Genomic DNA, 57,186 nt, shown 5'->3' on the forward strand with positions numbered 1-57,186 from the left:
GGAGTCGCCGCGATCATCGTGCTGTGCAGCGGTGCGGGGATGATCCTGTGCGGCATGCTCAGCGATCGACTGTGTCGCCATTCGCCGGAGCGCAAAGTCGCCTTGGCCATCGCCTATTGCCTGGGCAGTTGCCTGCTGTTGTCGGCGGCGTTCGCCCTGCCGGCAGGGCCTGTGCAACTGGGACTGATCTGCCTGGGCATGTTGATTGCCGCCGGCACGACCGGCCCTTGTGGAGCCATGGTTGCCAACCTGACCCATTACTCGGTGCATGGCACGGCCTTCGCCACGCTGACCTTGGCCAACAACATGCTGGGGCTGGCGCCTGGGCCGTTCATCACCGGCAGGGTGTCCGACCTTATCGGCTTGCAGGCTGCTTTTCAGCTGGTGCCACTGGTCAGCATCGCGGCTGCGGCCGTGTTCTTTTATGCCAAGTGTCATTACCACAAGGACATTGCCCGGCTTAAGGGCGAGCAAGTCCTCGATTCGATTGGCAAAGCGGCGTTAGAGGTGAAGTTGTGAGTGGTCGTTTACGTATTGATGTGTTTTTTGATTTCATCTGCCCGTGGTGCCTGATTGGCAAGCGTCAGCTGGAGCATGCGCAGGTACAGTTTCGCAGTCGCCACCCGGATGTGCAGATCACCACGGTGTGGCATGGCGTGCAGTTGCTGCCTCAGTTGCCGGTACAAGGTGAGCCCTTCGCCGACTTCTATCGCAAGCGTCTGGGCAATACCGACGCCGTGGCCATGCGCCAGGCCCAGGTACAGCAGGCTGCGGCGGCGGTCGGATTGGCCATTGACTTGAGCCGCATCGCGACAATGCCTAACACCGCAGACGCTCATCGTTTCTTCGAGCGTGCCTGCGAGCCAGGCAATGTTGCCCAGCGTGACATCTTGCTCGAGCGCCTGTTCGCCGCTTATTTCCAGAAGGGCGAAGACCTGGGTTGCCGTGAGACCTTGCTCGCGATTGCCCGCTCCTGCGGCATTGATGTCGAGGCGTTGACCGACTGCCTGATGGGTGACGCCACTCCATTTGCAGGGTCACTCGGGGCGAGCAGTGGCGTGCCGAGCTTTCAGTTCGACCGCCGCATGACGGTGGTGGGCGCGCAACCTGCAGTGGCATTGCTCGGGGCCATGAGCCAGGCACTGAAAGAAAGTGCTCGCAAGCGGCAACCGGTATGAGTCTTCGTATCCCAGTGCCTGCCGGAAAACTCCCGCAGGCGGGTGGTCGTGCGCTGTTCGAATTCGATGGCAAAAGCCTGGCGTTGTTCAACGTCGAAGGTGACCTGTTCGCCATCGACGACAGTTGCCCGCACCAGGGCGCCTCGCTGTGTGGCGGGCGCCTTGAGGGGCGGGTGATTCAGTGCTGCGCCCATGGCCTGCGCTTCGATTTGCGCAGCGGTTACTTGCTCAATTCAACTCAGCTCAAAGTTACCAACTACCCGGTCGAGATCATCGACGACCAGGCATTTATCGTCATCGTTTCCGAGGAGTCCGCGCCATGAGCGCCATCGCTCTCACCCGTATCCATAGCCGAACGCGCGAACTGGCGCCGGGTTTTGTCGTCAGTCTGATCGTGGCGGCGGCCGCGTCCTTTTTGTCCGAGCATTACGGTGCGCCGGTGATGCTGTTCGCGTTGTTGCTGGGCATGGCGCTGAACTTCCTGGCTGGTGACGGTGCCTGCAAGGCTGGCATCGAGTTCACGGCACGCACTGTGTTGCGCATTGGCGTGGCGTTGCTCGGCATGCGCATCACGCTCGAACAGATTGCCGCGCTGGGCTGGAAGCCTGTGGCGCTGGTGGTGATTGTGGTGGTGGTGACGATCGGTGTCTCGGTGATCGCGGCGAAGGCCCTGGGGTTCCAGCGTTTGTTCGGCATGCTCACCGGCGGGGCCACTGCAATTTGTGGTGCGTCGGCGGCGTTGGCGCTGGCGGCGGCATTGCCGAACCATCCGCAGAAAGAACGCGCGACGTTGTTCACGGTGATCGGGGTGTCGGCGCTGTCGACCCTGGCGATGATCGTGTACCCGATGATTGCCAACCGGCTGTCGTTGTCGCCGCAAGTGGCGGGCGTGTTCCTGGGGGCGACCATCCACGATGTCGCCCAAGTCGTCGGTGCCGGTTACAGCATGTCGACCGAGACCGGCGATACGGCCACGGTGATCAAGCTGATGCGGGTTGCCATGCTGCTGCCGGTGATCGTCTGTGCCGCGATGATTACCCGTATGCAAGGCGCCGACCCGGCCGGCAAACGGCCGCCGCTGCTGCCGTGGTTCGCCGTCGGGTTTCTGATTCTGGCTTGTATCAACAGCACCGGCTGGATAGCCCCGGTGGTGCAGGGATCGGTCAATGAATTGTCGCGCTGGTGCCTGGTGGTTTCCATCAGCGCCCTGGGCATGAAAACCCAACTCAAGGAGTTGGCGGCGGTGGGCATCAAGCCGATCCTGTTGATGGTGGGGGAGACGGTGTTCCTCGTGGTGCTGGTGCTGCTGTTGCTGCGCTGGGGAATGTAGGCACACAAAACAGTGGCGAGGGAGCAAGCTCCCTCGCCACAGGACTCCTCGGCCGGTGTCCATAAACACCGGTTCTTTTGCGGCGACTGTACCAGCAGTCGCCGCTTTTTTTTGGTTCATCACGGATTGCCGGGAAAGTCGTTCTTAATCCTCAAGCACACACCGGCCCGCGAGCCTTGTACCGACATAGAACTTGGCATGTTTTCCAGGGGATCTGTGCCGCCATGAAAGTAGTTGCGAGCGTTTTCAGATTGTGCTTTAAAAGATGGCCGCGAGCCGAAGGGTTCGTGGTGTGCTCCTGGACGGTGCGCTGGTCGAGTGAGGCGCAATGTCTCCAGGTCTTTTTGCAAAAACTAAAAGGATTTTAGATATGACGTCTCTTCAAGACATAAAACCTGAGCAGATCGATGCCCTCAACAAGCAATCACAGGCTGCCTTTGATGCACAAATCAAACGCCTGCGAGAGCTTTCCAATGCGAAGCCGGCGCTAGAAGAGGTCCTCCATCAGAACGTGGATCCGCAATCATTGTGTGGATGCGGGGAGCCGCAGAACATTTGCGGCTACTTCAACTTCGAAGGTTGCGGCGACGGTGGTTACTCTCATACCGAAACCATCCAGATTAGTGCGTCACCCGCCAAGATCGGACCAAATGCTCCTCAGCAAGGAGCCGCAGTGCGGTTCATCGGCCAGGCGACAGGTACGGGGACCGATATCAATCTTTCCGGTATCTACCTGCAAGGCAAGGTGCCTGATGCTGAGAACCTCATCGGCATCTCGTTGTTGCTGCAATTGTCGATTAGTCCAGGTTCGCTCACCCTGCACCTTTATGAAGGGCAGCGCCTGCTGGCCGTACTGGTCCATCCATCGCAATATGGCGGGAGCATTGGCGGGGAGTTCTCCGGCAGTGGGACCGGCTATTTCCAGTTGGCGTGATGTAGTCGACCAGGAGTAATCAGCCCGACGCCGGGTAAGAAAGCCCTAGCCTCAAACGCTAGGGCTTTTTTTTGGTTCTTTCCCGATAGTCCGTGAAGAACCTTTTTTTTGCATGCCCTGCGTCTGTTGCGTTCGATTCAGGGTTCGCTGGAGCCGGGCAGGGTGGTCAGGCCCGGGGGGCTTTGGCGGTGTGTTTTTGTGCGCGCCACGCGGCGGGCGGCATGCCGAACTGGGTGATGAACCAGCGCGTGAAAGAACTCGCCATGGAGTAGCCGAGCATGTCGGCGATTCGGCCCAACGAGTAATTCGGGTTTTCCAGGTAGCGCAGCACCAGATCGCGGCGCACGTCATTGATCAAGTCATTGAAGGCGCAACCGTCGTCTTTCAGGCGGCGCTGCAGGGTGCGTACGTTCATGCCCTGGGTCTGGGCGATCTGCTCGATGGTGGCGCGTCCCATCGGCAGCAGCAGGTAGATGGCTTTGCGCACCTCGAACAGCATCGAGGGACCTTCGTGGCTCAGCAGCGAGTCGAGGTAACTCTGGGCGTAGCGTGCCATGGCCGGATCGGCATTGGGGTTGGTCACGTCGAGGCTGGCGTCGGAGCAGACAATGCCATTGAACTCGCTGCCGAATTCCAGTGTGCAGCCGAACAGGCGGCGATGCAGTTGCAGGTTGTCGGGAGGCTGGTGCGTGAAGTTGACGCTGTAAGGGTGCCAGTGGCTGCCGAGCAGCGCGGCACACAGGCGGAACATCACGCCGATGGCCAGTTCGGTGGCTTGCCGGCTGGGCATCGGCGATTCGGTGACCACCTCTTCGCGAATGATCACCATCTTGCCGGCCTCTTCAATGAAGATGGCCAATGAATCGTTCATCAGATGACGGTAATGCACCACGACCTGCAACGCATCTCGCAGCGTTCGCTGGTGGCTGAGCAGCAGGCTGACCACACCGAAGTCCGAGAGCTGGCGCGACTCGGCCATGCTCAGGCCGAAGCTCTGGCAGCCACTGGCGGCGGCCGAATCTTCCAGCAGGCGTACGGCGGCATCAATGGGGATTCGGTGTTCGGGCGCTTGCAGCAGGGCTTTGCTCAGGCCGACGCCGGCCAGTACATCACGCGGGTTGAACCCCAGGTACTGGGTGACCTCCAGGTAGTTGGTCAACACGGCGGCGCGAACAAGCTTGGGCATGCGAAGGTCTTTCCTGGGCCGGTTGCGATTCAAATGAGCGTGGCGACTATATCCAGCACATCAGCAATTGAACAGTTGTGACGTTGTCGAGGGCGCTCGCCCAATTCTGTCCAGAATCACCTCCGTTGACGTGGCGCAATCGACGCTCACCCATTGATTACAGTGACCCACAGCGAAGCTGCGGGGTTTTGCGACCAGTGGTCGGGGCGCGTCCACACCTGGAAATCTGTCATGAAAAGAAAAGTGCCTGACGTCCAATGAAAAGCGCCTCGGGTGGGCGCTCTTTAATGTCAGTCCTACAAAAAGCCCCTGGCGAATAGAGCCAGTCGAGTCATCGAGAAAGCGAAGGTGTTGAAGTGGACAAACTGCAAACTGCCGCAACCGTTCTGATCGTACCGGGCCTGCGTGAGCACGTTGCCGAGCATTGGCAAACGTTGCTTGAGGCAAGGCTCTGCAAAGTGCGCAGTGTGCCGCCGCTGGAAACCGACAAACTCGATTGCGCCAAGCGGGTCGAAGCAATCCAGCACGCGCTGGAGCAGATCGAGGGGCCGGTGATTCTGGTTGCTCACAGCGCCGGTGTGCTGATGGTCGCGCACTGGGCTGCGCAGCACAGTCGGCCGATCAAGGGCGCGCTGCTGGCCACGCCTCCGGATCTCGATGCTCATTGGCCACAAGGCTACCCGTCCGCTGAAACCCTGCGCACCCAGGGTTGGAATCCTCTACCAAAAGGGCCACTGCCGTTCCGCAGTCTGGTGGCTGCCAGTACCAACGACCACCTCGCCAGCCTGGACGCCGTCACTCGCCTGGCTGAAGGCTGGGGCAGCGAACTGCTCAACGTGGGCGAGGTGGGTCATCTCAATCCGGCTGCCGGGTTTGGCCACTGGCCGCAAGCCGAAGCACTCATCCTGGCGCTGGATCACTAGTTCAGGCGCCGGTTGGCCCCAGCCATCCGGCATTTGCCCTCACTCCTGAAAAACGCAAATCCCTGGAACAAGGGTTGCGCGAGGGCGGCTGCGCTTAAAACAAATACAAAAAGGCGGAGACAACGCAATGCACAACAATAAGAGTCACGGGTTCGCACCCTCGCGTTACACCTTGTTGGTCTCGGCCATTCTGGCCGCCGCCGTGCCGGTCGCGCAGGCGGTCGAACTCGACACAGGTAACCCGGACTGGACCGTGCGTTTTGATAACACCGTGAAGTACAACTACGGCGTACGCACCGAAAGCGCCGACAAGCGCCTGTTGGCGACACCGAACAACAACGATGGCGACTACAACTTCCGCAAGGCCGGGACCAACATCACCAACCGTGTTGACCTGTTGACCGAAATGGATGTGGTCTATCAGAACCACATGGGCTTTCGCGTCAGCGCCGCCAGTTGGTACGACAAGGCCTACGAGAACACCGGTTCCAATTCCAACCCGTTCGTCAACGGCAATGACGCGCGGTCGGGTCTGGTCGCCAACGATCCGCGCCTGGCCGGGGTCACCGGCGACAATGTCGGCAATGGCAGCCCGCACCTGAGCAACTATGCCCAGCGTTACTACACCGGTCCATCCGGCGAAATCCTCGATGCCTTCGTGTTCTACAGCACCGAAGTGGGCGAGGAGTCGCTGTTGAGCGTCAAGGCCGGTCAGCACAACGTGTTCTGGGGTGAAACCCTCCTCAACCCTGTGCACTCGGTCAGCTATGGCCAGTCCGGCCTGGACCTGGCCAAACTGGCTGCCTCGCCCGGTACCGAAGCCAAGGAGCTGTTCGTTCCGCGTAACCAGTTGTCGATGTCGTTCACCGTCAATCCCGAGTTGACCGTGGGTGCCCAGTATTTCCTCGATTGGGACGCCGCGCGTCTGCCGGAAGCAGGCACTTATTACGGCGGTTCCGATCTGGTCGGCTTCGGCGCGCAGTCGTTCCTGCTGGGCAACACCAATGGCGTGGTGCCGGGCAGTCCGCTGGGTTGTGGTCTGGCGCCCTGCAACGGGCTGACCAATGTGCGTCGCGGTCACGACCTGACGCCGGACAAGCGCGGAGACTGGGGCGTGATGGCCAAGTGGTCGCCGGCCTGGCTGGATGGCACCCTCGGTGTTTACTACCGCGAAACCTCGGAAATCCTGCCGCAAGCCTGGTTGAACGCCACTGGGTTGACCTCGGCCAATCCCAACGGCACCCCGCCTGCCGGCATGGTGCCGGCCGTGGTCAACACCCTCAATTCGTTGAGCACCAGCACTTACCAACTGGCCTATGCCGACAACATTCAGATCTTCGGCCTGAGCCTGTCCAAGGATGTGGGCGGTATCAGTGTGGGTTCGGACCTGAACATTCGTCACAACATGCCGCTGGCCAGTATTCCCGCTGTTGTCAGCTCGACAGGGCCACGGGGTTTGGGCGCAGGTCTTGGCTTGTTGCCGGCCCGCACGGCGGCCACTGGGGTGATCTATGACACCCCGCAAAAGGGCGACAGCATGAGTGCCACCGGTGACACCTTGCACTGGACGCTCAACGGCCTGATGACCTTCCCGAAAACCCCGGTGTTCGATTCGGCCAGCCTGCTCGCCGAGTTGTACTACAGCAACCTGCTCAAGCTCGATAGCAAAAACGAAGCGCTCTACAAGGGCAATGACACCTATCGCGGCATCGACCAGCCGACCCGGGACAACTGGGGCATCGCGGTCAACTTCACGCCGACCTGGTACCAGGTGTTTCCCGGCGTTGACCTCAACGCACCGATGTCCATCAACGTCGGCCTTGACGGCGTGTCACCGGTGTCCGGTGGCGGTGCCAAAGACACTGGCAACTATGCCGTGGGCGTGGGTGCCGTTGTGTACAACAAATACTTCATCGACCTGAAGTACGTGGACTCCTTCGGCAAGACCGACAAGTGCGACGCCAGCGGTCTGAGCACCGGCGCGGCCAATGCCGGCAGCGGCGACGGCTCCACCCCCAATGCCTTTAGCGGCAATGAAAACTACGCCTGTTACGGCGGTGGCTACTCGGCCTTCTCCGGTGGAGGGGCCACGACTGAGGACCGTGGCGCCGTTTACCTGACGATGAAAACCACTTTTTGATGCACCACTGATTTGCTCAATGCAAGCAGGAGAATAACAAGATGAAATTCGCAAAAACCGTGTTGGCCGCTTCGCTGGCGATGGTCCTTGCCGCCCAGGCACAGGCCGCTGTTTCAACGCAGGACGCTGCCAGGTTGGGCAGCAGCCTGACCCTGGTGGGCGCCGAAAAGGCCGGGAACGCTGATGGTTCCATCCCCGCCTACGACGGTGGCCTGACCACGCCGCCGGCCAGTTTCAAGTCCGGTGACAGCATGCGTCCGGATCCCTTCGTCAACGAAAAACCGTTGCTGGTGATCGATGGCAAAAACGTCGATCAGTACAAGGGCTTGCTCAGTGCAACCACGGCGGAACTGGCCAAGCGTTTCCCGAGTTTCCATGTCAATGTCTACCCGACCCACCGCACCGTCTCGTTGCCCAAGGCGGTGCTGGACAATGGCGTGAAAAACGCCACCGGTGCCAAGTCCCTTGAAGGTGGGTTGGCTGTCGATAACGTACTGCCCGGCGTGCCGTTCCCGATTCCGCAGTCGGGCAACGAGGCCATGTGGAACTTCCTGTTGCGTTTTCAAGGCGTCAGCATCAATTCCAAGTACGACTCCTGGAACGTCGACTCCGCTGGCGTGCCGACGCTGGCGACCACCGGGCAGGCGTTCATTTCCTATCCGATCTACGAGAACCTGGCGCAGCCGATCAGCAGCGCCGACGTGTACTACCAGATGAAGCTGTCTTATACCGGCCCTGCGCGCCGGGCCGGTGAAGCGGTGATGCTCAAGGACGCCGCCAACCCGCTGCAGCAACCGCGCCGCGCCTGGCAATACTTGCCTGGCCAGCGTCGGGTCAAACTGGCACCGAACCTGGCCTACGACACGCCTAACCCTGGCACCGCCGGCGCCGGCACCTACGACGATGTTTTCGTGTTCAACGGTGCACTGGACCGCTACGACTGGAAGCTGGTGGGCAAGCAGGAAATGATCGTGCCCTACAACACCTACAAGCTGACCTACGCCCAGGACCCCAAGTCGCTGACCACCGCCAATCACCTGGCTCCCGATTACGTGCGTTGGGAAAAACACCGGGTGTGGGTGGTGGAGGGCAACCTCAAGTCCGGCGCCCGGCACATCTATCAGAAGCGTCGTTTCTATCTCGATGAAGACAGCTGGACCGCTCTGGCCTCTGACCAATATGACGCCCGTGGTCAGCTGTACCGTGGCTCCTTCGCGTTCCTCAGCCAGAGCTACGACAAGCAGACCCCGGATTCCACGCCCTTCATGATCTACGACCTGGTGGGTGGCTCCTACAACATCAATGGCGTGGTCGGGCCTTACGGCGGCATCAAGTACATCGATCCGCTCTCCAAGGCGCAGTGGTCGCCTGAGTCCCTGGCCGGTAGCGGGATTCGCTAGGCAAATCGTGACAAAGCGTCCGTTCGGTCCAGTGCCTACCAGGCAGGGGACCGCACGACGGTCGGCGCATGCCGATCGTTTCGGGCGCCAAGTTGGAACGTCAGGCACACGGACGTGTGTCCCGGCGCGGTTTTCCGAAGAGGACGCGGTATGTGTTCGTACAAAAACTATCTGCAACTGGCGCTCGGCGCTCTGCTTGCAATGTCGCAGGGCCTGAGCCAGGCGTCCGCTTATGTCGACGTGCTGGATCTGCCGGCCAGTGTCAGCGCCTTGGCCGTCAACAGTCCGTTATCCGGCATGGCCCGCGCCGGCGATCGTCTGGTCGCAGTCGGGCAGCGTGGCCACATTCTGTATTCCGATGATGCCGGTAAACACTGGCAGCAGGCCGCGGTGCCGGTCAGTGCCGACCTCAATGCCGTGAGTTTTCCTTCCGCCACCCAAGGCTGGGCGGTGGGCGGTGACGGCGTGGTGTTGCACAGCAACGACGCAGGTGCGACCTGGCACAAGCAACTGGACGGCCGCGAGATTGGTGCCTTGCTGGTCAAGCATTACAGCGCGTTGGCCCGTGCAGAACCGGGCAACGAACAATGGCCACTGCGGGTCGCCGAAGGTGAGCGCCTGATGGCGCAGGGCGCCGATAAACCGTTGCTCGATGTCTGGTTCGCCAACGATCGCCTCGGCTATGTGGTCGGGGTGTTCAACCTGATCCTGCGCACCGAAGACGGCGGCCAGAGCTGGACGCCGTTTCAGGACCGCACCGACAACTCGCAGGGATTTCACCTCAACGCCATCGCCTCTACCGGCGATGCGCTGTACATCGCCGGCGAGCAGGGCTTGTTGCTGAAATGGGACGACGCCCAACAGCGCTTCGCCGCTGTGCAGACACCCTATCAGGGCAGTTTTTTCGGTGTGCTCGGCAAGCCCGGGGAAGCGCTCGTCTACGGCTTGCGCGGCAATGTGCTGCGCAGCACCGATGGCGGTTTCAGCTGGACCCCGCTGGACAGTGGCCTGCACGTCAGCATCACCGCCGGCATCGTCGATGCCCATGGCAATTATCGCTTATTCACCCAGGGCGGGCAGATGCTGGTCAGCCAGGGCGCAGGCGCGCAATTGCATCTGGTTCAGCAACGGGCACCGACACCGGTGACCGGCGCCACTCAGTCCGCCGACGGTGCGCTGGTGGTGGTTGGCAGCCGTGGTGCACGGACGCTGTCCGTTGAATAAGCCCTCGAACCCTTAGAGCGAGAACCCAGACATGGGCAATATCAAACAAGAAACCATGCCGGTGATCCGCGATCTGCGGGATTTCGACCGCCATTCCGGCAACCGGCTGGAGCGGCTGGTGTTCAACTACCGTCCGTTGTTCATGCTGCTAATGGCGCTGGCCACCGTGGTGTTGGGCTACATGGCCGCGACTCGTCTGGAGCTGCGTCCAAGCTTCGAAAAGATGATTCCGCAGAGCCAGCCGTACATCCAGAATTTCCTGGAAAACCGTCAGTCGCTGCGCGGTCTGGGCAACTCGGTACGGGTGGTGGTGGAGAACACCCAGGGCGATATTTTCGATCCCGCTTATCTCGACGTGCTCAAACAGGTCAACGATCAGTTGTTCGTCACCGAAGGCGTGGACCGTGCCTGGATGAAGTCGTTGTGGAGCCCGGCGGTGCGCTGGACCGAAGTCACCGAGGAAGGGTTCCAGGGTGGCCCGGTGATGCCCGATACCTATGAGGGCAAGCCTGAGCAAATAGAACAGCTGCGCCAGAACATTTCCCGCGCCGGGATCGTCGGCAGTCTGGTGGCCAGCGACTACAAATCGAGCATGCTGATCGTGCCGCTGCTGGACAAGGCTACGGCCAGCGGTCAGCGCATCGACTACCACGCTTTTTCGCAAATGCTCGAGGAGCAGTTGCGCGACAAGATCGAGTTCGCTGGCGATAGCGCTGCACGCAAGGCCGGGGAGGAGGGCAAGGGCCAATACAAAGTCCGGGTGATCGGTTTCGCCAAACTGATGGGCGACCTGATCGACGGCCTGATTCAGGTGATGATGTTCTTCGGCCTGGCCGTCGTCACTTCGCTGATCATCATCTACGCCTACACCCGATGCGTGCGCAGCACCTTGCTGGTGGTCGGCTGCTCGCTGATTGCGGTGGTCTGGCAACTGGGCATCGTCGCCTGGCTCGGCTATGCCATCGACCCGTACTCGGTGCTGGTGCCGTTCCTGATTTTCGCCATCGGTGTGTCTCACGCGGCGCAGAAGATGAACGGCATCATGCAAGACATCGCCCGTGGCACCCACAGACTGATCGCCGCACGCTACACCTTCCGCCGTCTGTTCATTGCCGGCGTCACCGCATTGCTGGCCGACGCTGTCGGGTTCGCGGTGCTGATGCTGATCGATATTCCGGTGATCCGCGACCTGGCGATCACCGCCAGTATCGGCGTGGCGGTGCTGATTTTCACCTCGCTGTTGCTGATGCCGGTGGCGCTGTCTTATGTCGGCGTCGGCGCCAGGGCTGCCGAGCGTGCGCTGAAAATCGACACCCGCGCAGAAGGGCACAAAGGCTTCGGCAAACTGTGGGACTTGCTCGACCGTTTCACCACGCGCAAGTGGGCCACGGGGGCGGTATTGGTCGCGGTGCTGATGGGCATCGGCGGCTTCATGGTCAGCTTGCAGCTGAAGATCGGCGACCTGGAAAGTGGTGCACCGGAGCTGCGTGCCGACTCTCGCTACAACCGTGACAACGCCTACATCACCAGCCACTACGCGCTGTCCAGCGACCTGTTCGCGGTGATGATCAAGACCGCGCCGGAAGGCTGCTTGAACTACAAGACGCTGATCCTCGCCGACCGTCTGGCCTGGGAGCTGCAGCAGTATCCGGGCGTACAGGCCACGGCGTCGTTGGTCAACGCGGTGCGCCAGATCACCGCCGGTACTTATGAAGGCAACCCCAAGCTCAACAGCATCCAGCGCAATCAGGACGTGCTGAACTACGCCGCGCAGCAAGCCTCGGTCAACTCCCCGGAGTTGTTCAACACCGATTGCTCGTTGATGCCGGTGATCACCTTCCTCAAGGATCACAAGGCCGAGACCCTGGATGCCGTGGTGGGCATCGCCGAAAAGTTCGCCCGGGAGAACAACAGTGAAGATCGCCAGTTTCTGCTGGCGGCCGGGTCGGCCGGGATTGAAGCAGCGACCAACATTGTGGTGCGCGAGGCTAACCGCACCATGCTGCTTTACGTCTATGCGGCGGTGACGTTGTTCTGCCTGATCACCTTCCGCAGCTGGCGCGCAACCCTGGTCGCCTTGTTGCCACTGGTGCTGACTTCGATCCTTTGCGAGGCGTTGATGGTGGCCATGGGCATTGGCGTGAAAGTCGCGACCCTGCCGGTGATCGCATTGGGTGTGGGCATCGGCGTGGACTACGCCTTGTACCTGCTCAGCGTGCAGTTGCATTACCAGCGCCAGGGCCTGCCGCTGAGTCAGGCTTATCGCAACGCCGTGTCATTTACCGGCCGGGTGGTGGGCCTGGTGGGCATCACCCTGGCAGCCGGCGTGGTGTGCTGGGTCTGGTCGCCGATCAAGTTCCAGGCCGACATGGGCATCCTGCTGACCTTCATGTTCCTGTGGAACATGCTCGGCGCGCTGATCCTGATTCCCGCCCTGTCGTACTTTTTGCTGCGTCACCCCGTTGCGCAAGCGCGTTTGGCGCAAACCGGTGAAACCGGTACATCCCAACGTCAGGACATGTCGCATGCCCTGACCATTCCCGAGTAAGCCAACAATGTCTGATTACAAAGCTCCTTTGCGCGACATGCGCTTCGTACTCAACGAGGTCTTCCAGGTGTCCCGGCTGTGGGCCCAATTGCCTGGCCTGGCCGAGGTGATCGATGAAGAAACGGCCGCCGCGATCCTTGAAGAGGCCGGCAAAATCAGTGGCGAAGTTATCGCACCGCTGAACCGCACCAGCGACGAGCAGGGCTGCACCTGGAGCAATGGAGCGGTCACGGCGCCGGACGGTTTTGTCGCGGCCTATCAGGCATTCGCCGAAGGCGGTTGGGTGGGTGTTGGCGGTGATCCGCAGTTCGGTGGCATGGGCATGCCCAAGGCGATTTCGGCGCAGGTCGAAGAGATGGTCAACTCGGCGAGCCTGTCGTTCGGCCTGTACCCGATGCTGACCGCCGGTGCGTGCCTGTCGATCAATGCCCACGCCAGTCAGGAACTCAAGGAACGCTATCTGCCGAACATGTACGCCGGCACCTGGACCGGTTCCATGTGCCTGACCGAGGCGCATGCCGGCACGGACCTGGGCCTGATTCGCACTCGCGCCGAACCCCAGGCCGACGGCAGTTTCAAGATCAGCGGCAGCAAGATCTTCATCACCGGCGGCGAGCACGACCTGACCGAAAACATCATTCATTTGGTACTGGCCCGATTGCCGGATGCTCCGGCCGGTCCTAAGGGGATTTCGCTGTTTCTGGTGCCCAAGGTGCTGGTCAATGCCGATGGCTCGCTGGGTGAACGCAACTCGCTGTCCTGCGGTTCCATTGAGCACAAGATGGGCATCAAGGCCTCCGCCACCTGCGTGATGAACTTTGACGAGGCGACCGGCTGGATCGTCGATGCGCCGAACAAAGGCCTGGCGGCCATGTTCACCATGATGAATTACGAACGCCTTGGCGTGGGCATCCAGGGCCTGGCGTTGGGTGAGCGCTCGTACCAGAACGCGGTCGAATACGCCCGTGACCGTCTGCAAAGCCGTTCGCCGACGGGCGCGCAGAATAAGGACAAGGCCGCCGACCCGATCATCGTGCACCCGGATGTACGACGCATGTTGTTGACCATGAAAGCCTTGAACGAGGGCGGGCGTGCGTTCTCCAGCTACGTGGCCCTGCAACTGGACACCGCCAAGTACAGCGATGACGCGCCAACCCGCACCCGTGCCCAGGAACTGGTGTCGCTGCTGACCCCGGTGGCCAAGGCGTTCCTCACCGACATGGGGCTGGAAACCACGGTGCACGGCCAGCAGATCTTCGGCGGCCACGGTTACATTCGCGAATGGGGCCAGGAGCAATTGGTTCGCGATGTGCGCATCACCCAGATCTACGAAGGCACCAACGGTATCCAGTCACTGGATTTGGCCGGGCGCAAAATCGTCGGCAGTGGCGGGGCGCTGTACCGGCTGTTCGCTTCGGAAATCCGCAACTTTACCGCCAATGCCTGCGCTGACCTCGGTGAGTTCACCAAACCGTTGAACGCCGCCGTCGACACCCTCGACGAACTGACCGCATGGCTGCTGGACCGAGCCCAGGGCAACCCGAATGAAATCGGCGCGGCTTCGGTCGAGTACCTGCACGTGTTCGGCTACACCGCGTACGCCTACATGTGGACGCGAATGGCCAAGGCTGCCATGAGCACGCATTCCAAGGACGCGTTCTATGCCAGCAAACTGGCCACCGCGCGCTTCTACTTCGCCCGTCTGCTGCCACGCATCCACTCGTTGAGCGCATCGGCCAAGGCTGGCAGCGAATGCCTCTATCAATTGGATGCAGAGCAGTTCTGAGCCCACGTAAAAAGGACCGGGAACCCCAACCATGATGGCGACAAAAATAATTCCGCCCGCCGATGGCGCCTATGCCTATCCCTTGCTGATCAAGCAATTGTTGCTGTCCGGCGTACGCTACGAACCGGGCAGGGAAATCGTCTACGCCGACAAACTGCGCTACAGCTACCAGACCCTCAACCGGCGGATCCGCCGGCTGGCCAACGCCTTGACCGCTGCCGGCGTGAAGGCTGGAGATACGGTGGCCCTGCTCGACTGGGACAGCCATCGCTACCTGGAATGCTTCTTTGCCGTACCGATGATCGGCGCGGTGCTGCATACCGTGAACATTCGTCTTTCGCCGGATCAGGTGCTCTTCACCATGAACCATGCCGAGGACGACCTGGTGCTGGTGCATGATGATTTCCTGCCGCTGGTTGAACAGATTCAGGGCCGGCTTGAAACCGTCAAAGGCTACCTGCAGCTCACGGACGACATAGCCACTCGCACGTCGCTACCGGTGCTGGGGGAATATGAAAACCTGTTGGCCGGGACCGCAGACCAGTACGACTTTCCCGATTTCGATGAAAACTCGGTGGCGACTCTTTTCTACACCACGGGCACCACCGGCGACCCTAAAGGCGTGTATTTCACCCACCGCCAATTGGTCCTGCACACCTTGAATGCCGTGGGCACTTTGGGCGTCTATCAGGGGGTGCCGCTGCTGCGCTCCGATGATGTCTACATGCCGATCACACCGATGTTCCACGTGCATGCCTGGGGTGTGCCCTATGTCGCCACCCTGATGGGGCTCAAGCAGGTGTACCCCGGCCGCTACGAACCCAACAGCCTGGTCAGGCTGTATCGTGAGGAGAAGGTCACTTTTTCCCATTGTGTACCGACCATTTTGCAAATGATCCTGAGCTGTGAGGAAGCGGCACAGACCCGTTTTGATGGCTGGAAAATGCTTCTGGGCGGCAGCGCACTGACGCTGGGAATTGCCAGTGAAGCGAGTGCCAAAGGTATTCAGGTGCACAGTGGTTATGGCATGTCGGAAACCTGCCCATTGCTGTGCCTGACCTACCTGCGTGATAAGGACCTCGAACAGTCCACGCAAGCCCAACTGGCCACCCGCATCAAGACTGGCACGCCGGTGCCGATGGTCGACCTGAAAATCATCGATGCCAATGGCAACGACGTTGCCCATGACGGCGAGTCTCTGGGCGAGATCGTGGTGCGCGCACCCTGGCTGACCCAAGGCTATTTGAAGGAGCCCGAAAAGGGTGCCGAGCTGTGGCACAACGGTTGGATGCACACCGGCGATCTGGCCTCCATCGACGCCTTGGGCGGGGTGGAAATCAAAGATCGAATCAAGGATGTTATCAAGACGGGCGGGGAGTGGATCAGCTCCCTGGAACTGGAAAGCCTGATCAGCGAACACACGGCGGTGAAGTCGGTCGCGGTCGTGGGCATTGCCGATGAGCAATGGGGCGAACGGCCGATGGCACTGGTGGTGTGCGAGCCGGGGCAATATCTCGACCGCAAGATCCTCGAGGCGCACCTGCAAGGGTTTGTCGAGCGTGGCCGCATCAACAAATGGGCGATCCCCAAACAGTTCAAGTTCGTCGCCGAGATCCCTAAAACCAGCGTCGGGAAGATTGATAAGAAACTGATCCGGCAAAGTGAATTGGGGTGAAAGACGCGGCGCCCCTGTGCCAATTTCGTCATCTGCGGCGCCCAAACCCATCAAGCCACATCTCTGTGGATAGACCACCCTGACCGGTCTGTCCAAGGAGATGAGCATGATCCGACTGACCCTGATCGAAGCCCGCGAGTTGGCCGAATCGATCCTGTTGCACAACGGTTTTAATCTGGCCCACGCGCAAGCGGTGGCGGCGACGGTGATCGCCGGCGAGCGCGATGGCTGCGCCTCCCACGGTTTGTACCGGATTCTGGGTTGTGTGAATTCCCTGCGGGCCGGCAAGGTGTCGGTCGATGCCGAGCCGCAGGTGATCGACCAAGCGCCGTCGATCGTGCGGGTGGATGCTGGTGGTGGTTTTTCACAGTTGGCGTTTCAGGCCGGGCTTGGGTTGCTGGCGGAGAAAACCCGGGCCAACGGGATTGCGGCGTTGGCGATCAATCGCTGTGTGCATTTCTCGGCGCTGTGGGTGGAGATCGAGCAGTTGACCGCTACCGGGTTGGTGGCGCTGGCGTGTAATCCGAGCCATGCCTGGGTGGCACCGGCTGGGGGGCGTGTGCCGGTGTTCGGCACCAATCCCATTGCCTTTGGCTGGCCGCGGGCGGGGCAGGATCCGTTTGTGTTCGACTTCGCCACCAGTGCGATTGCCCGTGGCGATATCGAGTTGCATCGGCGTGCCGGCAAGGCGATTCCCGAGGGATGGGGCGTGGACGCTGAGGGCCGGCCGAGCACTGATGCCAATGTGGTGCTCGATGGCGGTGCGATGCTGACGTTCGGTGGGCACAAGGGCTCGGCGCTGGCGGCAATGGTGGAGTTGATCGCCGGGCCTTTGATCGGTGATTTGACCAGTGCCGAGTCGCTGGCCTACGACGCGGGCAGCAAGTCGTCGCCGTACCATGGCGAGTTGATCATTGCGCTGGATCCGCGGCGTTTTCTGGGAGTGGCCACTGAGGAACATTTGGCCCGGGCCGAAGTGTTGTTTCAGGGGATTGAAGGGCAGGGCGCACGCTTGCCGTCGCAACGGCGTTATGCGGCGCGGGCACGCAGTGTGGAGGAGGGGATTCAGATTCCCGAGGCGCTGTACAACGACCTGAAAGCACTGCTGGCTTGAATGCGATGAAAATCCTGTAGGAGCGAGGCTTGCCCGCGAAGGCGTCTCGACATTCAACATTGATGTCGTCTGATACACCGCCTTCGCGGGCAAGCCTCGCTCCTACGGGAGGTCGTGTTTTTACAGCGGTTCGCGGTGGCTGTTGCCATCAACCAGTCGCGCAATACCCAACGGGTTGGCGTTTTTCAGGGCGTCGGGCAGTAAGGCGTCCGGGCAGTTCTGGTAGCACACCGGGCGCAGGAAGCGCTCGATGGCCAGGCTGCCGACCGAGGTGCCACGGGCATCGGAGGTCGCGGGATAAGGTCCGCCATGCACCATGGCATCGCAAACTTCGACGCCGGTGGGATAGCCGTTGAACAGCACCCGGCCAACCTTTTGCTCCAGCAGTGCCAGCAGATCGGCGTGTTCCTTCAGGTCCTGTGCTTCGCCAATCAACGTGGCGGTGAGTTGACCGTGCAAACTGTTCAGCGCTTGTCGCAACTCGGCCTTATCGGCCACTTCGACGACGAGGGTGGTCGGGCCGAACACTTCTTCCTGCAACAGCGGATCACCCTTGAGCAGCAGACTGGCATCGGCCTTGAACAGTTGCGGCCACGCTTGATTGCCGTGCTGATCCTGGCCCGCCAGGCGGATTATCCTCGGATGGTCGAGCAAGGCCTGCACACCTTTTTCGTAGCTGCCGAGGGTGCCGGCATTGAGCATGGTTTGCGCCGGTTGTTCGGCCATCAAGGCACTGAGTCGCGCGATGAAAGCGTTGAAGTGGGGGGAGCGCATACCGATCACCAACCCCGGATTGGTACAGAACTGACCGCAACCCTGGACCACCGACGCCACCAGTTCACCGGCGATTTTCTCGCCGCGTGCAAGCAAGGCTTCAGGCAATACCAGCACCGGGTTGATGCTGCTCATTTCGGCGAACACCGGGATCGGTTGTGGCCGTGCGGCGGCCATGTCACAGAGGGCGCGACCGCCTTTCAGCGAACCGGTGAAACCGACGGCCTGGATTGCCGGATGCTTGACCAGCGCTTCACCGACGCCTGCACCGTAGATCATGTTGAACACACCTTTGGGCATGTCGGTTTGCTCGGCGGCGCGGATGATTGCATCGGCCACGTGCTCGGCGGTCGCCATGTGTCCGCTGTGGGCCTTGAACACCACCGGGCAACCGGCGGCCAGAGCGGCAGCGGTATCACCGCCGGCAGTGGAAAAGGCCAGCGGGAAATTACTGGCGCCGAACACGGCCACCGGGCCGACGCCGATCCGGTATTGGCGCAGGTCGACCCGTGGCAGTAGCAGACGTTCGGGCAAGGCGCGGTCGATGCGCGCACCATAGAAATCGCCCCGGCGCAGAACCTGAGCGAACAGGCGCATTTGGCCGCTGGTACGGCTGCGTTCGCCCTGAATGCGCCCGGTCGGCAGGGCAGTTTCGCGGGTGACCCGGTTGACGAATTCATCATCCAGCGCATCCAGTTGCGCGGCGATCGCCTCAAGAAATTCTGCACGGCGAGTCGCCGGCAAGTTGCGAAACGCCGGGTAAGCGGCAGCAGCGGCCTGGGCGGCGGCGTCGACTTCTTCCACGGTGGCTTGCATGAACGAGTAGGGCAGCGCTTCGCCGGTGCTGGCGTCGTGGCTTTGCATCGCGATGTTGCCAGCGGCGCTGCGAGCGCCGCCGATGTAGTTGTGGCCGATGATCTGGGACATGGAAAAACTCCTGTCAAAAAAGGGAACCGGAACCTGTAGGAGCGAGGCTTGCCCGCGAAGGCGGTGTGTCAGACGACATCAATGTTGAATGTCCGACCCCCTTCGCGGGCAAGCCTCGCTCCTACAGGTTTTGCTTCAGGCCAGTGAATCACCCCGGCGTGTGGCCGGCGCGGCGATATCCAGGGCAGCAATGCGCGCGGCGGATTCGGCATCCACCTGATGCAACGACTTGCCACGGGTTTCCCGGGTCAGGCCGACGGCCACGATGGAGATCAGCGCGGCGCCCACCAGGTACCAGGCGATGGGTGTCGAGCTGTGATATTTGTTGAGCAAGGTGATGGCGATCAGCGGTGCCAGGGAACCGGCGAAAATCGGCGCCACCTGGTAGCACAGTGAAAGTGCGGTATAGCGAACGTGGGTCGGGAACATTTCGGCCATCAGGGCCGAGTAGGGCGCATAGGTCATCGACTCGATGCCCAGGCCCAGAATGATCGCCGCCATGATCAGCCAGTTATTGCCGGTGTCCATCATCGGGAAACCGACAAAGCCCCAGAACGCGGTGAGTACCGCGCCGGTCAGATAGATCGGTTTGCGCCCGACGATATCCGACAGATACCCCATCAACGGAATCAGGAAGAAGTGCACCAAGTGCGCGCCGAACATCAGCAGCAGAATTTCCGAGGTGTCCTTGTGCACCACCAGTTTCAGGTAGGTGATCGAAAAGGTCACCACGGTGTAATAGAGGATGTTCTCGGCAAAGCGTGCGCCAATGCCCACCAGCACGGCGCGCCAGTGATGACGCAGCACTTCGACTACGCCCAGCTGTTGCTGCTTGGTCTGCGCCTGACGGGCCTGGGCTTCCTTGAAGATCGGCGCGTCATCGACGCTGGTGCGAATCCAGTAACCGATCAGCACCACCACCGCCGAGAACCAGAACGCCACGCGCCAGCCCCAGGCGAGGAATTGTTCCTCCGACAGGTTCGACGACAACAGCAGCAGCGCGACAGTGGCCACCAGGTTGCCGGCCGGCACCCCGGCTTGCGGCCAACTGGCCCAGAAGCCTCGGCGATTGTCGGGGCAGTGTTCGGACACCAGCAAAATCGCGCCGCCCCATTCACCGCCAAAGGCGAAACCCTGGATCAGCCGCAGCAGCACCAATAACACTGGCGCGGCATAGCCGATCTGGTCGAAGCCGGGCAGGCAACCCATCAGGAAGGTCGTGATGCCGACCACCACCAGGCTCAGTTGCAGCAGGCGCTTGCGGCCAAATTTGTCACCGTAGTGACCGAACACCAAACCGCCCAATGGGCGAGCGAGAAAGCCGACCGCGTACAGGGCGAAGGCGGCGATGATGCCGTCGATGGGGCTGTCGGTCTGGCGGAAGAACAACTGGCCGAAGACCAGTGCGGAGGCTGTGCCGTAGAGAAAAAATTCATACCACTCGGCGACAGTGCCGGCCATGGCGGCGGCCACTACGCGTTTGAGTCCCGAGGGGGTGGTTGCGCGGGAGGTGCTTTGAGGATTGGACATGCTGGCGTTTCCTGTAGGGGCGCAAAGACAGGGCAAACCGTAATGCCGGAAAGTTATGGACCTGAACACCGCAGCCCTGTGGGAGCGAGCCTGCTCGCGATAGTGGCGGATCAGCCAATATTGATGCTGAATGTGCAGCCGTCATCGCGAGCAGGCTCGCTCCCACAAGTTTGCGCACCTTAACTTACCGGTATCAGGGCAAGCCGGGCCGGGTCCGCAAAGACCCGCCCGGCAATCACTCAGAGACCGACGTCTGGCAACTCCGGACGATTGGCCAGGGCCTTGGCCATGATCTGCTCGACGAACACCCGATCGGCTTCCGGCAGTGCCAGGCGTGGCGGACGGGTCAGCGCGCTGCCGCGACCGGCGATGGCTTCGCAGAGCTTGATGCACTGCACCAGGTCGGCACGGGCATCGAGGTGCAGGATCGGCATCAGCCATTCGTAGATCGGCATGGCTTCGGCGAAGCGACCGGCCTTGGCCAGGCGGAAGATGGTTTCGCCTTCTTTCGGGAACACGTTGGACATGCCCGAGACCCAGCCCTCGGCACCCACGGCGATGCTTTCCAGCACCACGTCATCCAGACCTGCGAACAGCACGAAACGATCGCCCACTTCATTGCGCACGTCGATGAAACGACGGGTATCGCCGGACGAATCCTTGAAGCACACCACGTTGTCGCAGTCGGCCAGGGAAATCAGGATGTCCGGGGTGACGTCGTTTTTGTAGATCGGCGGGTTGTTGTAGACCATCAGCGGTACGTCGGCGTTTTTCGCCACGTAGCGGTAGTGCTCGGCGGTCTCGAACGGCTTGGAGCCATAGACCAGCGCCGGCATCAGCATCACGCCGTCGACACCGACCCGGCGCACGGCATTGGCGACCTTGGCCGCTTGCACGCTGGTGAACTCGGCCACACCGCAGATCACTGGCACGCGACCCCGGGAGGCGTCGACCGCGACTTCGGTCACGGCGATTTTTTCTTCGGCGGTCAATGAGGTGTTTTCCCCCACCGAACCGCACACCACCAGGCCTGAGACGCCGTCACGGATCACGTTGGAAATCACCTGATGGGTTTTTTCCAGGTTGATGGTGAAGTCATCGTTGAATTGAGTGGTCACCGCGGGGAAGACGCCACTCCAGTTGATACGTTTGCTCATTGTTGCCTCCGGTTCGTTTTTGTATTTCGTATACGATATTTCAAGTGACAAATTTCGGCTAGTGCTTTTTTCAATCAATCAGGGTTTTTTGCTGGTGGGTGAAATCACTGTGGCTAGGGAGCTTGGGTGGTGAGGCAGCTTGGTTGGTGAGAGAATTACTGTGGCGAGGGGGCTTGCCCCCGTTGGGTTGCGAAGCAGCCCTGAAATCAACCGCCGCTACCTTCTAGAAAGACCGCGTGTGCTGACTTTACGACTGCTTCGCAGCCGAACGGGGGCAAGCCCCCTCGCCACAAAAGCTCCGGTTCGGCGTCAGGCACCCGGCCAGGTGTCTGACAGGCGATAGCCCTGTGGCCACGGATCGCTCGGGTCGAGCAGCAATTGGTGGGTGCCGGTGATCCAGGCCCGGCCGGAAATGCACGGGTAGATCGCCGCTCGCCCGGCCACTTCGGTCAGGGAATCGATGCGGCAATGGAATTCGGAACCAATGATCGAACGGCCAATAAAGCGCTCGCCGACCTGCATCAATCCCTTGGCCTGCAGCACCGCCATGCGCGCCGAGCAACCGGTGCCGGTGGGCGAGCGGTCGATCTTGCCGGGTTGAATCACCACCGCGTTGGCGCCAGTGGCAATGCCATTTTCAACGACGATGGGCGCGGCAATCTGGCAGAAGGAAATATGCGACCACTCGGGGTTCAGCGGATGGACGAAGCCCAGTTGTTCATTGGCCGCGCGAGTGATTTTCAACCCGACCGCTACCAGGTCGGCAGCCTCATCAGGACGAATGGAAAAGCCCAGTCGTTCAGCGTCGGCGATCACAAAACTGTCGCCGCCGTACGCGGTGTCGACCTGCAACGAGCCGAGGCCTTCGACTTCGATCCAGGCGTCTAGGCGGTCAGCGAAGGAGGGCACGTTCTTGATTTCTACCCGCTCGACCTTGCCATCACGGCAATCGGCCACGGCCTCGATCAGGCCGCCGGGCGCTTCGAGCACCAGTCGGGTTTGCGGTTCGGTCATCGGCAGGATGCCGCTGTCGAGCAGCACCGTGGCCACGCACAGCGAATTGGAGCCGGACATCGGTGGCGTGTCCGCCGGTTCCATGATGATCCAGGCCATCTGCGCCCGAGGATCCTTGGCCGGCACCAGCAGGTTGACGTGACGGAACACGCCGCCGCGAGGTTCGTTGAGTACGAAGTTGCGCAAGGTTTGATCCTTGGCGATCCAGCGCGATTGCTCCCACACCGTGGCGCCCGGGGGTGGGGCGATACCGCCGACGATCACATCGCCGACTTCGCCTTCGGCGTGACAGCTGACTACATGAATGACTTTCGATGAGCGCATTGCCTGCTCCTTGTTTTGTTTGTCAGGGCCCCATCGCGGGCAAGCCCGCTCCCACAGGTATCTGTGTTGGCCACCAATTTTGTGTACACCATCAAACCCTGTGGGAGCGAGCTTGCCCGCGATGAGGCCATCAGTTACTTCACCGATTTTGCGTACACCAACAACCCCTGTGGGAGCGGGCTTGCCCGCGATGAGGCCATCAGTTACCTCACCGATTTTGCGTACACCTACAACCCCTGTGGGAGCGAGCCTGCTCGCGATGGGGCCATCAGTTACTTCACCGATTTCAGAAATGCCGCCGTTTCCGCATGCACCGGATTACCAATCACCTGATCAGGCGAACCAATCTCATGCACCAGGCCATTGCGAAAGAACGCCACGCGGTCGGAGACATCGCGGGCAAAGCGGATTTCGTGGGTCACCAGCACCATGGTCATGCCGTCTTCGGCGAGCATGCGCATGGTGTCCAGCACCTCACCGACCAATTGCGGATCGAGGGCCGAGGTGGCTTCGTCGAACAGCATGTAGTCCGGCGACATGGCCAGGGCGCGGGCAATCGCCATGCGTTGTTGCTGACCGCCGGACAACTTGCCCGGGAAGGTCTTGAGCTTGTCGCCAAGGCCCACGTGGGTCAGTTGCTGCACCGCCAGTTCCTCGGCCTCGGCCTTGCTTTTACCCAAGACTTTGCGCGGGGCCAGCATCACGTTTTCCAGCACTGTCAGGTGGGGGAAGGCATTCCATTGCTGGAACACGATGCCGATTTTCTGCCGCAAGCGGTTGAGGTCGGTGGCGCTGTCATGCACCTCGACGCCGTCGACGCGGATGTTGCCTTTCTGGATCGGTTCCAGGCCGTTGATGCACATCAGCAAGGTCGATTTGCCGGAGCCTGAGCCGCCGATGATCGACACCACCTCGCCCTTGTTCACCGTCAGGCTGACACCCTTGACCACGGCGAGGTCGCCGAAGGATTTATGTACGTTGTCGATCTCAATCATTTTCTTGCCACCTTCTTTCCAGACGAGCGCCCAGGCGTGCGACCACCAGGCTCATGACGTAGTAAATAAGGCCCGCGATGCACAGCACCAGCAACGGTTCCTGGATGCGGGTGACGATGGTTTGCGAGGCGCGCAGCAGTTCGACGATGCCGATCCACATCACCAGCGCGGTGTCTTTCATCACCCCGAGCACCAGGTTCAGCCAGCCGGGAAAAGCCACTCGGGTGGCCATCGGCAGGACGATCCAGCGCAGGTCCTGCAGGAAGCTCAGGCCCAGCGAGCGACTGGCCCGGCGCAGGGTGAACGGCACCGACAACACACCAGCGCGCACGATCTCGGTGAAGTACGCGGCGGCGTAAACCCCCAGCACGATGCAGCCGACGCTGAAGGCGCTGATGTTCAAGCCGACGATGCTTTTGAGCGAGTTGAACAGCACGAACTGGATCAGCAGCGGCACGCTGCGAAACACATCCAGCACCCAGGCCAGGGGCAAACTGGCCCGTGGCAACAAGGCCCGCAGCAGGCCGAAGAGCAAGCCGGCCAGGGAGCCGAGCATGATCGACCAGAACGTCAGTTGCAGCGTGACCCAGGCGCCATTGAGCAGGAACAACAGGTCATTGGAGGAAAAACCGGTGGCAAACATGGACAGCTCCTCAGTAACGGAACAACCGCCAGGCCATCAGCCGGGCTGCCGCGACGATCGCCTTGGCAATCAGGTAATACAGCACCGCTGCAATGGCGAAGAACTCGAAGGTGCGGAACGTTTTGACGTTGTAGTCCTGGGTCACGCCGGTCAGGTCATTGTTCAGCCCGACGATCACCCCCAGCGACGTCATCAGCACCGCCCAGACCATCTGATTAGTCAGTGGGTAGAAGACGATCCGCAGCAGCTGCGGGACGATGATCATGCGATAGGCCTGGAAGGCACTCATGCCCAGCGAACGTGCGGCGCGCACTTGTGTGTCCGGGACGGCCTTGAGGCCACCGCGAAAGTTCTCCGCCAGATACCCGGCATTGTTGAAGGTGATCCCGGCCAGCAGGGCGAGCCATGAACTGACGTGCAGGCCCAGCGAGCCGAGGCCGAAGTAGAGGACGTAGATCTGGAACAGCGACGGGGTATTACGCGCGATCGATACCCAGCCGTTGCCGATGCCGCGCAGCAGCGGGTTTTTGCTTTCGCGCATCACGGTCAGGGCCAGGGCGATCAGCACGCCGAAGATCATCGACAGCGCCGCGGTCTCGAAGGTGACCAGGGCACCGGCAAGCATGTCCGGCAGGGCGCGTAGCGCTGAGCGCCATTGGAAGCTGTAGTCAAACATGCGCAGGGCTCTCCAGTAGGGCGGCAGGTTGTAGCCACGCCGGCAGGCGCCCGCTGGCGGTGGCATTGCAGGCGGCATCGACGCATTCTTTGATGCTGGCGAAATGCACCTTGCGGCCCACCAGGCCGGGTGCGTAATGGGCGTATTTGCCGGAGTTGGTCATCAAGGTTTTTGCGCCCGGCGGGATCACCGGTTCGCCGAGCATGCACCAGCAGGTATCGGTGACCAGGGTGGCGCCGAAAGCTTCGATCACGGGGATATGCCCGGCTTCGCGAGCCTGCTCCAGCACGGCACGGCCGCAGGTAATGGCGAGGACCACATCAGGGTGTTTGTGCCGACCGAGGCACAGCCGCGCGAGGTGGGCGAACTCGCTGAGGGAGAAATGCGGATTGCCCAGCGAAACCACATCCACCCGGTTGTCGCGGGCACTGTTGAGCTCGTACCAGCTGACCAATAGATCGTTCAGTCGGATTTTTTCCACGGGTAGAAACCCATCCACTTCCAGCACCTGCGCCGGGTCGATAGCCTCCGGGGTTATCCCGGCGATATGGAACAAGGGCGCGGCGGAGGTGGTGGCAAATGCCGCGCCGAAAGCTTTGAGATTGTCCAGGCTCGGCTGGCGGTTTTCCAACCCGTGCACCAGTGGAATCCGGCTGCCCGCCAGCGCGCCGATGTGGTAACCGAGCAGCGGGTAGAAAGCGTCATCCAGTTCACCCAACGCGGGCAACTCGACTTGCAAGCCGGCCTTGCGTTGCGCGTCCAGGTGGCAGCCGATCAACGGGGCGCGACCGGTCAGCGCGATGCAGATGTCCAGGTAGTCCGGGTACTTCAGGGTGCGTGCGCCGAGCACGCTATTGGCATAAACCACCGCGTTGGATTCGGCCCAGACGATCTGCTCGCCGGCCTTCGGCGCGCTGTCGAGCAGGTAGGGCGCGCAGGTGAAACTCAGCTGTGCACCCATCGCCATATAGGCATCACCCAACGCACTGGCCGGTTCACCGAGTGCCGGATCGATGCCCAACTCGCGCCAGCGGCGCTGGTCCACGGAGATCGAATTGAGCGTGGTGGGCACCCGCACTGTTGCTCCCCATTGCACCAACTGTTGGGCAAAACGCAGGCTCGCCGGTCCCGTGTAAATGCAACCGTCGATGTGCGCCTGAGTGACGTCCAGCAGACTGTGCGCACCTTGCAATTCGGCCATGCGCAGGACGATCTGCATGGCCACCTGCGCGGCCTTGCCATGCTGGCCGTCGAGCAGCGCCCGGTCGTGTTCGGTGAGTTCGATCGCGGTGGCGATATCGGCGCTCGGCCAAGGGCTGTCGAGTGCCTGCCAGGCATCGCCCGGCGGGTGCTCGAACAGGCTCAGCGTTGTGTCCTCGACCCGAGCGAAGACCTTGCCGCGCAGGGCGGCGAAGGCCTCCCGGCCGATGCACAGCACCGGCAGGGAACGCTCGAAAATGGTCTGTGCCACGAGCACGCCCAGGGTCAGGATCTCATCGGGTTCGGCCAGCACCAGTGCGGCCGGTGCGTGACCGTTGCTGATCAGTTCCATCAACACGCTACTGCCGGTGCACGAGCCGCGACCGCTGGGGATGGCCAGGACGCGGCCGGCCAGGTATTCGCCGCTGAGCGGGTGGTGACGGTCAATGATCTCGCCGCTGTGCGGATCGACCCCGCCCCAGAAACTCAACCCGATATCGGCGAACAGCAGGGCGCCCTCGGCGGCGCCCGCGACCAGGCTGCGACCGGTCAGAGAAGTGGGCCTAGGCATGCCGGACATCTCAGTAGTAGACCTGTGGCACGGTCAGGTTGGTCGGCGAGATTTCAGTGCCGACCCATTTGACGAACAGCTCCTTGTAACGACCGGTGCGCACCTGCTGGTTGACGAACAGGTTGAGGTAATTGAGCAGGCCATACTCGTTGCGCTTGGCGCCGAGGGAAACGTAGTCGATCACGTACGGCGCGTTACCGGCGACCTTCAGGTTTTTGTATTTGCCGGATTTGAGGGTGGCGGCTGCGACGGTGTTGGTGACCACGGTGGCGGCGATATGGCCCTGGGCGACGGCCAGCAGGGTGTCGTTCTGCGACTGATAGGCGCGGAAGGTGCCGGTGCCCCAGCTCTTCACGTCTTTCTCCAGGGCTATGGCCTCATAAGTGCCGCTGGTGTTGCCCACGGGTTTGCCCTTGAGGTCATCGAAGCTGTTGATGCCGGTGTCGTCGCGGGTCAGCACCACCATCTGGAAGGCAAAGTAGGGCACGGTGAGGCCGACGGTCTTGGCCCGTTCCAGGGTGTCGGAGGTGGAGGCGACGATCACGTCGGCCCGCCCGGAAACCAGCGCCGGAATGCGGTCCGGGAATGGCGTCTCTACCACTTCGGCGTCGACCCCAAGGATTTTCGCCAGGTCATGGCAGTAGTCCACGTCGAAACCGGCCGGGTTGTTACCTGCATCGCGAAAACCCATGGGCGGGAAGTCCAGGGTCACGGCGCAGCGCAGCTTGCCCGAACCGATAATGTCGTCGAGCTTGTCGGCCTGGGCGCTGGCGATAAAGGAGGTACTGAGAACAGCGCTGAGGGCTACGGCAAATGCGGGGTTTTTCATAGAGGCCTCGTTGATGTGAAGTGCTGTTGGATATCGTATTGGGGATTTCGTATACGATATTAACAATAGCAATCAACGTGCCCATTTCCAGGGTGAGGCGCGAATTTAGTGTCAGGCCTTGAAGTAGAGGTGTTGCGGTGGCGCAACTGGAGGGGAGTGACGCCGTGAAGGCTTGGACCCGCAACGGCGGGTGTTACAGATGGGAGCAATGGTTGTGCGAGGCGCCCCTTTAAGGAACACCGGGCCCTGCTGATCATTCCCACGCTCCGCGTGGGAATGCCTCAACGGACGCTCTGCGTTCGGCTCTGGAAGGGGACGCGGAGCGTCCCGGGCTGCATTCCCACGCAGAGCGTGGGAACGATCATCCTCGCTAACCTCGCGGGTCGAGGTTATCCAGCACCCGATTCACCGCCAGCTCCCCGAGCATGACCACCGATTGAATCCCCAACATCATGTTGCGATGTGGCATGTCCATCAATCCGGCGAACTCGCTGAGCATCATGCTCGCTGACGCCAGGGATTCGCAGGCGTTGACCAATAGGGTTTCGTTATCGACCTCGGTGCCCACATGGTAAATGGTGCTGGGTTTGCGCTTGGTGTCTTTGGGGATGGGCGGCTTGAGGTAATGGTCGAGGGCGCGGTCGGCGGCTTCGTTGAGCTTTTTCGAATCGAGGGATTCGTAGGGGGATGTTGGGTCGGTTTCAGGTGGATTGGGTGTAGGTTTGATCATGATGAAGCTCCTAGAGTCATGGAGCGGCCACGGTTCGCTGCGAGACGAAAAGAGGTGGCAGCTATACGCAGGTCGCAGACCGGGACTCTAGAACCGGCAGACCCGAAGGTCTCCCACGTACAGCCGCCATAACATGAACGGACAGGCGTACCTGTTCACGAACGGAGGATGTTGTGCGTCTAGAGATACACGGGCTGCGAAACCCGATCGCTGATTCGTCAGCGACCCGGAAACGATAGAGCCCGGCCTCAAGGCGCACAAGCCGGCGGATTCTGGCGTAGTCGTAGGCAACGGCGCAAGGATGTGTAGCCTGGGTGAGTGTCTGGAAGTGTCGTTTAAACAGTGCTTGTTTAGCAGTCTGACACCAGGCCTTGTAGCGGCTGTACCGGCCTCATCGCGGGCAAGCCCGCTCCCACAGGTATCTGCGTTGGCCAAAGAATTTGTGAGCGACACCAATCACTGTGGGAGCGGGCTTGCCCGCGATGAGGCCCGAAAGAACACCCTCAAACCCAGGACCAAATCACCAGAAAATGCCCTAACGCTGATTATCGCGATACTGACTCGGTGACAAGCTGGTCAACGCGCGAAACTGTCGGCTGAAGGCACTGTGGTCGGTGTAACCGCAGCGCAGGGCGATTTCGGTGATTGGCAGGTCGGTGTGCAGTAACAGCCGCGAACCTTCTTCCAGACGCGCCTTGTGAATCATCTGCCGTGGGGTGAGCTGGAACACCCGTTTGCAGTGACGCTCCAGTTGCGCCACGGAATAGCCGGCGAGGGCGGTCAGTTCGGCGAGGCTGATGGCGCGGGCGAAGTGGCTGCGGATATGCGCATCCACGGCGGCGAGTTTCTGGAACGCGGGATGGTTGGACTGAGGGGATTGCAGGTCGCGGGAGATCCCGGCCAGGCCAACGATCTGACCCTGTTCATCGTGCAAGGCGAGTTTGTGGGTCAGGCACCAGATCGGTTGGTTACCGTAATACAGGTGCAGCTCCAGTTGGTCGGCCAGTTCGCGGCCGCTGGACAATACCCGTCGATCCTGTTCGGTGTACAGCGGGCCGAAGCGTTCCGGGAAGACCATTTCGGCGGTGAGCCCCAGCAGCTCCTCGCGATGTTTGAAACCGCAACGCCGGGCCAGGGTCTGGTTGACGAAGGCGTAGCGGGCTTCGCAGTCCTTGATGAAAAACACCACGTCCGAGAGGGTATCGAGCAGCGGCGCGATCGGCTGCAGACTGTTCAGCAGCGTTGGCAGGTCGCAGGGTTTGAAGGTGCTGAGCGAGGGATACATGGCGCTGGAGTCTGAGGGCGACCTCGGGATCATAGAGGCTCGGCAGCGTGGCCGAAACCCCCGAGGGGGAATCAGGCCGGCGGGGTGTCGTCCAGGCACATCAAGGTCTCGATTCGCGCCGGGCTGAAGGGTGGGCGAGGCGCCGAGGGTTGCCAGCCAAACAGATGCTGCACCGCACCGCCACACACACGGCCTTGGCAGGCGCCCATGCCGCAGCGACTGGCCAGCTTGGCTTCGCGCCAGTCAGTGTGCCCGACCAGCGCGGCGTAAGGCACGTCTTCGCAGCGGCAGACCAGGGTGTCGGGTTGGGCCAGGGACTTGAGTGACGGGGCGAGGGCGAATGCCTGATTCAGTGCCTTGGCAAAACCCTGCCAGCGTGCCCGGCGTGGCCACAATTGGCGGGCCGCTTCAAGGTTACCGACCGCCGCGTGGCCAGCAATTGCACCTTCGACCAACGCCAGTTCACTGCCACCAAACCCGGTGCATTCGCCTGCCGCATAATGATCGACGCGGCTGCTGGCCTGCCAGGCATCCACCGCCAAGGCCTGACCTTCGATGGCATAACCCAGTGCCTGGCCCAATTGAATGTTCGGGATCAAGCCGAAACCACAGGCCAGCCGATCACATTCCAGTTCGACGATTTTGCCTTGCTGTTGCAGACGCACGCCTTCCAATCGGTCAGTGCCAAGGGCGGCCAACACATGAGTCGCGGTGCGGTAATGACGGTCGAACAAGCTGAACGATTGCATCAGCTTGTTGGGCCAGCGGGGCAGTTGCGCGGCGAAACCGGCAACGGCAATGCGCGAGCCTTGCTCGGCGATGCGTTGTACCTGGGCGCCATGTTTTTTCGCGGTGGCGGCACTCGCCAGTAATAGCGGGCCGCTACCGGCGATCACCACGCGCTCACCCTGCACCGGCACACCGGCCTTGATCAGCGCCTGCAAGCCACCGGCCCCGGTCACGCCAGGCAGTGTCCAGCCGGGGAAGGGCAGCAGCAACTCGCGGGCGCCGGTGCACAGAATCAGTTTGTCGTAGCTGATCAACCAGCCGTCGTCATCATCTTCGACCAACAGTTGTTTCGCACCGGGACTGGCGATCACCCGGGTGCCGGCGTGATGACGGATGTTGCTGCAGGACTGCAAACGCTCACGCAGGCGAAGGGCCTGATCGGGCACGTTGGCTTGAGGGCCGTCACGCCAGATTTGTCCACCCGGCAGCGGGTTGTCGTCGAGCACGACGATGCGTGCGCCGCTGGGCGCAGCGGCGAGGGCAGCGGCCATGCCAGCGGGGCCGGCACCGATGATCAACAGATCGGCGTATTCGTTCATGGGCATGTCTGCACCTGCATGCCGTCTCGGCACAAAGTCTGGCAGGCCAGGCGTCGCCGGCCGTCGATGGTCACCCGGCATTCCTGGCAGATGCCCATGCCGCACAGTGGAGCGCGGCGCTGACCACTGACCGACGTGCGCGTGCAGCCGTCGCTACCCAACGCCAAGGCAGCGGCGACGCTGGTGCCCTCGGCCACCTTCAAGGCGCGGCCGTCCAGCAGCAATTCAGGCATAGGCAGGTTCTCCGAGAAAACGCTGGGGCAGATAGGGTTGTGCCGCCAGTGGCGGGGTTTCGTCGAACAGTTGCGCCACCAGCAAGTCGGCGGTGCCAGGAGCCGTGGTGACGCCCAACCCTTCATGACCGACGGCCAGCCACAAGCCTTGGCGCTGTGGATGCTGGCCCACCAGCGGCAGACCATCGGGGCTGGCGGCGCGAAAGCCGGTCCAGGCGCGGATGCCGTTGAGCCGGGCCAGCCCCGGCATGTACTCGGCGGCGCGCTTGAGCATTTTCGCCAGCATCCAGCCTTCGACTTGCGGGTCGGTGGTGCCGAATTGGCGCGAGGTACCGATGAACAATTGCCCGGTGGGGCGCGGCTGGATATTGCAGGCGGTCGACGGCCCCGTGGCGTTGTGGGCGCTGGTGACGTAACCCAGTTCGACCAAGGTGTGGGTGACGGTGCGGGGGTAGCGGTCGGTAATCAGCAGATGACCTTTTTTCGGCTCGATGGGCAATTCCGGGCACAGTTCGTTGGCCTGAATACCGTTGGCCAACACCACCGCTTCGGCACTCAACCAGTGGCCGTCATCGAGGCATACGCGGTTGCCATCGACTGCGCTGACCCGCGCCCGGCGCTGACGAATGTTCGGCGTGTCGAGCATCCAGCTGGCTGTCGCCGGCGCATAAAGAATGCCGTCGCCATTGATCAACAAGCCGCCTTCCAGACCTTCGCGCAGTTCCGGTTCACGCTGGCACAAAGCACTGGCGCTGACCAATTCGCACGCCACGCCCTGGGTTTTCAGGTTCAGGTATTTGCCATGGGCGACCGCCATTTCCTCGGCGTTGGCCGCGAGCCACAGCGTGCCGTTGTTGCGATAGGCGCAGCCGTCGGGCAGGTCCGGTGCCAGCTCACGCCAGCGTTGCAGGGAATATTGACTCAGGGCCAGCTCGGCCGGGTTGTCGTCGAGCACCAGCAGGTGGCCCATGCCCGCCGCCGTCGCACCGTGCAGGCCGGCGTCCAGCACCAGCACCTGCAAGCCACGACGGGCCAGCGCCTGGGCACAGGCGGCGCCGATGATGCCGGCGCCGATCACAATCACATCGGCCACAAGGCCCTCGTTCATGGACGAATGCCCCAGGCGAACGGGTCATCCTGTTCGATGATCAAACTGGCTTCGGCGCTGATAAAAGCGCGGCCGCGAATGGTCGGCACAACGCGCTCGCCCTGCCATTCGTAAGAGCCTTCGAACTCGCTGCCGATGACACTGGCCTGGCGCCAGATCTGTCCCGGTTGCAGTTTGTCGTCCGCTGCCAGGCACGCCAGTTTGGCACTGGTGCCGGTGCCGCACGGTGAGCGGTCATAAGCCTTGCCGGGGCAGAGGACGAAGTTGCGGCTGTCGGCGTGATCGTCATCACTGAACAGCTCGACATGGTCGATCAGCCCGCCGTCTTCGCCGCGAATACCCTGGGCCTCCAGCGCCTGTTGCACGGCGTAGGTGTAAGCGGTCAGCGCGTCGAGGTTATCGCCGGCCACCCGCAGGCCATGCTCGGCAATCAGGAAAAACCAGTTGCCGCCCCAGGCAATATCGCCGACCACCTGGCCGATGCCCGGCACCTGCAACACCAACGCCTTGCGGTAACGGTAGGCCGGCACATTGCGCACGCTCACCGAATGGTCTTCGTGCAGGGTCGCCTGCACCGTGCCCACCGGCGTTTCGATGCGGTGCACGCCGGGGCCGATCTTGCCCAAGTGCGCCAACGACGCCACCAGGCCGATGGTGCCGTGGCCGCACATGCCCAGGTAACCGCTGTTGTTGAAGAAAATCACCCCGGCACACGCACTCGGGTCCACAGGCGTGCAGAGCAAGGCACCCACCAGCACGTCGCTGCCACGGGGTTCGAGCACACAAGCGGCGCGCCATTGATCGTGATGTTCGGCGAGCTGCTTGCGGCGTTCGGCCATGCTGCCGGTGCCCAGGTCAGGAAAGCCTGCGGTCACCAGGCGGGTCGGTTCGCCTCCGGTGTGGGAGTCGATCACGGTGATGCGTTTCATGGGAGGGCCACGTCCGTTCAGATGAGTGAACGAAAGAGTGGCCTGTGCAGCGGGGTGTCGGCTTGATGGATTTATCCTGTGCCGATGACGAAATCAGCACAGCATTCTAGTGGTCAGTGCGCGTGAGGCAGGTGCTCGAACAGGGTCTTGCAGACCCCGGCAATGTGCTCGTCCAGCAGCTTTACCGCCAGATCCACATCCCCGGCACGACAGGCTTTGATGATCTCACGGTGCTCGTGATCAGCCCGTTCCTTGCCGGCCGACAGGCTCATCTGCATGCGCAGGTAGCGCTCCAGCTTGTCGTTGACCGAACGAATCAGGCTGACCAGAAATGGTCGTTGCGCCGGCTCATAGAGGCAAGCGTGCAGCTCCCAATTGAGCTCGGCCCAGCGGCCCACGTCGTCCTCGCCGATGAACTCCTGACAGATACGCTCGGCACGGGCGAAGGTTTCTTCGGTCATGTTGGGAATGGCCAGGCGCAGTATTTTGTCCTCCAGCAACATCCGCACTTCGAACATCTGCGCCAGCTCCGCATCGGAAACCCGCGTGACCATCGCCCCGCGATTGCGCTGGAACATCACCAGCCCTTCGGCCTCCAGCCGCTTGAGGGCCTCGCGCACCGGAATCTTGCTGACGTTGAACTGGCGGGCAATGTCGTCCTGGCGAATCGGCTCATCTTCGGCGAAATGCCCGGCGACGATCGCGTCCCGCAGATGACGGGTGATGATTTCCGAGGTCGAAGGTGTATTGCCAAGGTCGGGAGCGTTGAGTTTGGGTAGGTTCACGGCAGCGGTCGTTTGGAGTGAGATGGCGATAGGGTATACGAAATTCTTTCGCTGCGAAGTTCCAGGCGATGGCCGCCCCGAAGAATAGGCATCAGCGGGCGCCACCCAGACGCTTCGCGTGGGATTTCATGGGCCTGAATAGTCATTCGGCAGCGCGTCGGCCCGGGTCTGGACGGGATGGCCGAGTGGATATCTGCGCGAAGCCGATTATGCTTCAAGAAACCTTGCAGCGATGCGAGGCCGTCAGCCTGTTTGCATGCTTTGCGCAATCCGTAATCCGATGACATAGCCCTAGGGCCTGGGTGCGGTAAAAAGAGAGTGAGGTACTCCGGCCTACAACAAGAGCAAGACGGAGAAGACTCATGGCCGCAATCGACAACACATCCACGGGCAGCGCGCCCCACCACGGGATCACCAAGGAGGAGCGCAAGGTCATTTTCGCCTCGTCCCTGGGCACCGTGTTCGAGTGGTACGACTTCTACCTTTACGGCTCCCTCGCCGCGATCATTGCCAAGCACTTCTTCGCCGGCGTCAATGAGACAACGTCCTTCATCTTCGCGCTGCTCGCGTTCGCCGCCGGCTTCGCTGTACGTCCCTTCGGCGCCATTGTGTTCGGCCGACTGGGCGACATGATCGGGCGCAAGCACACGTTCCTCATCACCATTGTCATCATGGGTATCTCTACCGCCGTAGTGGGCTTCCTGCCCGGCTATGCGACCATCGGCGTGGCGGCACCGGTCATCCTGATCACCCTGCGCCTGTTGCAAGGCCTGGCCCTGGGCGGTGAGTACGGCGGCGCGGCGACCTATGTGGCCGAACATGCACCCAAAGGCAAGCGCGGCTACTTCACCTCGTGGATCCAGACCACCGCGACCCTCGGCCTGTTTCTTTCGCTGCTGGTGATCCTCGCCTGCCGAACGATTCTCGGCACAGAAGCCTTCGAGGCCTGGGGCTGGCGGATTCCGTTCCTGCTGTCGATCCTGCTGCTGATCGTCTCGGTGTACATCCGCTTGCAACTCAGCGAGTCACCGGTGTTCTTGAAGATGAAGGAAGAAGGCAAGTCGTCCAAGGCGCCGCTGACCGAATCCTTCGCCCGCTGGGAAAACCTCAAGATAGTGATCATGGCGTTGCTTGGCGGTACCGCCGGCCAGGCGGTGGTCTGGTACACCGGGCAGTTCTATGCGCTGTTCTTCCTGCTGCAGACGCTGAAGATCGACCCGCAGACCGCCAACTTTCTGATTGCCGGCTCGCTGCTGATCGGCACGCCGTTCTTCATCGTATTCGGTAGCCTGTCCGACCGCATCGGCCGCAAAGGGATCGTCATGGCCGGCTGCATTATCGCGGCGCTGACCTACTTCCCGATTTTCCATGCGTTGACCCAATACGGTAACCCCGACGTGTTCGCCGCGCAGGAGAAGAACCCGGTCACGGTGATCGCCGATCAGAGTAAGTGCTCGTTCCAGTTCGACCCGGTGGGCAAGGCCAAATTCACCAGCTCCTGCGACCTTGCCAAGACCGTGCTGGCGAAGAAAGCCATACCCTACAAGAACGAGAAGGCTGAGCCAGGTGCAATCGCGCAGGTCCGTATCGGCGACAAGGTGATCCAGAGCTTCGAGGGCACCGGCATGCCGGCCGCCGACTTCAAGGCTCGCAACGATGCCTTCGTCGCTACCCTCGGCACCGGCCTCAAGGACGCCGGTTACCCCGAGAAGGCCGACCCGGCCAAGACCAACTATCCGATGGTGCTGCTGCTCCTGACCATCCTGGTGATCTACGTCACCATGGTCTACGGCCCGATCGCAGCCTGGCTGGTGGAACTCTTCCCGGCGCGCATTCGCTACACCTCGATGTCGCTGCCGTACCACATCGGCAATGGCTGGTTCGGCGGCTTTCTGCCCACAGTGGCGTTCGCCATGGTCGCGGCCACGGGGGATATCTACTACGGGTTGTGGTACCCGATCGTCATCGCCGTGATGACGGCCATTCTTGGCACGCTCTTCCTGCCGGAAACCAAGGATCGGGAAATACATCACACCTAGGGTTGGCCCCGCCCTCTCCCGCAAGGGGGAGGGCAATGCGCGGCATCAGGACTCTTCGCGATAGCGCCCCGGGGTCATGCCGAACCAGCGCATGCAGGCTTTATGAAAGCTGCTCTGATCACGAAAACCCAGCAACGCGCCGATGTACTTTACGCTGCGCACCGAGTTGCGCAGGAAGTTGTGTGCGAGCATCAGCCGCGCCTCATCCTGCAGCGCGGAGAAGTGCATGTCTTCATTGCTCAGGCGTCGTTGCAGGCTGCGCGCGCTAACCCCGACCACCTGGGCGATTTTGTCCAGGTCGCTGGGCACGCCTTGGGCCAGACGTTCGGACAGCACCCGTCGGACCCGCGCGGTCATCGAGTCATTGAGCAACAGGTTCAGGCGCGTGCGAGCGTATTCGACATGCAGGACATCCAATGCTGGATCGGCGGTGGGCAATGCAATCGAGCAGTCGTCGAGGCTGAACGTCAGGCTGTTGTACGGTGCGTCGAACAGCAGGTTGCTGCCCAGCAAATGTTCCAGCCGGGAGGTGTCCGCGGGTTCGGGGTAGGTAAAGCTCGCCGCCAGGGGTTGGGGTTTGTGCTTGGGCAGCAGCCAGTGGACCAGCCCCAGCGTTTGCGCGGCACCAGCATCGATGAAGGGGCGGGGCGTCAGCGACGGTTCCATGCTGATGTCGAAGCCGATCAGTCTCAGCGCCCGGGGTTTGCGTTCCAGGCACATGCAGAAGCCGTTGCTGATCAATGAGTGATAGTCCACCAGGCGTTGCAGAGCGGTGCCCAGAGTGGCACAGGACATCACGGCATAACCGAGCACTTCCAGATTGGCCGGGTGCGCCCGGGTATAGGACAGCAGGCCGATATCTGGATTGCCGGTACGCTTTACCGCTTCTTCCATCACCTTATAGACCAGCTCCAGCCCGACACCTTTGGGGTTTGCAAAGACCTCCTCGCTGCTGTCGAACTGCTTGAGCAAGGCTTCCACGTTTGCACCTCCGTCGGTCAAGACATCGGCAAGCACCCGAAAACTGGCGCAGGTCATTCTGTGCATAGTTCATCCTGAAGTGGTAGCTAAGTGATATCGCGCGAGCCGGCGCATGATCGCAATAAACAAATCACCACAGTCGATTAACGGGACGACCACGTTTCCAAGGACAAACGAAAGGTATCCGGGAACACTTCCTGACGGCGAGAGGCGGGGCGATTATGGCCGGCAGTCAACCCTTGCAGTCGCAGGAGCGCCCGTTCGGCGTAGTCACACTCAGCCGGCGACAAGCCGCTGCTTTGTCCACGGATGTGTCATGCACAGAGTTAGAAACTTTTACAGCGAGTTGGCTCTCGGCCGATTAGTCCTGGCGTTTCAGCCGGTGGTTTGGTTACCCGACAGCAGTCGGGTGCTGTATCAGGAGGGGCTGCTGCGGCATATCGATGCCCTGGGGAAAGGGGTCTATCCCTTTGCGATGCTGGAGAAACATCAACTGATGCGCGAGCTTGACCGCAGCGTGGTGCATAGCGTGATCGACAGCTTGCTGCTGGATGAACACCTGCGATTGGGCTGCAACATCTCCGCGCAAAGCGCCATTGTCGACCACTACTGGCAGGAGATCATCGCGCATTTGCGTGACGCCCCTTCGGTGGCCGCGCGACTGGTTATTGAAATCACCGAAAGCGCCACGCCGCCCAGCACTTTGGCGGCAATTGAATTCGTCCTGTGCTTGCGCGAACTGGGCTGCCGTGTGGCCATCGACGACTTTGGCGCGGGGCTGGGGACCCTGGAATTCATTCGCCAGACCCGGCCGGACATCGTCAAGATCGACCAGGGTTACATCCAGCGTGCACGCCTGGAGACCAACAACGCCCAGACTCTTGGCTACTTGGTGCAGTTGTGCAAGACCCTGGCGCCGTGCGTGATCATCGAAGGGATTGAGTCCGAAGCCGACCGGGCGCTTGCCAGCGCCTGCGGCAGCGAGTGGGGGCAAGGTTATTTATTCGGGCGCCCGCAGATTGATGCGTTGGGTGCGCGGTGCCTGCTGCAACCGATGGGAAGAGTGCTTGAGACCTAGCGCTTACGACGATGGCCAGTGATCATCGACAGCGGCAGGTTTTCACGCAAGCGGACACTTTCCACCAGCGCGGCGACGATATGCACACAAACCAATGCGAGCAGTGCATTGGCCATAAACTCGTGGACATCACGTAGCCAGTCTTCGCCCCAGAAATAGTCCACTTCTTCCATCAAAAAACCGCTGATACCGAGGCCGGTCATCAACAGCAGCATGAGGACCATCACCAGTGCACCGATGGGCGAGTGCCCCATGCGGTGATAGCCCTTGCCGGAAAACAGCGCCCGGCCATGCTGGGCGACCCGCGTCGGGGTCGGCCAGAAGTCTGCCCAACGCGCCGCTGGCGGGCCGATGAACCCCCACACCACGCGCACCAGCACGACAGCCACGGCGTAATAGCCGAGCCAGCGATGCCAGCCGTCTCCTTCCTCATTGAGGAAGTAGTCGCTGATGAAGACAACCGCCAGGGACCAATGACAAACGCGTACGAGAGGGTCCCAGAGGCGCAGGGTTTGAGCTTTCACAGAGGGCCTATTCGATTTCTTCTTTCACGACCTTGCCGGTGACCGGGTCAAAGTAGATTTCGACTTTGCGCTTGTCTTTGTCCCAGCCGTAGATCTCGTAGCAATTGCCGCTCGTGACTTTGAACTTCTTGATGTTGTAGCCCTTGGCCTTGAGATCTTCCTGAAACTTGGCCTGGTCCTGCCATTGGGCCTTGTCGGCTGTGGTGCATTGAGTCCCGGCGAAAGCCAAGGGGGAGGCGGCAAGAAGGGAGAGCAACAGAAGTTTACGCATGGGTTTTCCTCGACATATTGTTGTTGTCTGACAACGCGAGAGATTCTCATCATTCTCCGCGCGCTGAAGGTTAGTTGAGCTTTGAATCGTTGTCACTGGATTGCGGGCTGCGAACAAATGCCCGGGCGTTTGAACCGCTGTAGGAGCCAGGCTTGCCGGCGAAGGCGTCCTTCAGAGCGCCTTCGCCGGCAAGTCTGGCTCCTACATGTCCGATTTACGCTTAACTGACCGGCATTGCGGTATTGGATTTCAGGTTTTCACTCAAAACCGGTAGTTGGTGCTCAGCTCCAGAGTCCGTGGTGCTCCGGGGGTGATCAGGTCTACCGAGCCATGGGCCGAGGCGTAATAGTCCTTGTCGAAGACGTTACGCAAGCGCAGCGCCATGTCCCATTTCGGCAAGTTGTAGAGCAACGCCGCGTCCACGGTGGTGTAGGCGGGCATGACCACTTGGTTATCCAGGGCGGTGTAACGGTCATCGACATAGTTCGCCCCCATGCCCACGCGCCAGGTGTTGGTCAGCGAGCGCACCAGCCAGAGGTTGGCACTGTGACGCGGGGTCAGGGTTGGTGTCTGGCCTTCATTGGCAACGCCGTTGGTTCGGCTGTTGGACTTGGTGATCTCGGCGTCCAGATAGGCATAGCCGGCATAGACCTGCCACTTGTCACTCAACTGCCCGGTGGCGGTCAATTCAAGACCGTCGGTGCGCTGCTCGCCCGACAGGACCAGCTTGGTCGGGTTCGCCGGATCGGTCGTTTTCATGTTGGTGCGTTCCAGACGGAACAGCGCCGCCGTCAACGCCAGGCGATTGTCGAGCAGGTCCCACTTGCCACCGATCTCGAAGTTGGTGGTTTGCTCCGGCTCAAGGTCCTGGTTGCTAGTGCTCAGGGCGAAGACTTCGGAGGAGGGTTGATAAGAACGACTCACCGAAATGTAGTAGGACTGAACCTGATCAGGCTGATAGACCAGGCCTGCGCGCGGGCTCCAGGTGTTGTCGGTTCGGGACATTGAGGCTCGCGTCAGGTCATCCGAATATTGCTGGTCGAACACGTCATAGCGCACACCCAGCAAAGCTTTCCAGTGCGGGGTCAGTTCAATCAGATCCTGGACGTAGAAACCGGCCGTGTCCTGGGTAGTGGTGCCCTTTGCGGTTTGTCGGTTGGCCTGGAACGGCACGTCGACCAAGCCATCGCGGTACACCGGGACCCGCGCCACGTTGTTCTGGCTGAAGACAGATTGGTCCTTGACCTGACGCCCCAGCTCCACGCCATAAAGCAGGTTGTGGTTCATCCCCGCGAGCGTGGCCTGTTGCTTCAGTTCGGTCTGGTTGAACCAGCCGTCTTCCTTGCGCTGCACGTTGCCGCGATTGAGTTTTACCAGCAGTTCGCCGTTGGGAGCGGTGACGAAACGGGTCGGGCTGGAGTCGGCGAGCGTGTTGTTGCGATCCAGGTCGTAGTGGTAGTAGCGGCTGGTGTTGCTCAGGGTGAAGTCGTCGTTGATGCGGTAGTCGACGCCGGCCGTGAACGAGAACACTTCGCTGCGGGTGTAATCGTCATCCGGGTCGGCGGCACCGAAGCGCTTGTCCCGATCGACATCGACCGGGCGATCGCCCCGCGCGGGAATGCCGAAGTCGATCAAGCGTTTGTCATAGAGGTAAGTCGCCCCCAGGTTCAGCTCAAGATCGTCGGAGAGTTTGAAGTAGGCCGAAGGCGCAATGGCCTTGCGATCGATATAGCCGTCATCGCGGAAGGTGTCGCTGTTCTCCAGCGCACCGGTCACCCGGAAGGCCTTGTCGTTTTGCTGCTGATCGGCCCAGCCGGCGTCGAACTGCGTGCGCTTTTTACCCTCGCTGTCGAAGCTGACACCCACTTCCTGTTTGGGGGTGAAGTTGGGTTTCTTGCTGATGCTGTTGATCAGGCCACCGGATGAGCCACGGCCATAGAGCACCGCTGCTGGTCCCTTGATCACTTCCACGCGCTCGACGTTGGACAGATCGCGGAAGTACAGCGCGTCGTCACGAACGCCGTCGACGTACATGTCGCCGATGGCACTGAAGCCGCGAATGGTGACTTGGTCGCGCTGGCCATCGCCATTGGAAAGACCGATGCCGGGGACGTTCTTCAGCACGTCTTCCATCGACTGTGCGCCCTGATCCTTGATCACGCTCTGGGGGATCACGTTCACCGTTTGCGGAATATCCCGCAGCGGCGCATCGATCTTCAGCGCACTGCGGCTGTCGGTCGGCCTGTAGCTCTGCTCGCTGTAATCACTGGTCACAGCGGTTGCAGGAAGGGCTAATGCCGATTGGGTTTCTGCTTGCAAATCAGGTACTGCAAAAAGCCCCAGCAGTGAGAGAGAGGCCGGGTAAATACGCGGTAAAGCCACCATGAGCTCCTTTTTTAGTTATTGCGCTAATGATAACGATTACCTTTTGTAAGTAAATAAATATCATTCACACACGGAGTCGATACATCTGCCGTTGACCCGTACATGCGGGAAAACGTATATTCGAAAAAACGAATATGCCTGTATTCATCCGCACCGCGTGAACACCCAACGCAGAGAAACCCAATGGCTGACCACCTGACGCCGACCACTGTTTTCAAATGCCTGGCTGACGACAACCGGGTCCGCATGATGCTGCTCATCGCCCGAGAGGGTGAGCTGTGCGTCTGCGAGCTGACCTGTGCGTTGAATGAGAGCCAGCCCAAAGTCTCCAGGCACCTGGCGCAATTGCGCACAGGCGGATTGCTCTCGGACCGTCGGCAGGGCCAATGGGTTTACTACCGACTGCACCCGAATCTCCCGGACTGGGTGCATCAGGTGCTGACCGTGGTGCTCGAAGCCAACCAGCACTGGCTGAGCCCTGATGCCAAACGCCTGGAAGAAATGGGTGACCGTCCTGAACGGGCAGCGGCTTGCTGCCCGGCTTGATGATTCCCAAAGCGCCACCCCTGACAACAGAAACAGAGCACACCAACATGACTATCAAAGTGGGCATCAATGGTTTTGGCCGCATCGGTCGCCTCGCTCTGCGCGCAGCCTGGCGCTGGCCAGAGTTTGAGTTCGTGCAGATCAACGATCCGGCAGGTGACGCGGCAACGCATGCGCACTTGCTGAACTTCGACTCGGTGCATGGCCGTTGGAATGATCAGGCGAGCGCCACGGGGGACTGCATCGTCATCGACGGCAAACAAATCAAAGTTACCGCCAACAAAGCGATTGCCGACACCGATTGGTCGGGCTGCGATCTGGTGATTGAAGCCAGCGGCAAGATGAAGACCGTTGCGGTGCTTCAGGCTTACCTAGACCAAGGCGTGAAGCGCGTGGTGGTCAGTGCTCCGGTGAAAGAAGAGGGCGCGCTGAACATCGTCATGGGCGTCAATCATCAACTGTTCAACCCGGCGAAACATCGCATCGTCACCGCCGCGTCGTGCACCACTAATTGTCTGGCGCCGGTGGTGAAGGTGATCCACGAGAAACTGGGCATTCGCCACGGTTCGATCACCACCATCCACGACCTGACCAACACGCAAAGCATCCTCGACCAACCCCACAAGGATCTGCGCCGTGCCCGTGCGTCGGGCATGAGTTTGATCCCGACCAGCACCGGCTCGGCCACCGCGATTGCCGAAATCTTCCCGGAACTGCGCGGGCGTCTGAATGGCCACGCCGTGCGCGTACCGCTGGCCAACGCTTCGCTGACCGACTGTGTCTTTGAAGTCGAGCGCGTCACCACTGTCGAAGAAGTGAATCAGTTCCTCAAGGACGCATCCGAGAACGAACTGAAAGACATCCTCGGCTTCGAGGAGCGTCCGCTGGTGTCCATCGACTACCGCACCGACCCGCGCTCATCGATCATCGATGCGCTGTCGACCATGGTCATCAACGGCACCCAGGTCAAACTCTATGCCTGGTATGACAATGAATGGGCTTATGCGAACCGCACTGTCGAACTGGCCAGGATGGTCGGCCTGGCCGTCTGAGGAGCGCTGATGAAAGCGTTGTCAGCCCTCGCTCCGTCAGTGCGGCAGTACTTGCTCGTGACGGGCAATTACTGGGCCTTCACCCTCACCGACGGCGCTTTGCGCATGTTGGTGGTGCTGCATTTTCACGCGTTGGGCTACAGCCCGCTGCAAATCGCGGCGTTGTTTCTGTTCTACGAACTCTTTGGTGTGATCACCAATCTGCTGGGCGGTTATCTCGGCGCCCGACTGGGCTTGAACCGGACCATGAACATCGGGTTGGGGATGCAGGTTGTGGCGCTGTTGATGCTGACGGTGCCAGTGGCCTGGCTGACGATTCCTTGGGTGATGGGCGCGCAGGCGTTGTCGGGGATCGCCAAAGACCTGAACAAGATGAGCGCCAAAAGCTCGATCAAGCTGTTAGTGCCCGAGGGGCAGCAGGGCACGCTTTACCAATGGATAGCCATCTTCACCGGCTCGAAGAATGCACTCAAGGGTGTTGGTTTCTTTCTCGGCGGAGCATTGCTCGCCCTGATCGGGTTCAAAGGGGCATTGCTGGCCATGGCGGGTGTGCTGGCGCTGATCTGGGTCAGCAGCTTGATGCTGTTAAAAAAGGATCTGGGCAAGGCCAAAGCCAAGCCCAGGTTTCGCGACATCCTGTCCAAAAGCCGGGCCATCAATATTCTGTCAGCGGCCCGGATGTTTTTGTTCGGTGCTCGTGATGTCTGGTTTGTCGTGGCGTTGCCGGTGTACTTGAGCAGTGTCTTTGGCTGGGACTTCTGGAAGGTCGGTGGATTCCTCGCGGCCTGGGTGATCGGCTACGGCATCGTGCAATCGTTCGCGCCGCGAATCACTGGCAAGAAACGGGGACATGTTCCTGATGGTCGCGCTGCCTTTCTGTGGGCGTTTGCTCTGGCCGGCCTGCCCGCGGCAATCGCTCTGGGACTGAACTCCGGGTTGTCGCAACAGTGGGTGCTAGGCGGATTGATGGTCTTTGGTGCGCTGTTCGCGGTGAACTCCTCGCTGCACAGCTACCTGATCGTGTCCTATGCCAAGGAAGACGGCGTGTCGCTGGACGTGGGTTTTTACTACATGTCCAATGCCATGGGGCGGCTGATCGGCACCGTGCTGTCTGGCTGGGTTTATCAGGCTTTCGGGTTGGGGGCGTGTTTATGGATATCCAGCGCGTTTGTTATTTTCGCGGCGATGATTTCTGTGGCGTTACCGAGGCATGCCAAAGTGAGTTAAATTGCTCTAATGACGGCTGTTTCCCTCGTTTTTAGTTTAAGTGTGCAATTTTAATTTCTGTTTTTATTTGTCGTTCTGTCATTTTTCAGGCGTCAAATATTTGCAGTTTGTTATATGGATCGAAAAGCAATTAGTCTTAGCACAATTTATTCATACGCATTCTTTACAACTTCAGCCATAAATAAATGCACCCAACCCGGCTGCGAGGAAAACTACAAGCACCAGATAACTAAAAGATTCGCCACAATAAAAATCAAACCTCCTTATAAGTCGGTGATTATCATGATTAAAATCATGACCTACTTTTTAACAGGAGCTGTTCTTGCAGGATGCAACGGTATGGTAAAACCCGACTTGTCGGGGCCTGCCAATGACTCATATTTTTCAGTCTTCTCGGGCTTTCCCTTGCCCTATCTGTACATGGCCTCGGCCGTGCAATGGAACGAAGACTATGCCGTCACCACTCGCCACACCCCCCTCATCCGCCACGTGGAATACAGCTGCAGCACCGGCTGCGACCTCGTCTTCATTCAGCACAAGGCCGACGGTCGCTACCCGTCATGGCGTGCACCGCGTGTGGGTGAACACATCACTGCCGTGGGGGCGAGCCCCTACATGACGACTGTCACCGGGCAAGGCAAAGTGTACCCGGCGCCTTTCATCAATAGCGATGAAGGCAGCGGCGAACACTATGCCATCCATGATGCCCCGATGATCAAGGGGATGTCGGGTGGCCCCGTCATCGGCAATGACGGGAGTATTGTCGGTATCAATGTCGGCTTTTTCTCCACCACCCTTAATGATGTGAGTTTTCACCCTGGGTTAAAGGGGGCTGAGAGAATCAGCATCTTTATCCCTTACTCGATCATTCAGCGTGAATGGGAGCTGATGCAGGTGAAGCTTAACGATCCGCATGGTGCGAAGTATGCGAAGAAGTAACTTCGCGTCGTCAATCAATTGGCCGTCGGGATGGGGTTCATCGTAGTGGGTACGATGATCCACATCTTGGCTGGTTAGTTGAATCCAGGCGTATATTGATTGTGTCGATCCAGGTCATTGAGGCGATAGCAGATCGCTGGCGGTGCGACAGACGAGAGGCTGGGGGAGTGAGCAGATATCCCAGAACGTTTGGAGGTGTGACATGAGCCAATATCAACGACTCCTTCTAATAGCCGGTCCCACCATGCGTCACACGCCGGCGCTGCAGCGGGCCGTCGCCATTGCTGAAGCCACGGGCGCAGCGCTGCATATCACGGTGTTCATCGAAGACTTCAACATCCTGGGTTTGATCCACGCCAGTGCGCGGTTTCGTGAGGCTTGCCAGCAAGAGAATGAAAAATGGCTCAACGATGAAGCCGAGCTGATCCGTGGGCGCGGGATCAACCTGAGTACCGAGGTGCTTTTCACACGCGACGCGTTGCAAGAGATCCTTCAGCACGTGACAACAACGCAGGCGGATCTGGTTATCAAGGACGTGCAGCATGAGTCGGCGCTCAAGCGCGTTTTCATCACGCCTCTGGATTGGCATCTGCTGCGCGAATGCCCGGTGCCTGTGCATCTGGTCAGCGAAGTCAGTTGCCCACTTCCGCGCGTGATCGTGGCGGCGGTCGATCCGTCGCACCCAGAGACTCAGATCACTGGAATCAACGATCTGATCGTCCAGGCCGCGAACGAATTGGCAACGCAATGCCATGCAGAAATGCATCTGCTGTATGCCTACGATCTATCGCAGACGCACATGTCTGATGCCGGCGCGGGTGCAGTGACGATGCCTGGCTTCAACAGCGACGTGCGCAAGTCTTTGCACAAGTCATTCATCGCGCTGGCCGATCACTACGGCGTGCCCACCGAACGGCAACACTTCGTTGCAGGGCCGCCCGGTAAAGCGCTGGCCGACTTTGCCGCGCATCACCGGGCCGATGTGATTGTCATGGGAAATGCGCATCGCAAGGGGCTGGACAAGTGGGTGGGCAGTACCACGGAGCATGTTCTGTATCGGGTGCCCTGCAACATTTTTGCTGTCACCGGGCAAGCGGATCAATGAATGGATCCGTTATCAAGTGACTCGGAAGGGGTGCGTCGGCGATCGGGCCGGGATTTGTTGAGGGCGCGCGCCGAGATATCCCGGTAGGTATCGCAATCGGTTGCAGCCAAAAGCTTGCCACCGTCCTTTAGTGTGGCCATGAAGGTCACCTCGGTGCTCTTGCCAGCAAGCAGATAGCCTGCGATGGCACCGACTGGCCCCAACAACATCGCGCCGGCAATGCCCAGGCCTATGGCGCTCTTTATATTTTTATTGGAGTCCGTGTTCTGGACCGTCAGATCTTTAAATTCCGCGACGGAGAAACTTTTCCCCGGCCGTGGTTTGAAGGCCGTTTTGAGTGTGATGGTACCCAGATGATACTCCCCGTCGCACTGCGGGAAGTCACCGGCGAGTACTGTGATCTTTGCCATATGGAGTTTTCTCTTGGGCGATCATTTTTGGGTAGGACATTGCGCGCGCCCAAAGTCAAAACGTCAACGATCCAACGATGAGTGGCGCCCATGGATTCGCGATACACAAGTAGCAGCCCTGAAAAACAATTTCATTCGCAGGCGTAGGCCATTTGCAGGTGCTGCGACATGGACGTTTTATAACGTTTGGCTAAAGCGGGCAGAGAGTGCGCTTTAATCCTCCGCTGGTCCGACGGGTTTAATCGCGATCAGCAATCAACTGCTCGGCATCATCAACAGACCTCTCAGTCGAGAGGGTTTAACGGGGGATTAATGGACTTCTGGACCACCACGCAGGTATCGATTCTAGGGTTGGTTGAAGGGCTCACAGAGTTTTTGCCCATCTCCAGTACGGGGCACCAGATCATTGCCGCGGACTTGCTCGACTTCGGCGGTGAGCGAGCCATGGCGTTCAATATCATCATCCAGTTGGGGGCTATTCTGGCGGTCGTCTGGGAGTTTCGTCACAAGATTCTGGAGATCACTACCGGTTTGCCAACCCAGCGTAATGCGCAACGTTTCACTCTGAATTTGTTGATCGGTTTCTCGCCGGCGGTTGTTCTGGGTGTGATGTTCGCCGACAAAATCCATGAATATCTTTTCAACCCGATCACCGTGGCCGTGGCGCTGGTGATAGGTGGAATCATCATGTTGTGGGCGGAGCAACGTGAGCATGTGGTGGTTATCGATCACGTTGACGAGATGCGCTGGACCGATGCCTTGAAAGTTGGTTGCGCGCAATGCCTGGCGATGATCCCCGGCACTTCGCGCTCGGGTTCGACGATTATCGGCGGGTTGCTGTTTGGCCTGTCACGCAAGACAGCTACAGAGTTTTCATTCTTCCTGGCGATGCCGACGATGGTAGGGGCCGCGGTGTACTCGGGCTATAAGTACCGCGACCTGTTCCAGTCTGCAGACTTGCCGGTATTTGCCTTGGGGTTTGTTGCTGCATTCCTGTTTGCGATGATTGCCGTGCGCGGTTTGCTCAAGTTCATCGCCAATCATAGTTATGCGGTGTTTGCCTGGTACCGGATTGCGTTCGGTTTACTGATTCTGGCGACATGGTTTTTGGGTTGGATCGACTGGAATCATCTCTCGGAAGGGGCGTAGGTCTGTGGCGAGCGAGCTTGCTTGCGTTAGGCTGTGTTACGGCCCCAAAAATCTGCCAACCGATTTTTGTGAGTGCTACGCACTCAAACGGGAGCAAGCTCCCTCGCCACAGGTTTTTTTGACTCAAGGCTCGGATCTAAATCTTGTTAACCCCTGCCAGTGGCAGGCTGATGTGCTGTTCACGCTGCAGGAAATTCATCATCAACAGCACCCGTTCCTCGCCATCCATGGCCAGGAACACCGCCTCAAGATCGGAGAACGGGCCTTCAGTGATGCGCACCGTATCCCCGTGCCTCAACAACGTTGTCACGATCGCTTGGCTGTCCCGCTCCTGGAGCTCGTCGATCAGCGCATCGCGGATCGGCAGCGGCTGACCGCCGAACCCCACGACTCGCGAAACACCGCGGGTCGAACGCAGCGGGCCCCAACTGTCCTGAAGGCTCAGTTGAATAAACAGATAGCCCGGAAACAACGACTCGCTGATCACTCGACGCTGCCCGCGCAAAACGCGCTCACGCCGGTAGGTCGAGCGAAAACAGGCATAACCCTGGCGCTGTAAATGTTCTTCGGCGCGCTCATCCTGTTTGGGTTTGCACTGAAGCAGATACCAGGCTTTAGCGGCGTGTTCTGCAATCGCGTTCATTCGAATCCCCTCCCTGCATCGATGTGCCCCAGCAGTTCGGCGGTCTTGTGCTGCATGAGCGAGCTGTCGCCGCGACTTTCCACTGTCAGGCAAGTCACGCAACCATCGTCCAAAAGACGCAAGCTGAGACGCCAGTCGGTAAAGACCAGGTTCAGCCCATCGCTCTCGTCGATGTCGAGGGCGTCGGCGGCGTAACGCTGCCTGATGTTCGCCAGCAACGCCGGACCATCCTTGACGTGGCGGCGGATCTCCCCGGAGGAGGGGAAGGCACCGATACGCTCCACCAGCAGCACCGGCGGTTTCTGCACGCGGGGAAAAATCAGCTCCGACGCATAGGCGCGCACGATGAGGTACGCGAGGTTGTTTTTAAGGTCAGCGCCATACGGGCGGCGACTGTCATCTGCCTTGAAACCGCTCAATGTCTTCATAGAGGCTTCGTCCATAGGGTAATAAAGACCGAAAAATCGATTCGATAACGCACACGTTTGTCAGGGTTCAGCGCCGTCACAAGGTGTTCTGATGCAGGTTCTCGAAACAGAAGTTGGTGGCTTCGATGTAACCTTCGGCGCCGCCGCAATCGAAGCGCCGTCCCTTGAATTGGTAAGCCAGCACGCAGCCGTTCTGGGCCTGCTTCATCAATGCGTCGGTGATCTGGATTTCACCGCCATTGCCAGGCTCGGTGTCAGCGATCAGGTCGAAGATATCGGGGGTCAGAATGTACCGACCGATAATGGCCAGGTTGGACGGGGCGTCTTCCGGGCGGGGCTTTTCGACCATGCTGTTGACCCGGTAAATACCCTCGCGAATCAGCTCGCCGGCAATCACGCCGTACTTCTGGGTTTGCTCACGGGGTACTTCCTGAATCGCCACGATCGAGCAGCGGAATTGCTCATAGAGCTTGAGCATTTGCGCCAGTACGCCGTCGCCTTCCAGGTTCAGACACAAGTCGTCGGCCAGCACCACGGCGAATGGCTCATCACCAATCAACGAACGACCGCTGAGAATGGCGTGCCCCAGGCCCTTCATTTCCACCTGGCGGGTATAGGAAAAAGTACAGGTATCGATCAGCTCACGAGTGCCTTCCAGGAATCGCTCCTTATCAGTGCCGCGAATCTGGTGTTCGAGCTCGAAGCTGACATCGAAATGATCTTCCAGTGCTCGCTTGCCCCGGCCAGTGACGATGGCCATATGTTGCAGGCCGGCGTCGCGCGCTTCCTCGACGGCGTACTGGATCAGCGGCTTATTGACGATCGGCAGCATCTCCTTCGGCATGGCCTTGGTGGCGGGCAAAAAGCGGGTCCCATAGCCGGCAGCGGGGAATAGGCATTTACGAATCATGGAAGCGTCCTTGAAAGTAGACAGATGGAATGGCTAATGGCAGTAGGAAAGGTTCGACGGGTTGTCGGAACCGGTAACGCTGGAGAGTGCGGGCTCTAAATGGCTCGTTCACTCGAGAAAAATGTTGGCAACGCTGCATGAGCAGCGAAAGGCCAGTACGCCATGTTTTTCGCAAGGCGCAGGCAGAGAGAAAAATCGCGCGGTCGCTTGGTCGGCGAGCATGCCTGGTTATTCCACCGCATGCTTCTGACGCAACCCGTTGTAAATAAAGTTATTGCCCAAGGCATCTCTTACCCAACTTCTAACCGAATGTCCGACGCCCTGGCAATTCACTAACGGAGCGGCTATATATTAGCCACTCGCTATTTCGGTGTAATTTAGATTGAACGGTCTCGGGAAAACTGCAATTGTTAGAAATTGTCTGGATAAATTACCGAACTGTTATTTTTAGTGCTCAAAGAGTGGAATGTTATTTTTTGTCTGAAGAAAAAGTTGGGGGCTGTTCAAACGTCATGGTAATAAATACGCACTGATGGTTTGAAAGTCTCAGCTGCAGTTGCCGGGATTATAAATACCCGGATTCATTCGTAGTTTAAAGCTCTTATGTTCGGCAAGTGCTATGTCACCGCCAATGTTGACAAGACGGGGAATGTTATCTTGCTTAAAAGGGTTTTGATTGTCTGCGTCGGCAATATTTGCCGCAGTCCCACCGCGGAGCATTTGCTGCGCGGGGCACTCGTTCATTCCGATATCGAGGTCAGTTCGGCTGGCCTCGCTGCCTTGGCGGGCAAACCCATCGAGCCGACGGCACACGCCGTACTCAAGGAGCATGGTCATCTGCCCGATGGGCATGAGGCCGTTCAACTCACGTCTCAAGCCGTCAGCGAGGCGGACTTGATTCTGGTGATGGAACGACGGCATGTCAGCGGGGTACTCAACATTGCCCCTGAAGCGCGAGGCAAAGTGCTGCTACTGGGCAAGTGGCAAGACGATCGCGAAATCAGTGACCCCTACCGTCAAGGCAAACCTGCATTTGTGCACGCTTATGCGTTGATCGAAGAAGCCGTACTCGCATGGGCACAGCGCCTGGCGCGCTGATGGCCACTCCTTTTTGAATCGTAATACAGGCAAAGAATCCGACTTATGCAGCAAGCACCGGTAGTTAACGTGCGGGACGACGACAATGACGAGATTGATCTTCTCGGATTGTTTGGAACACTCATCGACCATAAATGGCTGATTGCCGCGGTTACCGGTGCCTTCATGGTGGCTGGGGCCGCGTACGCGGTGCTTGCGACCCCGGTATACCAGGCGAATGCGCTGTTGCAGGTCGAAGCGAAAAAGAACGATTTGTTGGGTTTCTCCGATGTCAGCAGTATGTTGGGAAAAGAGTCGCCTTCGGCGACCGAGATTGAGCTGATCAAGTCTCGTGCGGTGATAGGTAAGACGGTCGATGAGCTGAAACTGGCTATTATTGTAGAGCCCAGTTACTTCCCCATTTTTGGCGAGTTCGTTGCGCGTCGATTTAAAAACGCCAACCCCACTGAAATAGCCAGCCCTTGGTTGGGTATGACGAGTTACGCCTGGGGTGGCGAGTCGTTAAAAATAGCTCGCCTTGACCTGCCACAAGATAAGTTAGCCAAAAAACTGACCTTCATCGCCGGTGAAAACGGGGCTTTCCAACTGTTCGATGAAACTGACGAGCTTTTGGTTGAAGGACAAGTTGGAGAGGCTGTCGATCAACGCGGCGTTAAACTATTTGTTGAGGAGTTGCGAGCAAACCCCGGAACCCGGTTTCGGATTGTGCGCAAACCGCGATTGACCAGCATTCTGGATTATCAGGAAGCGCTGGATGTCATCGAGCGTGGGAAAGAGTCGGGCATCATCGGGTTGGCGTTAGAGAGTACCGAGCCGGAATTGGCGGTAAAAATCCTCAATAAGATTTCCGAACTCTATGTCGAGCAGAACGTACAACGGACTTCTGCCGAGGCCGCTCAAAGTCTGGAATTTCTGAAAGAACAGCTGCCTCAGGTCAAAAATGATCTGGAGAGGGCCGGCAATGCGCTCAATTCGTACCAGACACGCACCAAATCTGTGGATATCAGCCTGGAAACCAAAGCGATTCTGGACCAGATCGTGTCGCTGGATACAGCCATCTCCCAGCTAAAACTCCAACAAGCCGAGATGGACAGAAAATTCACCCGTCAACACCCGGCCTATCGTGCGCTGCTCGCTCAGATCGCTGAACTGAGTAGTAAGCAACAGCGTCTGGCAGAGAAGGTCCAGGACCTTCCTTCTACCCAGCAAGAACTGCTCAGCCTGACTCGCGACGTCGAAGTAGGTACGGCGATCTATACCCAGCTACTGAACAAATCCCAGGAGCTTGATGTGATGCGCGCCGGGACTGTGGGCAACGTGCGGTTGATCGATACGGCGGATGTGAACCTGATCAAGCCGATCAAACCCAAAAAAGTCCTGATTGTTCTGATTGCCACCTTTCTTGGCGGGTTCTTGGCAGTACTGCTGGTTCTGCTGCGCAAGGCATTGAATCGTGGCCTGGAAAGCCCGGAAGCCATTGAGCAGCTTGGCCTCCCGGTATACGCCTCGATTCCGTACAGCACACTACAAAAAAATGCAGATGAAAAAAATACGCGAGGAGGGAAGCGTTCTGGCAACGGCATCTCATTGCTAGCCGTTAATCACCCTACCGATCTGGCTATTGAAGCGCTTCGCAGTTTGCGTACCAGTTTGCATTTTGCTATGCATGAAGCTGATAACAATCGCCTGATGATTTCCGGTCCCAGCCCGCAAGTCGGTAAAACCTTTGTATCGGTCAACCTGGCAGCGGTGATCGCCCAAACGGGGCAGCGAGTCTTGCTGATTGACGTCGATATGCGTAAGGGCTATATCCACAAAGTCATGAACTTACACAGTACCAACGGACTCTCCGACGTCTTGGCCAGACGCTGCGATCTGAAAACTGCTATTCATAAAACAGACATCGAAAATTTTGACTTCATCAGCCGTGGGCAGATACCACCTAATCCTTCAGAACTGTTAATGCATCAAAACTTTAGCGAACTGTTGTCGCAGGTCAGTGAAATGTATGACTTGATCATTCTGGATACTCCTCCGTTATTGGCGGTGACCGATGCGGCGATTGTTGGCAGGCAGTCGGGCACAAATCTGATTGTTGCGCGCTTCGGTTTTAATCCTTCCAGAGAAATAGAACTGACCATTCGCCGGTTCGCTCAAAACGGAATAAAGTTGAAAGGTGCGATTTTCAACGGGGTAGAAAAGCGGGCTTCAGCAAAATATGGATATGGTGCTTATGGTTATTACAACTACGAGTATCAATCAGATAACAGTTGATCCGAAGTTGCCGGGGTCTTAAGTTTTTTAGGCTAAGTGTTTTGATTAGGTAAGGTATTCGCTCTGAACCTCCGAGCTTATATCTATGTTGGCCAAACAAGAAATACATCGTGTTCTCGGGAAATTGACTATAAATCCTGGGGCGGTAGCGTGGGATTTTCAAAAAAATCTGAAGAAAAGGCTGTTTCTCAGGTTTAGCTAGTTGGGAAGTAATGGGTGTTTGGTTTCAAGTGGCTCCTCCTGATAGATATTTGAGAAAAAGATGGCCATGGCAAATAAACAGGAATTCTACGTAGAGCTGGAGTCTATTCGAGGGCTGATGGCGTGGTGGGTCGTTTTTGGTCACCTGTATTCCTGTTTCCGTCAGGCGATAGGCGACGTACCTCACATTATCAATGAGGTTTTATTGGCTACGGCTATTCCGGTGGACATTTTCATCTGCCTAAGCGGTTTTTTTATCGCCAAAGCCCTGAGCGGTAAAAACAGCGACTATAAGCCCTACATTATTCGCCGCGCTTTCAGAATCATTCCAATTTATCTGTTAGCCATGCTGCTGGCTGCTTTGCTGTTTAATGAAAGGATGAGTGTTCGCATGGATATGCCATGGAACACACCCGGGCAAATAGCAGCGGTCGAGGGATATTGGACGAGCATCACAGGCAATGTGACTGCTTACTTACTGCCTTGTTTAATGTTGCTTCAAGGGATGATCCCGGACCAGGTATTACCCCATGCAGGGGATGCCTTTTTAGCTCCTGCATGGAGCCTGACACTGGAATGGCAGTTTTATCTGATCGCCCCGTTTTTAGTCGGTGGCTTTTTGCTTAAGCGCGGGAAAGAACTGCTCGTTGCGTCAAGTTTGCTTGCGCTGCTGCTCCTGACGCACTCTGGCCTGACATTCTCTTACGGCAGTTTCATTCTCATAAAGTTACCTGTTTTTATCATAGGTATGCTAACCCACGATATGATTCGCCGTGATGAGGGGGAGCTGAAGAATGGCTTCTTGATCATTCTCATCGTCTTGGGGATAGGCCTAATTACCCGATCCTTCGCCAATTTTGCCTCAATCACTTTATGGTCTGTGTTGGTGATCGTGTTCAAACTGAACGGTCGATTCAGGCAGCCTTTGATAACCAGAATATTGGAACTGTCTAAAGCCCCACTCAGGAATAAGGTGCTCGTCAAACTGGGTGTGCTGTCGTACTCCACGTATCTGATCCATATCTTGATTATCGATGCCGTGCTAATCGTCGCGAGAACGTTCGGTTATCTGAGCAGTGACTTGGTTGCGCTCTTTATTGCGCTTTCAATAGTGCTTACTTACGCAATCTCATCGTTGGTTCACCGGTATGTCGAGATACCATTTATTGATATCGGTAAAAGAATAGCCACGACAGTCTATTCTCGAGAACTAAAATGCCAGTAAGGGTCCTTGTAAACTATATGCTTTTTCCGTTGCTCCTCGTGGCAACGGCCTTCAACCTGAGGTATCGATTGACGGGCGCTGAGATACACCTTGGGGGCGCGGAGCTCTCCATTGCACCCTACGATATTTTTCTCTTTTTGATACTGGTATCCATCATTTTTTTCAGTAAACAAATCAACCTGGAAAAGATCAAGATTGACCGGATCACTGCGATAGCAATATTTTTTGTCGTATTGTCTTCCGTGTCGATTATTAACTCGGAAGCAGTGAGCTTCACCGTATATGAGATTTTTCGACACTGGAAGATCATCGTGCTATTTCTTGTGGTGAGGTCGGTTTTTCAGGATGGCAAGTCCATGGAGAAGTTCACAAGGGTTGCCGCGTTATTGATACTCTTCGAAACATTGTATGCGGCGTATCAACTAGCAACCGGCGATGTCACGGAGGACGCTCAGCAAGTTAAAGAGCTTTTCGTAGAGAACGGAATCACCCGGGTCACGGGTACCTTGAGACATCCAGCCTTACTATCGTTGTTCACGGTGCTGCTATTGCCGTTCTGTGTCTATGGCGCGGTAAATGGAAAGGGCAGGCTGCTGTATATCGGTGCAATCGCGGCAGGTTTTGTCGTTATCTGTTTAACGTACTCAAGAACTCAAATTGTGTTGTATTTTTTTGTAGTGGGACTGTGCCTTTTCTACTTTAAACGTCCGAATGGTAGTTCGATTCTAAGAAACAAAAAAATTATCTACACCTCCGTAATATTTTCTTTAGTGATTATGGCAGGTGCTATTTATAATCTGGAAAATCTCTATGCGAGATTTTTTGATGCGCCTGAGTCAAGTACAACCTCAAGACTGATTTTGGCAAAAATTGCGCTCAATATGTTTGTAGAGCATCCACTCATCGGCGTAGGCTGGAATAATTTTGTGGATGTCATGGAGCAGTATGATGAGTTTGGTGCGTCTAAAAGCTTTAGATACCCGGCTCACAATATGTACTTGCTGGTCATGGCCGAGACGGGGTTGATAGGGATTGTCAGCTATTTAGCCCTCATATTTGGAATCTACAAGATTCATAAGAATACGATCAAGAGAGGCGGTGATGTTTCGGTTAACAATGCATCGGCCGCCGCGCTGGTCTCTATCATTGCGATACTAATAACCGGCATCCAGGGTTGGTCATTCCGAGCGGATAGCATACAGGCAATTATCTGGATAAATTTCGGAATCATCTGCGCCCTTAATGATAGAGCGAAACGACATGCTTAGAAGTGTTTTTTTGTGTGTCATGCTTTTGGCAGGTGCTTTTAATGCTCAGGCATTGACCCGAAGTGTTCACGATTACAAGGTGGACATGCCGTTGCGAGGGTTCAATATTGATTTGAATTTAAGTGAGCAGGACTTTAAGAATTTAGATGACCTAAATGTGAATGCGTTGCGTGTTGCGTTTGCGTCACATCCATTGTTTGATGAAGTAGGTGGGTTGGACAGTACGGCAGTCGCTGTGCTTGATCGTTATATTCGGTATGCAAAGAAGTACAATATCCTGCTTCTGATCGATGTTCATACCTTTCCCGGTAACGTCAAAAAATACTCGGGTTCGATGGGCGATGAGTATTGGCGTAACGCTGATCTGAGGCGAGCGCTGATAAAAAGCTATGCGCAATTGGCAGGGAAGTTTAAAGACGAAAGCATTGTCATCGGCTATGACATTGTGAACGAACCGGCGCAGGCTGAGCTCGCGCAATACCTTGATTTTTTAAAGCAGGTATCAGAAACGGTACTGGCGATCTCGCCAGGCAAGCTGGTGTTGATCCAGCCTCGCATCACTATTCAACCGAATGGAATTCCTAACGGGCAGCGATCCAATTGGAGTGAGATCACCCATCTGACTGATGACAAACAAGTAATAGGCAGCCTGCATTATTACGATCCTGGGGATTTTACTCATCAGGGCGTTCATGAGTTTCCTGTCAATCAGCGACTGCCATTTTTGCTGAGAAGTGAAAAGAGTTTGAGGTTGTATTTTAGAAAAACCCTGTCCCGGGTTTTAAATCACCCAGGGCCAGTGATAGTGGGTGAGTTCAGCGTGTCGAATTATAGTCCAGCGGATGACTCCGATCTGTACATGAATACGCTGTTGGATCTATTTGAGCGCAAGGGCTGGAGTTGGTTTTATCACTCTTATAAAGAGGCCGACATCTGGAATCCCGAGTTGTCATTGAC

At 58.9% G+C, this 57,186-nt stretch carries 51 protein-coding genes (2 of these 51 only partly in view); 26 read left to right on the top strand and 25 right to left on the bottom strand.

The features are described from left to right. The 5 genes from AB7M22_RS07245 to AB7M22_RS07265 all read left to right on the top strand — a co-directional run. Nucleotides 1-519, top strand: the end of a protein-coding gene (locus AB7M22_RS07245; protein WP_454185711.1) for an MFS transporter. The gene continues 813 nt to the left of window position 1, outside the view; 519 of the gene's 1,332 nt are visible here — the last part of the coding sequence; its start codon lies off the left edge, out of view; it ends in the stop codon at nucleotides 517-519. Then, entirely contained in the window at nucleotides 516-1,178 is a 663-nt protein-coding gene (locus AB7M22_RS07250) for a DsbA family oxidoreductase (RefSeq protein WP_454185712.1), read from the top strand. The genes AB7M22_RS07245 and AB7M22_RS07250 overlap by 4 nt, the downstream gene beginning before the upstream one ends. Continuing rightward, nucleotides 1,175-1,501: a Rieske (2Fe-2S) protein gene (locus tag AB7M22_RS07255; protein WP_454185713.1), complete on the top strand. Its 327-nt coding sequence runs from the start codon at nucleotides 1,175-1,177 to the stop codon at nucleotides 1,499-1,501. Before AB7M22_RS07250 ends, AB7M22_RS07255 begins: the two co-directional genes overlap by 4 nt. Next, the gene (locus tag AB7M22_RS07260; RefSeq protein WP_454185714.1) at nucleotides 1,498-2,508 is read left to right on the top strand and encodes a YeiH family protein; all 1,011 of its coding nucleotides are present in this window, start codon (nucleotides 1,498-1,500) and stop codon (nucleotides 2,506-2,508) included. Before AB7M22_RS07255 ends, AB7M22_RS07260 begins: the two co-directional genes overlap by 4 nt. 370 nt (nucleotides 2,509-2,878) lie before the next feature. Next, the gene (locus AB7M22_RS07265) at nucleotides 2,879-3,442 is read left to right on the top strand and encodes a hypothetical protein (RefSeq protein WP_454185715.1); all 564 of its coding nucleotides are present in this window, start codon (nucleotides 2,879-2,881) and stop codon (nucleotides 3,440-3,442) included. A 166-nt stretch (nucleotides 3,443-3,608) separates the two neighbouring features. On the opposite strand, the gene AB7M22_RS07270 is transcribed toward AB7M22_RS07265, so the two are convergent. After that, entirely contained in the window at nucleotides 3,609-4,628 is a 1,020-nt protein-coding gene (locus AB7M22_RS07270; protein WP_454185716.1) for an AraC family transcriptional regulator, read from the bottom strand. A 356-nt stretch (nucleotides 4,629-4,984) separates the two neighbouring features. Between AB7M22_RS07270 and AB7M22_RS07275 the strand changes: the two genes are divergently transcribed. From AB7M22_RS07275 to AB7M22_RS07310, 8 genes are all read left to right on the top strand, one after another. Beyond that, a complete protein-coding gene (locus AB7M22_RS07275) occupies nucleotides 4,985-5,551 on the top strand; it encodes an RBBP9/YdeN family alpha/beta hydrolase (RefSeq protein WP_454185717.1) in 567 nt (188 codons plus the stop codon). A 127-nt stretch (nucleotides 5,552-5,678) separates the two neighbouring features. After that, the gene (locus tag AB7M22_RS07280; RefSeq protein WP_454185718.1) at nucleotides 5,679-7,691 is read left to right on the top strand and encodes a DUF1302 domain-containing protein; all 2,013 of its coding nucleotides are present in this window, start codon (nucleotides 5,679-5,681) and stop codon (nucleotides 7,689-7,691) included. 41 nt (nucleotides 7,692-7,732) lie between these two features. Continuing rightward, nucleotides 7,733-9,091, top strand: a complete 1,359-nt coding sequence (locus tag AB7M22_RS07285; protein WP_454185719.1) for a DUF1329 domain-containing protein — start codon at nucleotides 7,733-7,735, stop codon at nucleotides 9,089-9,091. A 150-nt stretch (nucleotides 9,092-9,241) separates the two neighbouring features. Next, nucleotides 9,242-10,315 (top strand): WD40/YVTN/BNR-like repeat-containing protein, encoded by a 1,074-nt coding sequence (locus AB7M22_RS07290; protein ID WP_454185720.1) that lies wholly within the window; start codon nucleotides 9,242-9,244, stop codon nucleotides 10,313-10,315. A 31-nt stretch (nucleotides 10,316-10,346) separates the two neighbouring features. Further along, nucleotides 10,347-12,863, top strand: a complete 2,517-nt coding sequence (locus tag AB7M22_RS07295; RefSeq protein ID WP_454185721.1) for an efflux RND transporter permease subunit — start codon at nucleotides 10,347-10,349, stop codon at nucleotides 12,861-12,863. Nucleotides 12,864-12,870: 7 nt separating this feature from the next. Then, entirely contained in the window at nucleotides 12,871-14,649 is a 1,779-nt protein-coding gene (locus AB7M22_RS07300) for an acyl-CoA dehydrogenase C-terminal domain-containing protein (protein ID WP_454185722.1), read from the top strand. Between the two features lie 31 nt (nucleotides 14,650-14,680). Beyond that, nucleotides 14,681-16,324, top strand: a complete 1,644-nt coding sequence (locus AB7M22_RS07305) for a fatty acid--CoA ligase (RefSeq protein ID WP_454185723.1) — start codon at nucleotides 14,681-14,683, stop codon at nucleotides 16,322-16,324. 106 nt (nucleotides 16,325-16,430) lie between these two features. Then, nucleotides 16,431-17,438: an Ldh family oxidoreductase gene (locus AB7M22_RS07310; protein WP_454185724.1), complete on the top strand. Its 1,008-nt coding sequence runs from the start codon at nucleotides 16,431-16,433 to the stop codon at nucleotides 17,436-17,438. 120 nt (nucleotides 17,439-17,558) lie between these two features. On the opposite strand, the gene AB7M22_RS07315 is transcribed toward AB7M22_RS07310, so the two are convergent. From AB7M22_RS07315 to AB7M22_RS07390, 16 genes are all read right to left on the bottom strand, one after another. Continuing rightward, on the bottom strand, nucleotides 17,559-19,139 hold the full coding sequence (locus AB7M22_RS07315) for an aldehyde dehydrogenase (NADP(+)) (protein ID WP_454185725.1): 1,581 nt from the start codon (nucleotides 19,137-19,139) through the stop codon (nucleotides 17,559-17,561). Nucleotides 19,140-19,274: 135 nt separating this feature from the next. Continuing rightward, nucleotides 19,275-20,669, bottom strand: coding sequence for a fosfomycin efflux MFS transporter AbaF (gene abaF / locus AB7M22_RS07320; protein WP_454185726.1), 1,395 nt, complete (start codon nucleotides 20,667-20,669; stop codon nucleotides 19,275-19,277). Nucleotides 20,670-20,908: 239 nt separating this feature from the next. Next, entirely contained in the window at nucleotides 20,909-21,826 is a 918-nt protein-coding gene (locus AB7M22_RS07325) for a dihydrodipicolinate synthase family protein (RefSeq protein ID WP_030132201.1), read from the bottom strand. A 309-nt stretch (nucleotides 21,827-22,135) separates the two neighbouring features. Beyond that, nucleotides 22,136-23,164 (bottom strand): trans-3-hydroxy-L-proline dehydratase, encoded by a 1,029-nt coding sequence (locus AB7M22_RS07330; protein ID WP_454185727.1) that lies wholly within the window; start codon nucleotides 23,162-23,164, stop codon nucleotides 22,136-22,138. 272 nt (nucleotides 23,165-23,436) lie between these two features. Further along, nucleotides 23,437-24,159: an amino acid ABC transporter ATP-binding protein gene (locus AB7M22_RS07335; protein ID WP_454185728.1), complete on the bottom strand. Its 723-nt coding sequence runs from the start codon at nucleotides 24,157-24,159 to the stop codon at nucleotides 23,437-23,439. After that, nucleotides 24,152-24,802, bottom strand: a complete 651-nt coding sequence (locus tag AB7M22_RS07340; RefSeq protein WP_007903724.1) for an amino acid ABC transporter permease — start codon at nucleotides 24,800-24,802, stop codon at nucleotides 24,152-24,154. Before AB7M22_RS07340 ends, AB7M22_RS07335 begins: the two co-directional genes overlap by 8 nt. 10 nt (nucleotides 24,803-24,812) lie before the next feature. Next, complete coding sequence (locus AB7M22_RS07345; RefSeq protein ID WP_007903733.1) at nucleotides 24,813-25,478, bottom strand: amino acid ABC transporter permease; 666 nt, start codon at nucleotides 25,476-25,478, stop codon at nucleotides 24,813-24,815. Beyond that, on the bottom strand, nucleotides 25,471-27,249 hold the full coding sequence (gene lhpI, locus AB7M22_RS07350; protein ID WP_454185729.1) for a cis-3-hydroxy-L-proline dehydratase: 1,779 nt from the start codon (nucleotides 27,247-27,249) through the stop codon (nucleotides 25,471-25,473). Before lhpI ends, AB7M22_RS07345 begins: the two co-directional genes overlap by 8 nt. Before the next feature lie 10 nt (nucleotides 27,250-27,259). Beyond that, nucleotides 27,260-28,078, bottom strand: coding sequence for an ABC transporter substrate-binding protein (locus tag AB7M22_RS07355; RefSeq protein WP_454185730.1), 819 nt, complete (start codon nucleotides 28,076-28,078; stop codon nucleotides 27,260-27,262). A 370-nt stretch (nucleotides 28,079-28,448) separates the two neighbouring features. After that, nucleotides 28,449-28,808: a DUF6124 family protein gene (locus tag AB7M22_RS07360; protein WP_008071753.1), complete on the bottom strand. Its 360-nt coding sequence runs from the start codon at nucleotides 28,806-28,808 to the stop codon at nucleotides 28,449-28,451. A gap of 535 nt (nucleotides 28,809-29,343) precedes the next feature. Further along, on the bottom strand, nucleotides 29,344-30,093 hold the full coding sequence (locus tag AB7M22_RS07365) for a helix-turn-helix domain-containing protein (RefSeq protein WP_454185731.1): 750 nt from the start codon (nucleotides 30,091-30,093) through the stop codon (nucleotides 29,344-29,346). A 71-nt stretch (nucleotides 30,094-30,164) separates the two neighbouring features. Then, nucleotides 30,165-31,421: an FAD-dependent oxidoreductase gene (locus AB7M22_RS07370; RefSeq protein WP_454188765.1), complete on the bottom strand. Its 1,257-nt coding sequence runs from the start codon at nucleotides 31,419-31,421 to the stop codon at nucleotides 30,165-30,167. Then, nucleotides 31,418-31,654, bottom strand: a complete 237-nt coding sequence (locus AB7M22_RS07375) for a (2Fe-2S)-binding protein (RefSeq protein WP_008074690.1) — start codon at nucleotides 31,652-31,654, stop codon at nucleotides 31,418-31,420. The genes AB7M22_RS07370 and AB7M22_RS07375 overlap by 4 nt, the downstream gene beginning before the upstream one ends. Further along, entirely contained in the window at nucleotides 31,647-32,762 is a 1,116-nt protein-coding gene (locus AB7M22_RS07380) for an NAD(P)/FAD-dependent oxidoreductase (protein ID WP_454185732.1), read from the bottom strand. Before AB7M22_RS07380 ends, AB7M22_RS07375 begins: the two co-directional genes overlap by 8 nt. Beyond that, nucleotides 32,759-33,691 (bottom strand): 4-hydroxyproline epimerase, encoded by a 933-nt coding sequence (locus AB7M22_RS07385; RefSeq protein WP_454185733.1) that lies wholly within the window; start codon nucleotides 33,689-33,691, stop codon nucleotides 32,759-32,761. Before AB7M22_RS07385 ends, AB7M22_RS07380 begins: the two co-directional genes overlap by 4 nt. A gap of 113 nt (nucleotides 33,692-33,804) precedes the next feature. Beyond that, nucleotides 33,805-34,476, bottom strand: coding sequence for a GntR family transcriptional regulator (locus tag AB7M22_RS07390; RefSeq protein ID WP_007900901.1), 672 nt, complete (start codon nucleotides 34,474-34,476; stop codon nucleotides 33,805-33,807). A 362-nt stretch (nucleotides 34,477-34,838) separates the two neighbouring features. On the opposite strand from AB7M22_RS07390, the gene AB7M22_RS07395 reads away from it, so the two are divergent. Further along, the gene (locus tag AB7M22_RS07395; protein WP_454185734.1) at nucleotides 34,839-36,515 is read left to right on the top strand and encodes an MFS transporter; all 1,677 of its coding nucleotides are present in this window, start codon (nucleotides 34,839-34,841) and stop codon (nucleotides 36,513-36,515) included. A 45-nt stretch (nucleotides 36,516-36,560) separates the two neighbouring features. On the opposite strand, the gene AB7M22_RS07400 is transcribed toward AB7M22_RS07395, so the two are convergent. Further along, nucleotides 36,561-37,562 (bottom strand): AraC family transcriptional regulator, encoded by a 1,002-nt coding sequence (locus AB7M22_RS07400; RefSeq protein WP_454185735.1) that lies wholly within the window; start codon nucleotides 37,560-37,562, stop codon nucleotides 36,561-36,563. A gap of 250 nt (nucleotides 37,563-37,812) precedes the next feature. Between AB7M22_RS07400 and AB7M22_RS07405 the strand changes: the two genes are divergently transcribed. Beyond that, complete coding sequence (locus tag AB7M22_RS07405; RefSeq protein ID WP_454185736.1) at nucleotides 37,813-38,574, top strand: EAL domain-containing protein; 762 nt, start codon at nucleotides 37,813-37,815, stop codon at nucleotides 38,572-38,574. Here the strand turns inward: AB7M22_RS07405 and AB7M22_RS07410 are convergent. From AB7M22_RS07410 to AB7M22_RS07420, 3 genes are all read right to left on the bottom strand, one after another. Beyond that, a complete protein-coding gene (locus tag AB7M22_RS07410) occupies nucleotides 38,571-39,098 on the bottom strand; it encodes a cytochrome b/b6 domain-containing protein (RefSeq protein ID WP_454185737.1) in 528 nt (175 codons plus the stop codon). The two genes, AB7M22_RS07405 and AB7M22_RS07410, sit on opposite strands and share 4 nt — an antisense overlap. Nucleotides 39,099-39,105: 7 nt before the next feature. Next, entirely contained in the window at nucleotides 39,106-39,369 is a 264-nt protein-coding gene (locus AB7M22_RS07415; RefSeq protein WP_007900892.1) for a PepSY domain-containing protein, read from the bottom strand. A gap of 261 nt (nucleotides 39,370-39,630) precedes the next feature. Continuing rightward, nucleotides 39,631-41,754 (bottom strand): TonB-dependent receptor, encoded by a 2,124-nt coding sequence (locus tag AB7M22_RS07420; protein WP_032835995.1) that lies wholly within the window; start codon nucleotides 41,752-41,754, stop codon nucleotides 39,631-39,633. A 183-nt stretch (nucleotides 41,755-41,937) separates the two neighbouring features. Between AB7M22_RS07420 and AB7M22_RS07425 the strand changes: the two genes are divergently transcribed. From AB7M22_RS07425 to AB7M22_RS07445, 5 genes are all read left to right on the top strand, one after another. After that, nucleotides 41,938-42,300, top strand: coding sequence for a metalloregulator ArsR/SmtB family transcription factor (locus tag AB7M22_RS07425; protein ID WP_454185738.1), 363 nt, complete (start codon nucleotides 41,938-41,940; stop codon nucleotides 42,298-42,300). A gap of 47 nt (nucleotides 42,301-42,347) precedes the next feature. Then, nucleotides 42,348-43,352: an ArsJ-associated glyceraldehyde-3-phosphate dehydrogenase gene (locus tag AB7M22_RS07430; RefSeq protein ID WP_454185739.1), complete on the top strand. Its 1,005-nt coding sequence runs from the start codon at nucleotides 42,348-42,350 to the stop codon at nucleotides 43,350-43,352. Between the two features lie 9 nt (nucleotides 43,353-43,361). Further along, on the top strand, nucleotides 43,362-44,579 hold the full coding sequence (gene arsJ / locus AB7M22_RS07435) for an organoarsenical effux MFS transporter ArsJ (protein ID WP_454185740.1): 1,218 nt from the start codon (nucleotides 43,362-43,364) through the stop codon (nucleotides 44,577-44,579). Between the two features lie 339 nt (nucleotides 44,580-44,918). Continuing rightward, nucleotides 44,919-45,518, top strand: coding sequence for a serine protease (locus AB7M22_RS07440; RefSeq protein WP_454188766.1), 600 nt, complete (start codon nucleotides 44,919-44,921; stop codon nucleotides 45,516-45,518). A gap of 202 nt (nucleotides 45,519-45,720) precedes the next feature. After that, entirely contained in the window at nucleotides 45,721-46,623 is a 903-nt protein-coding gene (locus AB7M22_RS07445; protein WP_454185741.1) for a universal stress protein, read from the top strand. Here the strand turns inward: AB7M22_RS07445 and AB7M22_RS07450 are convergent. After that, nucleotides 46,617-47,033, bottom strand: coding sequence for a hypothetical protein (locus AB7M22_RS07450; RefSeq protein ID WP_454185742.1), 417 nt, complete (start codon nucleotides 47,031-47,033; stop codon nucleotides 46,617-46,619). The two genes, AB7M22_RS07445 and AB7M22_RS07450, sit on opposite strands and share 7 nt — an antisense overlap. Before the next feature lie 312 nt (nucleotides 47,034-47,345). Between AB7M22_RS07450 and AB7M22_RS07455 the strand changes: the two genes are divergently transcribed. Further along, the gene (locus tag AB7M22_RS07455; RefSeq protein WP_454188767.1) at nucleotides 47,346-48,182 is read left to right on the top strand and encodes an undecaprenyl-diphosphate phosphatase; all 837 of its coding nucleotides are present in this window, start codon (nucleotides 47,346-47,348) and stop codon (nucleotides 48,180-48,182) included. A gap of 136 nt (nucleotides 48,183-48,318) precedes the next feature. Here the strand turns inward: AB7M22_RS07455 and rfaH are convergent, their stop codons facing one another. The 3 genes from rfaH to galU all read right to left on the bottom strand — a co-directional run bounded on the left by rfaH (nucleotide 48,319) and on the right by galU (nucleotide 50,163). Then, a complete protein-coding gene (rfaH, locus tag AB7M22_RS07460) occupies nucleotides 48,319-48,825 on the bottom strand; it encodes a transcription/translation regulatory transformer protein RfaH (protein WP_007900877.1) in 507 nt (168 codons plus the stop codon). Further along, nucleotides 48,822-49,253, bottom strand: a complete 432-nt coding sequence (locus AB7M22_RS07465; protein ID WP_454185743.1) for a phosphomannomutase — start codon at nucleotides 49,251-49,253, stop codon at nucleotides 48,822-48,824. Before AB7M22_RS07465 ends, rfaH begins: the two co-directional genes overlap by 4 nt. Before the next feature lie 76 nt (nucleotides 49,254-49,329). After that, nucleotides 49,330-50,163, bottom strand: coding sequence for a UTP--glucose-1-phosphate uridylyltransferase GalU (gene galU / locus AB7M22_RS07470; protein WP_454185744.1), 834 nt, complete (start codon nucleotides 50,161-50,163; stop codon nucleotides 49,330-49,332). 603 nt (nucleotides 50,164-50,766) lie between these two features. Here galU and AB7M22_RS07475 point away from each other — a divergent pair. The 5 genes from AB7M22_RS07475 to AB7M22_RS07495 all read left to right on the top strand — a co-directional run. Beyond that, entirely contained in the window at nucleotides 50,767-51,261 is a 495-nt protein-coding gene (locus tag AB7M22_RS07475) for a low molecular weight protein-tyrosine-phosphatase (RefSeq protein ID WP_008013076.1), read from the top strand. Nucleotides 51,262-51,306: 45 nt separating this feature from the next. After that, entirely contained in the window at nucleotides 51,307-53,535 is a 2,229-nt protein-coding gene (locus AB7M22_RS07480) for a polysaccharide biosynthesis tyrosine autokinase (RefSeq protein WP_454185745.1), read from the top strand. A 268-nt stretch (nucleotides 53,536-53,803) separates the two neighbouring features. Then, on the top strand, nucleotides 53,804-54,961 hold the full coding sequence (locus tag AB7M22_RS07485; RefSeq protein WP_454185746.1) for an acyltransferase family protein: 1,158 nt from the start codon (nucleotides 53,804-53,806) through the stop codon (nucleotides 54,959-54,961). Nucleotides 54,962-54,978: 17 nt separating this feature from the next. After that, nucleotides 54,979-56,229 carry an O-antigen ligase family protein gene (locus AB7M22_RS07490; protein WP_454185747.1) on the top strand — a complete coding sequence of 417 codons (1,251 nt, stop codon included), beginning with the start codon at nucleotides 54,979-54,981 and terminating at the stop codon, nucleotides 56,227-56,229. Next, nucleotides 56,222-57,186 carry the 5' portion of a glycoside hydrolase family 5 protein gene (locus AB7M22_RS07495; RefSeq protein ID WP_454185748.1) on the top strand. Its footprint extends 94 nt past the window's final position, so only the first 965 of its 1,059 coding nucleotides appear in the window; the start codon lies at nucleotides 56,222-56,224; its stop codon lies beyond the right edge, outside the window. The genes AB7M22_RS07490 and AB7M22_RS07495 overlap by 8 nt, the downstream gene beginning before the upstream one ends.

The organism is Pseudomonas sp. ADAK2 TE3594 (assembly GCF_053628675.1).

What these genes read in the sequence shown, in the direction of transcription:
- AB7M22_RS07255 (WP_454185713.1), top strand. Translation starts at nt 1,175, where the DNA reads ATGAGTCTTCGTATCCCAGTGCCTGCCGGAAAACTCCCGCAGGCGGGT.
- AB7M22_RS07260 (WP_454185714.1), top strand. Translation starts at nt 1,498, where the DNA reads ATGAGCGCCATCGCTCTCACCCGTATCCATAGCCGAACGCGCGAACTG.
- AB7M22_RS07265 (WP_454185715.1), top strand. Translation starts at nt 2,879, where the DNA reads ATGACGTCTCTTCAAGACATAAAACCTGAGCAGATCGATGCCCTCAAC.
- AB7M22_RS07270 (WP_454185716.1), bottom strand. Translation starts at nt 4,628, where the DNA reads ATGCCCAAGCTTGTTCGCGCCGCCGTGTTGACCAACTACCTGGAGGTC.
- AB7M22_RS07280 (WP_454185718.1), top strand. Translation starts at nt 5,679, where the DNA reads ATGCACAACAATAAGAGTCACGGGTTCGCACCCTCGCGTTACACCTTG.
- AB7M22_RS07285 (WP_454185719.1), top strand. Translation starts at nt 7,733, where the DNA reads ATGAAATTCGCAAAAACCGTGTTGGCCGCTTCGCTGGCGATGGTCCTT.
- AB7M22_RS07290 (WP_454185720.1), top strand. Translation starts at nt 9,242, where the DNA reads ATGTGTTCGTACAAAAACTATCTGCAACTGGCGCTCGGCGCTCTGCTT.
- AB7M22_RS07295 (WP_454185721.1), top strand. Translation starts at nt 10,347, where the DNA reads ATGGGCAATATCAAACAAGAAACCATGCCGGTGATCCGCGATCTGCGG.
- AB7M22_RS07300 (WP_454185722.1), top strand. Translation starts at nt 12,871, where the DNA reads ATGTCTGATTACAAAGCTCCTTTGCGCGACATGCGCTTCGTACTCAAC.
- AB7M22_RS07305 (WP_454185723.1), top strand. Translation starts at nt 14,681, where the DNA reads ATGATGGCGACAAAAATAATTCCGCCCGCCGATGGCGCCTATGCCTAT.
- AB7M22_RS07310 (WP_454185724.1), top strand. Translation starts at nt 16,431, where the DNA reads ATGATCCGACTGACCCTGATCGAAGCCCGCGAGTTGGCCGAATCGATC.
- AB7M22_RS07315 (WP_454185725.1), bottom strand. Translation starts at nt 19,139, where the DNA reads ATGTCCCAGATCATCGGCCACAACTACATCGGCGGCGCTCGCAGCGCC.
- abaF (WP_454185726.1), bottom strand. Translation starts at nt 20,669, where the DNA reads ATGTCCAATCCTCAAAGCACCTCCCGCGCAACCACCCCCTCGGGACTC.
- AB7M22_RS07325 (WP_030132201.1), bottom strand. Translation starts at nt 21,826, where the DNA reads ATGAGCAAACGTATCAACTGGAGTGGCGTCTTCCCCGCGGTGACCACT.
- AB7M22_RS07330 (WP_454185727.1), bottom strand. Translation starts at nt 23,164, where the DNA reads ATGCGCTCATCGAAAGTCATTCATGTAGTCAGCTGTCACGCCGAAGGC.
- AB7M22_RS07335 (WP_454185728.1), bottom strand. Translation starts at nt 24,159, where the DNA reads ATGATTGAGATCGACAACGTACATAAATCCTTCGGCGACCTCGCCGTG.
- AB7M22_RS07340 (WP_007903724.1), bottom strand. Translation starts at nt 24,802, where the DNA reads ATGTTTGCCACCGGTTTTTCCTCCAATGACCTGTTGTTCCTGCTCAAT.
- AB7M22_RS07345 (WP_007903733.1), bottom strand. Translation starts at nt 25,478, where the DNA reads ATGTTTGACTACAGCTTCCAATGGCGCTCAGCGCTACGCGCCCTGCCG.
- lhpI (WP_454185729.1), bottom strand. Translation starts at nt 27,249, where the DNA reads ATGCCTAGGCCCACTTCTCTGACCGGTCGCAGCCTGGTCGCGGGCGCC.
- AB7M22_RS07355 (WP_454185730.1), bottom strand. Translation starts at nt 28,078, where the DNA reads ATGAAAAACCCCGCATTTGCCGTAGCCCTCAGCGCTGTTCTCAGTACC.
- AB7M22_RS07360 (WP_008071753.1), bottom strand. Translation starts at nt 28,808, where the DNA reads ATGATCAAACCTACACCCAATCCACCTGAAACCGACCCAACATCCCCC.
- AB7M22_RS07365 (WP_454185731.1), bottom strand. Translation starts at nt 30,093, where the DNA reads ATGTATCCCTCGCTCAGCACCTTCAAACCCTGCGACCTGCCAACGCTG.
- AB7M22_RS07370 (WP_454188765.1), bottom strand. Translation starts at nt 31,421, where the DNA reads ATGAACGAATACGCCGATCTGTTGATCATCGGTGCCGGCCCCGCTGGC.
- AB7M22_RS07375 (WP_008074690.1), bottom strand. Translation starts at nt 31,654, where the DNA reads ATGCCTGAATTGCTGCTGGACGGCCGCGCCTTGAAGGTGGCCGAGGGC.
- AB7M22_RS07380 (WP_454185732.1), bottom strand. Translation starts at nt 32,762, where the DNA reads ATGAACGAGGGCCTTGTGGCCGATGTGATTGTGATCGGCGCCGGCATC.
- AB7M22_RS07385 (WP_454185733.1), bottom strand. Translation starts at nt 33,691, where the DNA reads ATGAAACGCATCACCGTGATCGACTCCCACACCGGAGGCGAACCGACC.
- AB7M22_RS07395 (WP_454185734.1), top strand. Translation starts at nt 34,839, where the DNA reads ATGGCCGCAATCGACAACACATCCACGGGCAGCGCGCCCCACCACGGG.
- AB7M22_RS07400 (WP_454185735.1), bottom strand. Translation starts at nt 37,562, where the DNA reads ATGCACAGAATGACCTGCGCCAGTTTTCGGGTGCTTGCCGATGTCTTG.
- AB7M22_RS07405 (WP_454185736.1), top strand. Translation starts at nt 37,813, where the DNA reads ATGCACAGAGTTAGAAACTTTTACAGCGAGTTGGCTCTCGGCCGATTA.
- AB7M22_RS07415 (WP_007900892.1), bottom strand. Translation starts at nt 39,369, where the DNA reads ATGCGTAAACTTCTGTTGCTCTCCCTTCTTGCCGCCTCCCCCTTGGCT.
- AB7M22_RS07420 (WP_032835995.1), bottom strand. Translation starts at nt 41,754, where the DNA reads ATGGTGGCTTTACCGCGTATTTACCCGGCCTCTCTCTCACTGCTGGGG.
- AB7M22_RS07425 (WP_454185738.1), top strand. Translation starts at nt 41,938, where the DNA reads ATGGCTGACCACCTGACGCCGACCACTGTTTTCAAATGCCTGGCTGAC.
- AB7M22_RS07430 (WP_454185739.1), top strand. Translation starts at nt 42,348, where the DNA reads ATGACTATCAAAGTGGGCATCAATGGTTTTGGCCGCATCGGTCGCCTC.
- arsJ (WP_454185740.1), top strand. Translation starts at nt 43,362, where the DNA reads ATGAAAGCGTTGTCAGCCCTCGCTCCGTCAGTGCGGCAGTACTTGCTC.
- AB7M22_RS07440 (WP_454188766.1), top strand. Translation starts at nt 44,919, where the DNA reads ATGGTAAAACCCGACTTGTCGGGGCCTGCCAATGACTCATATTTTTCA.
- AB7M22_RS07445 (WP_454185741.1), top strand. Translation starts at nt 45,721, where the DNA reads ATGAGCCAATATCAACGACTCCTTCTAATAGCCGGTCCCACCATGCGT.
- AB7M22_RS07450 (WP_454185742.1), bottom strand. Translation starts at nt 47,033, where the DNA reads ATGGCAAAGATCACAGTACTCGCCGGTGACTTCCCGCAGTGCGACGGG.
- AB7M22_RS07455 (WP_454188767.1), top strand. Translation starts at nt 47,346, where the DNA reads ATGGACTTCTGGACCACCACGCAGGTATCGATTCTAGGGTTGGTTGAA.
- rfaH (WP_007900877.1), bottom strand. Translation starts at nt 48,825, where the DNA reads ATGAACGCGATTGCAGAACACGCCGCTAAAGCCTGGTATCTGCTTCAG.
- AB7M22_RS07465 (WP_454185743.1), bottom strand. Translation starts at nt 49,253, where the DNA reads ATGAAGACATTGAGCGGTTTCAAGGCAGATGACAGTCGCCGCCCGTAT.
- galU (WP_454185744.1), bottom strand. Translation starts at nt 50,163, where the DNA reads ATGATTCGTAAATGCCTATTCCCCGCTGCCGGCTATGGGACCCGCTTT.
- AB7M22_RS07475 (WP_008013076.1), top strand. Translation starts at nt 50,767, where the DNA reads ATGTTCGGCAAGTGCTATGTCACCGCCAATGTTGACAAGACGGGGAAT.
- AB7M22_RS07480 (WP_454185745.1), top strand. Translation starts at nt 51,307, where the DNA reads ATGCAGCAAGCACCGGTAGTTAACGTGCGGGACGACGACAATGACGAG.
- AB7M22_RS07485 (WP_454185746.1), top strand. Translation starts at nt 53,804, where the DNA reads ATGGCAAATAAACAGGAATTCTACGTAGAGCTGGAGTCTATTCGAGGG.
- AB7M22_RS07490 (WP_454185747.1), top strand. Translation starts at nt 54,979, where the DNA reads ATGCTTTTTCCGTTGCTCCTCGTGGCAACGGCCTTCAACCTGAGGTAT.